This window comes from Bosea sp. BIWAKO-01 (genome assembly GCF_001748145.1).
GTDB lineage: Bacteria > Pseudomonadota > Alphaproteobacteria > Rhizobiales > Beijerinckiaceae > Allobosea.
In genome coordinates this window covers 5,030,790-5,086,961 of the sequence record NZ_BCQA01000001.1, presented here as the reverse complement: position 1 = coordinate 5,086,961, position 56,172 = coordinate 5,030,790, and the positions used below count along the sequence as shown (strand labels likewise).

The window sequence follows — 56,172 nt, the reverse complement described above, 5'->3', positions numbered from 1 at the left end:
TAAGCCGATCTATGGCGACAACGGCTCGGGCATGCACGTCCACCAGTCGATCTGGAAGGCCGGCAAGCCGATCATGGCCGGCAACAAATATGCCGACCTGTCGCAGGAATGCCTCTGGTACATCGGCGGCATCATCAAGCACGCCAAGGCGCTGAACGCCTTCACCAACCCGTCGACGAACTCCTACAAGCGTCTCGTTCCCGGCTATGAGGCTCCGGTGCTGCTGGCCTACTCGGCCCGTAACCGCTCGGCCTCGTGCCGTATTCCGTGGACGACCTCGCCGAAGGCCAAGCGCGTCGAGGTTCGCTTCCCCGATCCGATGGCGAACCCCTATCTCGCCTTTGCCGCGCTGCTCATGGCCGGCCTCGACGGCATCGTGAACAAGATCGATCCGGGCCCGGCGATGGACAAGGATCTCTACGACCTGCCGCCGCGCGAGCTGAAGAAGATCCCGACCGTCTGCGGCTCGCTGCGCGAGGCGCTCGAGGCTCTGAAGAAGGACAACGCCTTCCTCAAGGCCGGCGGCGTCTTCAACGACGATTTCATCGAGAGCTATATCGAGCTCAAGATGCAGGATGTGGCGCGCTTCGAAATGACGCCGCACCCGGTCGAGTTCGCGATGTACTACTCCTACTGAGAGCTCTGCGCCGGGAACCTCCCGGCGCAGCCGCCTTCCTCCCGACCGCGACGGTTCGCGGTCCACCTGAAACGCCGGGGCGGCAACGCCCCGGCTTTTTTCTGTCGAAGCCTTCAGACGTAGCGATTATGCCCGAAGGTGACGCTGCCGACCGCCGTTGCGAGATCATTGCCGTAATCGGCCGTTCCCACGCGATTCATGGTGGTGCCGGTGAAGACGGTCGGCACGATTCCACCGAGGCTGGCACCGTTGACAATGTTCCCGGAGACGACGACCGACCGTCCGCTGTTCGTCAGCACGCCGATACCGATAGGCGCGTTTCGCACCAAATTCCCGGAAACGACGAGCGCGCGCGCAGCCGTGTTGATGCCGGCCTGGATGCCCACCCGCGCAGCTCCGTCGATGAGGTTGCCGGAAACCACGCAGTCCTGCTCGACGACGATGCCGTTTCCGATCGTTGACGGCGGATAGTAGCCGGGATCGGGAATCGGACTGTCGATGACGTTGGAGATGCGATTGCCTTCCACGATAACGCTCCGTGAAACGCCGTCGGAGAACTGGCCGGAGTTGGCGACGAGAATGCCGCCACCGACCGTGTCGAGGCTATTATTGGAAACGATGCAACCCGTGAGATCAATTCCCGCGCCAGGCGCCTCGATGAAGATCGCCGCTTCGCGCGTGTTGTAGATATTGTTGTTGCTAACGTTGTGCAGCCCCCCGCCATTGCAGCGGATGGCGGAGAATTTGACGCTGATGATCTTGTTGTCGGTGATCGAAACGCCGACAGCCCGAAAGACGCTGACGCCATTGCCGTTCTGCCCAGTGCCGCCGGCAATCGTATCGACGCCGTTGATGAAGTTGCCCGTAATCGTGGAGCTGTCACCGGTGATCATGTCACGCCAGACCGCGATGCCATTGTTCAACATGCCGCTGATGGTGTTGTTCAGCGCTTTGATCTGGGCGTTCTCGCTCCAGATCCCGACGGAATGGTTGCCGAAATAGCAGGACCGGAAGACCGCGCCGGACGAACTCGCGGTATAGGCTCCGATGCCGGGCGAGTTCATGATCTGACAATTATCGAACAGGACGTCTTGGGCATTGCCGGCAATTGCGATGAAGGCCGGGCGCTGAGAAACATAGTCTGTCAAAGCCCGGTTCTGACCGTCGAAGAAGATCCCCTCGAAACGAACCTGGCTCTGCCCTTCGATCCGAAGAAACGCATTCGTTCCGGTAAAGCGCAGAACGACCGAGCCGGGCATGGCGCGAACCTGCAGCGGCTTGCCGCCGCCATTCGTCGGCAGGACCGTCACGGTGCCTGAGTCATAGACACCAGGCTGAAAGAAGAGAGGCCTCCCTGATTGCGGGCGTAATCGAATACCGATTGGAGGTCGGTAAATGTAGTCCAGCCGGAACTCGCCGCGGCGGTGCGGGCAACCACAGTGTCGTCGAACAGTGCGTAGGATGGCATTGAATATCTCCATTGAGAACATAACAAGAACGATATGGGCTGATATTCCTATTCACGTCAAGCGCACCCTGGAAAGTTCACCTGTCCGAGCGCTGCTGCGGCCAAGGACAGCGGCGAGCGACCGGCCATTAAGCGTTCGGTAGAGGATTGGGGCTATGCGTCGCGATCCATGCCGTTAGGGGAGATTGCGGCGATGCTGCAGATCAAGGAAGGGCGCCTGACATACGCCGTTCAGCGCGCGCATGACCTTCTGATCAAGAAGATCGTCCCAAGCAGCAGAAAACACCTTCCGCCCCATCCGCGAATTGCGGTGATTCCGACTGACTATCTCGGCATCTCAATCATTGGGAATGGAGTGTATGAACGCCGCGAGATCGCGTTTCTCAAGACCCTCTTCATCGCGAGGAACCTCGGCTCATGCATCTTCTTGGATATTGGCGCGAATATAGGAAATCATTCCATAAACTTCGCGGATTCGTTCGAAGAGGTGATATCGTTCGAACCCAATCCCCCTATCGCCTCGCTGCTAAAGACGAACATCGTGCTTTCGCAAACGGGCAACATTCGTGTTCATGAAGTCGGCCTCGGCCAGGCCGATGCCGAGTTGAGGTTTTCCTTGCTTGAGCAGGGAAACGATGGGAGCGGCAGCTTCGCCTCCGGGCAGGGAGAACTTGTGCTGCCTGTCCGCCACGGCGACGCATTCCTTGCTCAACTGGAGCCGGCAATTGCGTCGGGCGCGAAGCGGGTCGGGTTTGTCAAGTGCGACGTCGAGGGCTTCGAGGCAGATGTGTTCGCGGGCCTGCGGCAAACCTTCTCATCTCATCGCCCGATCGTTGCATTTGAGAGCAACGACAGGGTCGCGGGAGAGAGAGCATGGGCCGAACTGAAGACTGCTGGCTACGATACCCTGTCCTGTCTGCGGGAAACCGGAGATGACCGGGGCAAGCTCGCCCAGGAATTGAGCCGACTGACATTCGGCTATTCCTGCTGGCTCGAGGAAGTCGCCAAGGTTCCGATACGACGCTGCAATCTGGTGGCGAGCTTCGGTTCGCTGATCTGAGGTTCAGCCCGCACACCGGCCGCCCAGGACAAGCCGGCGCCGGTCAAGTGCTCGAATTCAGGACGCGTATGTCTGGCTCCCGTCTGTCTCTCACGCCCTCCGTGATCATCTTCGGCTCGGCGAGCCCCGTCACCTGCGCGGTGATGGACTATGCGCGGCGGCTTGCCGACGCCATCAACGCGCAGCGTCCCGGTTTTGCCGCCCTTCACATGATCGAACCCGACCAGCCCATCGCCTTCGTCCGTGCCATCGTCGGGGCCCTGCGCGAGGGCCGGATTGCGCATTTTCAGCTTCCTGTCGAAGGTTGGGGGAACGCGATCCTGCCAGGTTCAGCGCTGATGTTGGCGCGGCTCTGGACGCGCAAGGGCAATACCGTTGCGACCTTGCACGAGTGGGCCTCGCTCAACCGGCTGCGCTACCTCTCGATGATCCCCGACATCCTTGCAACCGACGGCTTCATCTTCGTTTCGCAACAGCAGCGCGAGAGCTTTCTCAAGACGCCATTGGTGGGACAAGAGAGGAAGCGGGCCGCCCCGGTCATCCCGATCGGCCCGAACATCATGCCGGCCCGGATCGATCCGGAACGGGTCGTCGAGGAGCGGGCGAAAGCACTGGCGAGCGGCACGACGCGGGCCGATATTGTGATCGGCTATTTCGGAGTTCTCTACGCGAGCAAGCGCCCGGACATGCTGCTGCGCGTCGTCAAGACACTGCATGAACGCGGCATCAGGGCGCGGCTCCTGGTCTGCGGTGATTTCCTCTGGGACAAACCCAGGGACCGCGAGGCCTTTCTGGGGCTCGCGCGCGAACTCGGCATCATCGACTGGCTCGACTTTCGCGGCCGCATCGACGACGAGGGCGAACTGATGGCGACGCTTTCAGCGGCCGATGTGTTCCTCCTGCCCTTCACCGACGGGATCAGTACGCGCCGCGGCAGCTTCCAGGCCGTCAGCCAGCTTGCGATCCCACTGGTCTCGACCGAAGCCGAGCGCCGGGACGAGTTTGACCGCTCACCATCTCTGAAGGCCAAGATCGACAGCCCCGCGACCGTCCTCTGCCCAGTCGAAGCTACGCCTGAAGAATTCGCCGACGCCATCGTCACCGCCCATCTTCGCAAGGCGGACGCGATCGGTGTCGATCTATCCGCATCATGGGATGAGGCAGCGCTGGCGCATCTCGCTTTCTACGACCAGATGATCGCCGATAACCGGCGCTCATAGGCGGGACACGACCCGCGTCAACATCCTGCAGGTCGTCCTGCGTCTCAGCGCAGGGCGAGAGCGACGAAGCCGATCACCGCGATGGCAGCGGCAAGCCCCCACAATTTGCGGGAGTAACCGACATCGATCGAACGGGAGCCGGTCAGCAGCGCCATGTCCTCGTAACCAAAGGATTCACCGGCAAGGCGCGCAGTGCGCTCCAGCCCGGCCATCTTCATCCCTGGAACCGACGAACGCGCGACCACGACAGCCTCCCACTTTCCCAAAGTTGCGCCAGCTGTAGCGCCATTCGCAAGCTGGCGAATCTCGACCCGACCACTCTCGTTCGCGCCCGGTTAATGCGACATGAACCATGCGCCGCGACAGCGTATGGCATGCTCGCGTGACGCCGCTGCGACGCCCGCCCGGCTGAGGGTTCGGTGCACAGCAAGGGGTGGAGCGACGATTCTCCTGCTTGTTCGGAGCGATGTTCGTTATATGTCTGGGGAACAATCGTTGCGGCTGGCTGGAGTGCCGGCCCTGGCAATGTCCCGGATGCGCTATTCTATGAGCGCTGCGAATCAGGTGATCGGCGAACGAAATGACGGAGAATGGCGATCTTTTCGGTGAGGGCAGCGGCGAGCAGCCGCAGCGGGCGCCCGAGCCATCGCCGGTCAAGCGTGATGCGGCGGCCCCGAGCAAGCCTGCGCAGCAATCGGCCCCACCTTCCGTCCCGCGCAACGGCACCTTGTCCGAGGCTGGCTATACCGCGTCCGCCATCGAGGTCCTCGAGGGGCTCGAGCCGGTGCGGCGGCGGCCAGGCATGTATATCGGCGGCACCGACGAACGCGCGCTGCACCATCTCTTCGCCGAGGTGATCGACAACGCGATGGACGAGGCCGTCGCCGGCCACGCAACCTTCATCGACGTCGAATTCTTCGAGGACGGCTCGCTCGCCGTGACCGATAACGGGCGCGGTATCCCGGTCGATCCGCATCCGAAATTCCCGGACAAGTCCGCACTCGAAGTCATCATGACCACGCTGCATGCCGGCGGAAAATTCGACTCCAAGGCCTATGAGACCTCGGGCGGCCTGCACGGTGTCGGCGTCTCCGTCGTCAATGCCTTGTCGGACCGGCTCGAGGTCGAAGTCGCGCGCGGCCAGGTGCTCTACCGACAGGTCTTTTCGCGCGGAGCCCCGCAGGGGCCGCTGGAGACTGTCGGGCGCGTCGCCAATCGGCGCGGCACGAAGGTGCGCTTCCATCCCGATGCGCAGATTTTCGGCGAGGGAGCCCATTTCTCCCCTGCCCGTCTGTTCCGGATGGCTCGCTCGAAGGCCTATCTCTTCGGTGGCGTGGAGATCCGCTGGCGTTGCGCGCCCGCGCTCCTGAAGCCAGAGGGCGATGTCGCCGCGGAGGCCGTCTTCCGCTTCCCCGGGGGCTTGCGCGACTATCTCGGGCGCGAGATCGAGGGCAAGGATCTGGTCGCCGAGCCGATCTTCTCCGGCAAGATCACGAGGGATGGCGGCCACGGCTCGCTGGAATGGGCTGTGGCTTGGCTGGCGACCGGAGAGGACGGTTTCAGCTCCTCCTACTGCAACACAATTCCAACGCCCGAGGGCGGCACGCATGAGCAGGGCTTGCGCGTCGCGCTGCTGCGCGGCCTGCGCGACCATGCCGAGCGTATTGGACAATCGAAGCGCATGGCGCAGGTGACCTCGGACGACGTGATGGCGACCTGCGCCGCGATGCTGTCGGTTTTCATTCGCGAGCCCGAATTCCAGGGTCAGACCAAGGATAAGCTGGCGACGCTGGAGGCCGCGCGCATCGTCGAGAACGCGGTACGCGATGCCTTCGACCATTGGCTCGCCGCCGCGCCTCAGCAGGCACTGAAGCTGCTCGACTGGTCGGTGGACCGGGCCGAGGAGCGCCAACGCCGCCGGCTCGAGAAGGAGGTTTCGCGCAAGACCGCGACGCGCAAGCTCCGGCTGCCCGGAAAGCTCGCCGATTGTAGCAGCGCCGGCGCTGCTGGTTCCGAACTTTTCATCGTCGAGGGCGATTCCGCCGGCGGCTCAGCCAAGCAGGCGCGCAACCGCGCGACGCAGGCGATCCTGCCGCTGCGCGGCAAGATCCTCAACGTTGCCAATGCGACGCGCGAGAAGCTGAACCAGAACCAGCAGCTCGCCGACCTGATCCTGGCTCTTGGCTGCGGCATCGGCAGCCAGTTCCGGGAGGATGACCTGCGCTACGAGAAGGTCATCGTGATGACGGACGCCGATGTCGACGGCGCCCATATCGCTTCGCTGCTCGTCACCTTCTTCTGGCGTCAGACGCCGCGCCTGATCGAGAAGGGCCATCTCTACCTTGCCGTGCCGCCGCTCTATCGGCTCCAGCACGGCGGCAAGAGCGTCTATGCCCGCAACGACGCCCATAAGGACGAGCTGATCGCGACCGTGTTCAAGGGCAAGAAGCCGGAGATCAGCCGATTCAAAGGTCTGGGCGAGATGATGCCGGCGCAGCTCAAGGAAACCACGATGGACCCGGCCAAGCGCATCCTGCTCAAGGTCATGGTCGAGCATGAGGCGCGGGACGAGACCTCCGATACCGTCGAGCGGCTGATGGGCAACAAGCCCGAAGCCCGCTTCATCTTCATCCAGGAACGGGCGGCCTTTGCGGGTGAGCTGATCGACCTGTGAGGACAGGCGCGCGGTCGGAACAGTCGGGCGTGCGCTACCCTCGCATTTTTGTCGGTGAGACCGCCAAGGCTGGCGGGCTGTCAGCAGGGCGCCACATCGGCATCGTGCCGGCATGTCGAAGCGCAACCTCCCTCATTCAGACACGCCGCACGATGATCCTGATGCCAGGACAGACTTCCATGCTCAGCCATGGGCGATGATCGCATGGGGGAGCCTGCTGCCCCTCCACCTCGACGCAACGCACTGGTTTCTCCCAACTGGGACGACATCGCGATCTTCCACGCAGTCGCCGTTGGTGGGACGCTGGCCGTGGCGGCGAGCGCGCTCGGGCTGAGCGAGGCAACCGTGGCCCGTCGCCTCAAGAGTCTCGAGGCGCAACTTGGCCTGCCGCTGTTCAGGCGCATGGCAAACCGGCTGGTTCTCACCGAGATCGGCGTAACGCTCGCCGGCGATGCCGGCGAGGTTGCCAATGCGGTCGAGCGCTTCGCCAACCGGACACGTGCGGCGCGCTCCGCCGATGACGCGCCTGTCCGGGTAACGGCCACGACCTCGATCAGCCTGTTCCTGACCATGCATGCAACGACGATCTCGGCCCAGGCCGGCGGCGTCGAGATCGGCATTATCAGCACACGAGATCGACTCGATCTGGCGCGCGGGGATGCCGATATCGCGATCCGGATGCGCCGCCCTCCGCAGGAAAACGGCTATTTCAGCCAGAAGATCGGGCGGCTGGTCCAGGCTCTCTATGTCCGCCGCGATGTCGATCCTCGGACGGCCCCCATCATCTCGGTCAGCCGCGATGTCTCCTCCCGCATCGAGGGGCACATCCTGAACTGGGCCAATGGGCGCCCGATCGCGGCGCGGGTCGGCGATTCAGCCGCGCGCTACGAGAGCATCCGCTCCGCAGGCGCCGTTTCGATGGCGCCCTGCTTCATGGGCGATTTCGACGAGGCATTGATCCGCCTCGCTCCTCCGCCGGAGGAGACTTCCGATGAGATCTACCTTGTTTCGCACGAAGTCTCGCGGCAGCGGCCGGCGGTTATGGCCGTTCTGCGGGCGCTGCAGACGCTCTTTCGAGCAAACCGGACACGCTTGAATGGCATTCTGACGACCCCCGCAAGCATTCGCTAACCAAGCTTTTACTGGCGCGTGCGCAAGATACGCATCAAGGGGCGGCATTGCGCCCCAACGATGCGGAGCGCCCCATGCGGGTCATCAAACTCTTCTTGAAGAACGAACGCGGCAGCATGGTCGCGGATGTTGCGAAGGCCGGCGCGGCGATTGCCTTCCTTTCGGTCATTGCCGTCAATTTCGTTTCGACGCAGACGGCACAGCATCTCGACACGGAGCGCATGAGCCAGATCGCCTCCGCGGCCTCCAAGGGCCAGATGATCGACCCGCTCGTCACCGGGTCGATCCGCAAGAGTGCAAACGAAACCAGGCTTGATCCCTGCACTGCGCCGCGCTGATCGTCAGCTGAGCCAGCTCATCAGCGCCTTAGTGACCGCTTCCGGTGCCTCCAAAGTCGAGAGGTGGCCGCAATCGGGAATCGTGAGCAATTGCGCATGGCTGCCGATGCCATCGGCAATCTCTCTGCCTTCCCCAACTGGCGTGATCTGATCCTCTTCGCCCACCAGAACCAGTGTCGGCACTGAGATGGCGGCAAGGCCCGGCCGGGAGTCGGGCCTTCCCATGATCGCTCGTTGCTGGCGAATAAATCCTTCTGCGCCAACATCTTCTGCCATTCTCCGGACATCGAGGCGCAATGTCTCGTCGGTCAAGCGATCGGGAGCCACGAGCTTCTGCCAGAGCAATGTCGTGACATTGTCGAAGGCTCCCTTTTCTGCAAGGGCTATCATCTGCTCACGCGGCGCGTTTGTTTCCGGGGTCGCCGGCTTCGCGCTGGTGTCGAGCAGCGCCAGCCGCGTCACACGCTCCGGCGCCCGACGCATGATGTCCAAGGCGACATAGCCCCCCATCGACAGACCGCAGAGCGCAAACCGCTCCGGGGCCGCCCCCAACAGCCGCGCCGTAATGGCGGCCAGGTTATCGTCGCGGGCATGATCGGCGACCAGGACCGGCCGCCCTGGAGCGAGTGCCGGCCATTGCGGTCCGTAGAGCGCCGCAGTGCAGCTCAACCCGGGAATCAGCACAAGCGGCTCGTTCATGGCGATCACACCTTCCGTTCTTGCCTAGTTTGTTGACTTTCCCGCGTTATTTCTGCATTGGACAGGGGTCCGAAGGCGCGCAGGAAAGAGAAGTCGCGCCACCGTCGCGGTTGATAGGTCGTCCCGCCACGTGTCACCGACCCTGAAGAAGCGCAACTCTCGATGTCTTTTGCCGAACTCGGCCTCAGCGATAAAGTTCTGACGGCGGTCACATCCGCGGGCTATTCCACGCCTACCCCCATCCAGGCTCAGGCCATTCCCCATGTGCTCGCGCGCCGCGATGTCCTCGGCATTGCGCAGACGGGCACGGGCAAGACCGCCGCCTTCACCCTGCCGATGCTCACGATTCTGGAGAATGGCCGGGCCAGGGCGCGGATGCCGCGCACTCTGATCCTTGAGCCGACCCGCGAGCTCGCCGCGCAGGTCGAGGAGAACTTCTCGCGCTATGGCGTCAACCAGAAGCTCTCGGTCGCGCTGCTGATCGGCGGCGTCTCCTTCGGCGATCAGGACGCCAAGATAACCCGCGGCGTTGACGTACTGATCGCGACGCCCGGGCGCCTGCTCGATCACGTGGAGCGCGGCAAGCTGCTGCTGACCGGCGTCGAATTGCTTGTCATCGACGAAGCGGATCGCATGCTGGACATGGGCTTCATTCCCGACATCGAGCGGGTCTGCAAGCTGGTGCCTTTCACGAGGCAAACCCTGTTCTTCACGGCAACGATGCCGCCGGAGATCACACGGATCAGCGAGCAGTTCCTGCATAACCCGGTGCGCATCGAGGCTTCGCGTCCCGCGACGGCGGCCACGACCATCACCCAGCGTCTGATCGCCTCGAATTCGCAGGACTACGAGAAGCGCGACACGCTGCGAAAGCTGATCCGCGACGCCAAGGATCTGCAGAACGCGATTGTCTTCTGCAACCGCAAGCGCGATGTAGCAACGCTCCATAAGTCACTGCTGAAGCATGGCTTTCCCGCCGTCGCGCTACATGGCGACATGGACCAGTATGCGCGCATGGCGGCACTGGAATCCTTCCGCACCGGCGAGAATCCGATCCTGGTGGCGAGCGATGTCGCCGCGCGCGGGCTTGATATCCCGGCTGTCAGCCATGTCTTCAATTTCGACGTTCCGACCCATGCCGAGGACTATGTCCACCGCATCGGCCGCACCGGCCGGGCTGGCCGGCTCGGCGCAGCCTTCACGATCGTGACACGTCACGACGACAAGCTTGTCGCCGCCGTCGAGAAGCTCACTGGCCAGGCGATTGCCTGGGAAGGCCCCGGCCTCAATGACCTGCCTCCCGGCGAACCGCGCGACGAGCGTCGCAGCCGCCGCGACGACAAGCGTTCGCCGCGTGGCGGTCGCGGGCGCCCCCTGCGCACCCCACGCGAGGACGCCGCACCGTCGGAAGAGGCAGCGGTCGTGGAAGTCGCCGATCGTGCCCCTCAGGACACCCGCCGCCGTGGCGAGGACCGGCCAACCAAGACCCGCATTCGCCATGCCAGCGAGCAACCTGCGCCGGCGCATCCGCGCCCGCTTGACCGGCGTCGGGACGAGGATGATCGCGAGCCCAAGGTCAAGGGCCTGGGCGATCACGTTCCGGCCTTCCTGCTGCGGCCCGTCAAGGTCGGCTGACACCGCAGCATCAACGGTATCTTAACACCGTTCCTCCAATCTGAGTGAGTGGCTAGGGCTTCCCGCAGCCACCCTGCGGGGCGCGATTGCCGCCGTCATGACGGACAGAATGTCCCGCTTCGATTCACAATCGAGCCCGAGATGGCCGGTGTGGCCAGCGGGATCGGCTCCGGTCGGGCGATGACGATGAGCGAACAGACGCAGTCCTCCCAGTACACGTCCGACCTGCCCGACCGTGTCGTTGCGGCCATGCGCCAACATGGCTCTCCCGGCTATCCCCGCGCCTTCGAGGTCTGGTACGCACATCTGAGCGGCGAGATGCCGGCACTCAGCATGGCGATGAACGCGATCATCACCGGTAGTGAGGGGCAGGTCGGCGCTGCCGATATCGACAGCCTTTATGACCGCTTCATCAGCACCGAACGGCTCGTGCGCCAGGCCGAACGCACCAGCCTGCAGGTTCTCGGGGAGATCGACAGCCTGATGTCGCTGGTCGATCGCGCGCTGGACTCGAGCGAGCGCTATCACGGACGCCTCAGCGCAATGTCGGACGAAGTCCCGCCCACGACCGACCGGCAGCGCTTGCGCGAATGGGTCGAGGCGCTGGTCATGTCGACCCGCGAAGAGGTGGTGCGCAAGACCCAGCTCGAGTCGCAATTGAAGGACAGCTCCAACGAGATCCGCCATCTTCGCGAGGCGCTGGAAACGACGCGGGCCGAGGCGCTGACCGATCCTCTGACCGGCCTCGCCAATCGCAGGCACTTCGAGGAGATGCTGCAGAAATCGATCGACCAGGCGACCCTGCAGCGCGAGCCCTTTGCGCTGGTCATGGCCGATATCGACTTCTTCAAGACCTTCAACGACGCACATGGCCATCTGACCGGCGATCAGGTGCTGCGCCTTGTCGCCCGCACCATGAAGGACAAATTCAAGGAGAAGGCGGTGATCTCGCGCTTCGGCGGCGAGGAGTTTGCAATCATCCTGCCCGAAGCCGATATCGTCGCGGGCAAGTTCGGTGCCGAGACTGTGCGTCAGGCGCTTCTCACGCGCGAGTTGATCAAGCGCTCGACCAACGAAAACCTCGGTCGGATCACCATCTCGCTGGGGGTCTCGGTCTATCGTCGGGGCGATACCGCCGGATCACTGGTCGATCGCGCCGATCAGGCCTTGATGCAAGCCAAGCGTGACGGCCGCAACCGCACCATCACGGAAGAGGCGCTGGACACGACAAGCCGCGTGGCCTGACTCGCGCAATATCCGGGGATCAGGAGCCGGTGAGCACCGTTTCGGCGCGCGGCTTGATCTCGACCGATTCGCCGCAGCCGCAGGCCGAAACCTGGTTCGGGTTGTTGAAGACGAAGGTCGAGGAGAAGCGGTCGCTCCTGAAATCCAGCTCGGTGCCGAGCAGGAAGAGCACAGCTTTGGCATCGACGATCACGGTCGCATCCTTCTCGGTGACGATCTCGTCGCCCTTATGCGCCTCACGGGCGACCTCGAAGGTGTACTCCATCCCCGCGCAGCCGCCCTTCTTGACGCCGACACGAAGGCCGAGCGCCGGCGCGTCCGGATTGTCGAGCGCCGATTGCGCCATGATCTCGCGGATACGCGTCGCAGCAGCGTCGGTCAGCGACACCACCTTCAGGCCCGGAATTGAAAACATCCTCTTCCCTCCTCGATCGGGTTCAAGGCCCGATGAAACAGGATTGCATTTCCTACATAAGGATCGGTAAGCGCGACGTCGAGGTGTTGCGGCGCAACGGCGCCATTTCACCGCGCGCATTGCATGACGGACGGGGGCATGCACTGTGACACTCTCACCAGAAGCGGCTCGAACACACATGACCTATCGCCTGCACCGCCCGGAATCGCTCCATGCCCTCGTCCGCGAGATGGTCATAAAGGCCGGCTGGACGGAGGCGCAGGCGCAGGAGACGGCGCACCATCTCGTGCTCGCCAATCTGAGCGGCCATGACAGCCATGGTGTCGGCATGATCCCGCTCTATTTCACCTCGCTGGCGGACGGGAACCTGAAACCCGACGCCGCGCCCGTTACGAAACTCGACAGTGCTCCCTTCCTGATCATCGATGGCCAGGTCGCGCTCGGGCAGCCCACCGCGCGCGGGGCGGTCGAACGCGCAGCCACGATGGCGCAGGTCGGTGGCGTCGCCATCGTCAATCTGCTGGACGCGCACCATATCGGCCGCATCGGCCACTATGCCGAGATCGCTGCGGAAGCCGGTCTGATCTCGTTCTTCTGGGTGAATGTCGCGGGCCGTCCGCCGATCGTCGCGCCCTATGCCGCCAAGGAAGCCCGTTTCGGCACCAATCCGCACGCCATCGGCATTCCCGTGCCTGACGGTGAGCCGATCATCCTGGATTTCGCCACCAGCCGCATGGCGCATGGCAAGGCTCGCGTCGCGCTGAACAAGGGCGTTGAGGTGCCTCCGGGCTACATCATCGATGGCGAGGGCAGGCCAACGACCGATCCCGCCCATGTCTTCCCGCATGCCATTCCGGACCTGCCGCTCGGCGCGTTGCTGCCCTTCGGCGATCACAAGGGCGCCGGCCTCTCGCTGATTGCCGAACTGCTCTCTGCCGGGCTGATGGGCGCTGCCCGTATCGACGAAAAGCCGCAGAGGAGCTGGATCATCAATTCGCTGTTCGGCGTGCTGATCGACCCGTCGCGGCTGGAACCGGACGCCGCGCTCCGCAAGAGCCGGACCGAGAGCTATCTCGCGTTTGTTCGCGCCGCGAAGCCACAGGACCCGGCTAACCCCGTGCTGGCGCCCGGCGACAAGGAGCGCGCGATCCGCGCCGAGCGCGGCCGCTCGGGGATTCCCCTTGACGATGAGACCTGGTCGCAGATCAAGGGCGCAGCAGCGCGCTACGGCATCGACGCTGAGCAGTTCTGAGCACTCACGCTCGCAATGGGAGCGCGGGTGCGCCAATGACGCTGGATGATTACAACGCGTTCTGCGCCTCCCTTGCAGCGACGAGCCACGTCGTCCAATGGGGCGGCGCCCATGTCTGGAAGGTCGGCGGCAAGGTTTTTGCCATTGCCGGCTGGAGCGGCGGCAAGCCGCTGGCCGTCACCTTCAAATGCTCGGATATGGCCTATGCCATCCTCCAGGAGCAGCCCGGCCTGCGGCCTGCCCCCTATCTCGCCTCACGGGGAATGACCTGGATCCAGCGTCAATCGGATGAGAGCATGGCCGACGATGCGCTTCGGGATTATCTCCGCGAAAGCCATCGCCTGATTGCGCTCAAGCTGACAAAGACGCTGCGCCAGCAATTGGGGTTGAACGGCTAAGGCATCGGCCGGAAACGTGGAGCGCGGTTTTCAGGAAGGCCGATGCGACCACAGAGGATGAGGTCACCGGATCCGAGATCCGGTCCCGTGACCTAAAGCTGCGCCTCGCCGCGCAGCACTGGTACGCATCCGCCGCCGACGGTCGCGCGGATGCCGTCCTCGGCGCGCCGCGCCGTCAATTGCAGCAGACTCGGGCGCCCCATCTCGACGCCCTGGGTGAGTTCGAAGCGCGCACTCTCCCCACCACCGAGCGATAGCAGCAACGCTGCCAGCGTGGCACTCGCCGAACCCGTTGCCGGGTCCTCCCATGTACCGGCCAATGGCGCAAACATGCGGGCGCGGATGCTCTCCCCATCGCGCGCATAGAGGAAGAGCGATAGCCGCTTCTCCAGCTCCGGGTGCGCCGCTTCAAGCGACCGGAACGCTGCGAGGTCGGGAACGGCCCGTGACAGAGCCTCCGCCTTCACTTCAGTCAGCACGAAGCGCACTCCGACCGAGGCCTGGAGCGGCTGGTGCGACGCGACCACCACATCCGATGGGTTCAGGCCGGCACAGGCGGCAATGCCGGCGACCGGGAGCGTGATGCCTGTCGAGAGCGGTTGCGGCGCTGCGATCGTGGCCCCCGTCACCCTGCCCTTGGAATCTCGCTCAACCTTCACCTCGACGAGGCCTGCGATTTCCTCGAAGAGCAGCACGCCATCGCGGTCGCGGCCATGCCGCGCCAGCACGCAGGCCGCGCCGACGTTGGGATGGCCCGCAAACGGCATCTCGCCGGTGCGATGAAAGATGCGGACACGTGCCGTGTGGGCCGGATCGTCGGGCGGCAGCACGAAGGTCGTCTCGCTGAGATTCATCTCCGCCGCCAAGGACTGCATCTGCGCGTCCGACATGCCCCGCGCATCGGTGAAGACGGCCAGTGGATTTCCGCCAAAGCGACGGTCCGTGAAGACATCGACGGTTTCAAAGGGGTAGGACGGCATGGCGGCTCCGATCGACGCTGGAATCCGGTGGCTCAGAGGGATTCCTCTTGCCATGAATTAGGGATTTGGCAAAGTGCCAGAATGAACCCGGCAGACATGTTCCGCGCGCTCGCCAATGAGCGCCGTCTCCAGATCCTGGATTGGTTGAAGGATCCGCGCGCGCATTTTCCACCACAGGTCGACGGAGATCTGGTCGAGGATGGGGTTTGCGGAGTCTTCATCGCCGAGAAGCTCGGTATCAGCCAGCCGACGCTGAGCGAACACATGAAGGTTCTCGTGCGGGCCGGGCTGGTGACGCCGAAGCGGATCAGGCAATGGACCTTTTACACGCGCAATGAGGGGCGCATCTGCGCTGCCAAGGCAGCGATGCTGGCAGAGCTATAACTCGGCAGAAATCATCGATCCTTCGTGGCTGCGTCGTAACTCAGGCTCCAGCCATTGCCCTGGAGCCAGAGCCGCGCAGAGGATTTTTCGTCGCCGCGCCTCAGGCTGCGCACGAATTCCGCATCTCCGCCGCCGAACGCCGTCCACAGGGCCGCCTGCTCGGCCGGCGTCCCGGCAAGGGCCCCTTCAGCGCAGACAAAGGATGCCATTCCGAGCCAGGAGACGCTGAAGCTCTCGCCGTGCGATTCAACCAGGTAGCCCGCACCGCGAAAGGAATGTCGCCCTCTCCTGCCCCTTTCATCGACCGGCCCGGGTACGCCAAGCGGGAAGATCAGCCGGCCGCCGGGCGCGAGGCGGTCGAGCCATGCTTCGGCCGGGCGCGCGGCGGCGAAATTGACGTAGATGCAATCGACCGGCTCGCGCGGCCATTCGGCGCCGTCGCCGTTGACGACCGTGACCGAGGGCTGATCCGCCAGATTGGCGGCGGCACGCTCGGCCAGGGCCGGATCGTACTCGACCGCCAGCACCTGTCCCGCAGGGCCGACAAGCTGCGCCAGGATTGCCGTATAATATCCGGTGCCAGCGCCGATATGGACAACGCGTTCGCCCGGGCACGGCTTCAGCGCGTTCAGCCAATGGGCATGCAGGCTTGGGCTGCCATTATTGACGCCGCGCTCCGGCGCCAAGGCGATCAGGACGTCCTGATAGACGACGGTCGGATCGCTCGATGTCAGGATCGCATAGCTGCCGCCGCGCGACATATGCCATGGCGGCGGCCCGATGAAGCGCTCGCGCGCAACTGCCGCAAAAGCGCTCTCGAGCGCAGGATTGTCGGCGACACCGACGCTGGCGAGCATCTGCCGGGCATATGCGCGCCGCACGATTGCGAGCTCCCGCTCGTTCGTCCTGCGCTGTCCCGGCACGGAAGCCCGCCTGCCCTTGTCACCACATGTCGAGCGCTACTCTGGCCTCGTCCGACATCCGGGACTGGTCCCAGGGCGGATCGAAGGTCATGTTCACCGTCACCGCGGCGACGCCGGGCACGGCGCTCACCGCATTCTCGACCCAGCCCGGCATCTCGCCGGCAACGGGGCATCCTGGCGCAGTCAGCGTCATGTCGATCGCGACCTGGCGGTCATCGGCGATATCGACCCTGTAGATCAGGCCGAGCTCATAGATGTCAGCCGGAATTTCCGGGTCGTAGACCGTCTTCAGCGCCGCAACGATATCATCGGTGAGACGATCGATCTCCTCCGGCGGCAGGCCCGAGCTCGCGCCCATGCTGGGGGCGTTCGGCTTCAGCTCTTCGGTGGCGCTCTCACTCATCACAACAATCCCGTTCAGGCGAAAAGGTTCTCGGCCTTCCGCAACGCCTCGACCAGATGGTCGACCTCTTCCAGCGTATTGTAGAGGCCGAAAGAAGCCCTGCAGGTCGACGTCACTCCATATCGGGCCAGAAGGGGCATCGCGCAATGGGTACCGGCCCTGACTGCGACACCTGCGCGGTCGATCACGGTCGCAACGTCATGCGCATGCGCGCCCTTCAACTCGAAGGAGACGATCGCCCCCTTGTTCGCAGCCCTGCCGAATATCCGGATTGAGTTCATCTCGCCGAGCCGCTGCATCGCGTAGCTGGTGAGCTTGGCCTCGTGGGCGGCGATATTCTCGCGCCCCAGCGCCATCATGTAGTCGAGCGCGGCACCGAGCCCCACGGCCTCGACGATCGCCGGCGTACCCGCCTCGAAGCGATGCGGAGGGTCGTTATAGGTGACCGTGTCCTCGCTGACGGTGACGATCATCTCGCCTCCGCCCTCATAGGGGGGCAGCTTTTCCAGCCATTCGCGCTTGCCCCAGAGGACACCGGAGCCAGTCGGTCCATAGGTCTTGTGGCCGGTGAAGCAGTAGAAATCGCAGCCGAGGGTCTGCACGTCGACCGGCAGATGCACTGCGCTCTGGCTGCCGTCCACGACCAGCGGAATCCGATAGGCCTGACAGATGGCAGCAACCTCGGCGATCGGAACGATCGTGCCGATCGCATTCGACATGTGGGTCAGTGCCACGACCTTGGTGCGCGGCGAGATCAGCTTCTCGAATTCCTCGATGAGGAAATTGCCGTCCTCGTCGATCGGCGCCCATTTGATCACCGCGCCATGCCGCTCGCGCCAATAGTGCCAGGGCACGATGTTGGAATGGTGCTCGAGGAGCGAGAGAATGATCTCGTCGCCCTCCTGGATACCGAGATGGCGACCGAGAGACGAGGCAACGAGATTCAGCGCGCCGGTCGAGGACCGGGTGAAGATAATCTCTTCGAGATGGGCGGCATTCAGGAAGCGGCGCGCGCTTTCGCGCGCCGCCTCATAGGCCTCAGTCGAAGCGTTGGCGAGGTAGTGCAGGCCGCGATGGACATTGGCATAGTCCTCGCGCATCAGCCGGCTCATCGCATCGATGACGACATTCGGCTTTTGCGCCGAAGCCGCATTGTCGAGATAGACCAGCGGCTTTCCGTAGACCTCCCGGCTCAGGATCGGGAAATCCCGGCGGATCGCCGCAACGTCATAGGGCTTCACTGGCGCATTCATCGTCAGGCCTTTCCGGGATTGCTTGGCCTGTCGGCGACGAGCACGCCGGCATGGCCCCAGTCCTCGCGCTCGATCTCCTGGATCACGATATGGGTGTTGTCCGGGTTCTTGCCGAGCACGCGGACAAGGGTCTGCGTGAACTCCTTGACGATCTCGGCCTTCTGTTCCCGGGTCGCACCCTTGGTGATCTGGAGATTGACATATGGCATCAGGCTGCCTTCCCGGCTGCGTGCTCGCGGTTCGCGAGCCAACCTTCGACTTCGCCCATGATCAGCTCGCGCAACGCCTCGTCGGCAACGAACTCGACCGCTTCGCCCGCAAAGGCCTGCAGAACCAGCGCCTCGGCCTGAGGCCGCGGCAGGCCGCGCGCCATCAGATAGAAGAGCTGTTCGCCATCGATCTGCGCCACGGTGGCGCCATGACCGCAGACCACATCGTCGGCGAAGATCTCGAGCTCGGGCTTGTTGAACATGGTCGCACCGTCGTTCAGGAGCAGTGCGTTGCTCTTCATGCTGCCATCCGTCTTCTGCGCATGCTGGCGCACGATGACCTTGCCCTGGAAGACGCCGGTGCCTTCGCCGCCGATGATCGACTTGAACAACTCGCGGCTGGTGCCGTTAGGGACTTCATGGTCAACCACGAGCGTAACGTCGGAATGCTCCTGGCCGCCGAGCAGGTTGACGCCGCGTAGTCCGACTTCGGTGTGCTCTCCCGCATAACGCACGAAATGCTGCTGGCGGACCGTTCCCGCGTTGCAGATCAGCGCGAAGGAGTCGAACTTGGCATGGGCGCCAACAGTCGCAAGCAGGCTCAGTACCTGCACCGTCTCGGCCGGCTGGCGCGTGACGAGCCGGATGTGCTGAATCTCGCTCTCGTCTCCGGCCTCGAAGACGATCGCCGTGTTGATCTGCGCAGCTTTCGACCCGGCGTTCTCGCTGATCTCGACGATCGAGCCCTTGACGCCCTTGCCGGCAAGCACGACCGAACGGCTGAAGATCGCCTGTTCCTCATCGCCGGAGGCGAGCGAGATGATCGCGATCGGGGCAGCGAGTTCGGTGCCTTCCGCGATCTCGACCAGGACACCGTCACGCATCAACGCCGTATTGAGCATCAGGCCGGTATCGCCTTCGGCAACACCGGGCCCAGACAGGATCCGTGTCAGATCCTCGCGTGGCGAAACCAGCGCGTCGGCCAGGGCATGAACCGTGACACCGTCGGGCAACGCATCGAGGCCCGAAAGCTCGGCATTGAAGGCGCCGTCGATCAGGACGAGCCTGAGACCGTCCAGCTTCAGCGTGGAAAGACGGTCGCGCACGGCCTGGGTTGCAGCATTGCCGCCGGCGAGAGGCTTCGCCTCGCGCAGCATCATGCGCAGATCCGTATAGCGCCAGGCTTCGAGGCGGCGATGCGGCAGGCCCTTGGCCTCGAAGCCGGCGAAGGCATCTTCGCGCAGCTTGCGAACCGGCCCGGCTCCCGGCAGCTCAGCCTTCACATTGGCGAACTGCTGGGCGAGAACCTGCTCGGCCGCGGTCTTCAGCGGGGTGACGATGGCCATCAGGCGGCCTCCCCATAGGACGCGTAACCGCTCTTCTCGAGCTCCAGGGCCAGTTCCTTGCCCCCGGTGCGGACGATGCGACCCTTGGCCATGACATGCACGGTGTCGGGCACGATGTGCTCGAGCAGGCGTTGGTAGTGGGTGATCACCAGGAAGCCGCGGCTCTTGTCGCGCAAGGCATTGACGCCTTCGGCAACGATGCGCAGCGCGTCGATGTCGAGGCCGGAATCGGTCTCGTCAAGGATGCACATCGAGGGCGCGAGCAGCGCCATCTGCAGGATCTCCATGCGCTTCTTCTCACCGCCGGAGAAGCCGACATTGAGCGGGCGGCGGAGCATTTCACGATTGATGCCAAGGCCATCAGCAGCCGTATTGACACGCTTGATGAAGTCCGGCGTCAGCAGTTCGTCCTCGCCGCGAGCCCTGCGCTGCGCGTTCATCGCCGCCTTCAGGAAGGTCATGGTGGCGACGCCTGGGATCTCCAGCGGATATTGGAAGGCCAGGAAGATGCCGGCGGCGGCGCGGGCATCGGCCTCCATCTCCAGCACGTTCTCGCCATTCAGCAGAATCTCGCCGTCGAGGACCTCATAGTCCTCCTTGCCGGCGATGACATAAGACAGGGTCGACTTGCCGGAGCCGTTCGGCCCCATGATGGCAGCGACTTCGCCATCATTCACGGTGAGGTTCAGGCCGTTCAGGATCTGGGTGTCCTCGTCGGCGATCTTGACGGTCAGGTTGCGAATTTCGAGCATTGGTCAGAGTTCCGGTTTCTGCCGCGTCGCGCTCGGTCTTGTGCCAAGCATCCGCGGCTGGTGTCTGTTCAAGAAGGGCGTGGCCGGTCTGGACATGCCAGACGGTGATGTCGCGCTAGCCGACGGAGCCTTCGAGCGAGATGGTGATGAGCTTCTGCGCCTCGACGGCGAACTCCATCGGGAGCTGCTGCAGCACCTCCTTGACGAAGCCGTTGACGATCAGCGCCACGGCCTCCTCCTCGGAGAGGCCGCGCTGCTGGCAGTAGAAGAGCTGGTCCTCACCGATCTTCGACGTCGTTGCCTCGTGCTCGAAGATCGCGGTGGCGGTCTTCGCCTCGATATAGGGGATCGTGTGCGCGCCGCACTGGTCGCCGATCAGCAGCGAATCGCAGTTGGTGAAGTTGCGCGCGCCCGTCGCCTTGCGATGCGCCGAGACCATGCCGCGATAGGTCGAGTCGGATTTTCCGGCCGCGATGCCCTTGGCGATGATCTTCGAGGTGGTGTTGCGGCCGAGATGGATCATCTTGGTGCCGCTATCGACCTGCTGCATGCCGTTCGACACGGCGATCGAGTAGAACTCGCCGCGCGAGCCGTCGCCGCGCAGGATGCAGGACGGATATTTCCAGGTGATGGCGGAGCCGGTCTCGACCTGTGTCCACGAGATCTTCGAGTTCTTGCCACGGCAATCGCCGCGCTTGGTGACGAAGTTGTAGATGCCGCCCTTGCCCTCGGCATCGCCGGGGAACCAGTTCTGCACGGTCGAGTACTTGATCTCGGCATCATCGAGCGCGATCAGCTCGACCACCGCTGCGTGGAGCTGGTTCTCGTCGCGCTTCGGCGCCGTGCAGCCTTCGAGATAGCTCACATAGGAGCCCTCTTCGGCGATGATCAGCGTGCGCTCGAACTGGCCTGTGTTCTGCTCGTTGATGCGGAAATAGGTCGACAGCTCCATCGGGCAGCGCACGCCCTTGGGGATGTAGACGAAGGAGCCGTCGGTGAAGACCGCGCTGTTCAGCGTGGCGAAGTAGTTGTCGGTCACCGGAACGACGGTGGCGAGGTACTTCTTTACGAGCTCGGGATGCTCCTTGATCGCCTCGGAGATCGAGCAGAAGATCACGCCGGCCTCGGCCAACTCCTTCTTGAAGGTGGTGACAACCGAAACGGAGTCGAAGACGGCATCGACCGCAACGCGGTTCTCCGGCGCGACGCCGGCAAGAATTTCCTGCTCGCGGAGCGGAATGCCGAGCTTCTTGTAGGTCTCCAGGATCGCCGGATCGACCTCGTCGAGCGACTTCGGCTGCGCGCCCATCTTCGGCGCGGCGTAGTAGTAGATGTTCTGATAATCGATCGGCGGGTAGTTGACGCGCGACCAGGTCGGCTCCGTCATCGTCTTCCAGCGCCGGAAGGCATCCAGACGCCATTCCAGCATCCATGCCGGCTCGCTCTTGCGCGCCGAGATGTAGCGGACCGTATCTTCGGTCAGCCCCTTGGCGGGCTTCTCGACCTCGAGCTCAGTGACGAAGCCGTATTTGTACTCGGTCACGTCAATCGACTTGACCTGATCAATGGTCTCCTGGACCGCTGCCATATTCAGTCTCCAGTCGCGGGTTCAAGGCCCGCCGGTTCGTTCAAGATAGTCGCCGGAACAGTCAGGCCGCCGCCTGCCTCTCCCGACCGGTTTTGGCGGCAAGCGCCTTCGCGTATGCCGCAAGGAAATGAGCGATGTCGGCCTCGGAAGTGGTCCATCCCAGGCTCGCCCGCAAGGCCCCTGCGCTCATGACAGGGTCGACGCCCATGGCATCCAGGACATGCGAGCGCTTGACCTTACCCGAGGAGCAGGCCGAGCCGGACGAGAGCGCTATGCCAGCGAGATCCAGCATGATCAACGCCGTTTCCGCCTTGATCCCCGGCGTCGCGAAGGCGCTGGTATTCGGCAGACGCGGAGCAGAGCCACCGAATAGGACCGTCTCCGGCGCAAGGGCGAGGATACCGGCTTCCAGCATGTTGCGGAGCTTCGAAAGCCTGGCCGCCTCGGTCGCGATGGCCTCGCCGGCGATCGCGGCAGCGACGCCGAAGCCGACAATGCCGGGAACGTTTTCTGTGCCGGCACGCCAGCCGCGTTCCTGCCCACCACCGCGAACCGGCTTGTCGCCGAGTTCGTAGGCACCACCGCGGAGGACGATGGCGCCAACTCCCTTCGGACCACCGATCTTGTGCGCAGACAGCGCCAGAACATCTGCACCCAATGTGTTGATATCGATAGAAATCTTGCCGGCAGCCTGAACCGCGTCGCAGTGCAGCAGCGCGCCGTAACGCCTGGCAATGGCCGCCGCTTCGGCAATCGGCTGAATGACACCGGTTTCGTTATTCGCAAGATGCAGCGAAACGAGCGCCCGCGCGCCGGGTTGCTCGCTGGCCAATCTCTGCAGCCGCGCCTCGAGCCAGACCAGATCGGCAAGCCCCGTGGCATCAACCGGGATGGCTTCTGCGGCACCACCCGCGAAGCGATGACCGTCGCGGACGCAGGCATGCTCGGTCGCGCCAAAAAGCAGAAGCGAGCCCGGCACGCGGACGCAATCGCGTCCGCCACTGCATTCCATCAGCCCCGGCGAAAGCACCGTGGCATTGGCCTCGGTGCCGCCGCTGGTGAAAACGACGTTGGCCGGACTGGCAGCGCAAAGGCGCGCGACCTGTTCCCGTGCCTTCTCGACAGCAGCCCGCGCCAGCCTGCCTTCAGCGTGGACGGAGGATGGATTACCGGGCATGCGCAACGCGGCCAGCATCGCCTCCGCCACGTCCGGGCGAACCGGCGTGGTGGCGTTGTGGTCGAGATAGCTGCGGGCTGACCCGGTCACGTTTGCGAAGCTCCGATCCAGCGTCGGCCTGGCCGGCACGAAATGCTTGAAATTGCACCCCTGCGCCGTGCTATAGCCGCCCATCCAACCGGCCGTGTTCCGGGACCGCAGGTTCGCCAAAACGGCAAACCGCTCGTTTGTTCCGGTCTTGTTCACGGCTGTTAGAACTATTCTAAGCGCTTGATGTAGGGCGCGAGCGGCAGGTCCGTCAAGGGCAGCGGGACATTTTGGACGGCAGTATGCCGCCGATTTGCCGGTTGCGCGCGGCTCTGCCCCAACAAAAGGCGAGTGTGATATGCCCGAGGTGATTTTCAACGGACCGGCCGGACGGATCGAAGGTCGCTACCAGCCCGCAAAGAAGAAGGGCGCCCCGCTCGCCATCATCCTGCACCCGCACCCTCAGTTCGGCGGCACGATGAACAACCAAATCGTCTACAACCTATTCTACACCTTCGTGAACCGGGGCTTTTCGGCGCTGCGCTTCAACTTCCGCGGCGTCGGCCGCAGCCAGGGCCATTTCGACCATGGCGCCGGTGAATTGTCGGACGCCGCCGCTGCGCTGGACTGGATGCAGGCTCTGAACCCCGAGGCCAAGAGCTGCTGGATCACCGGCGTCTCCTTCGGCGCCTGGATCGGCATGCAGCTTCTGATGCGCCGCCCGGAGATCGAGGGCTTCATGTCGATCGCCGCGATGGCGAACCGCTATGATTTCTCCTTCCTGGCCCCCTGCCCTTCATCCGGACTGTTCGTGCACGGTTCCGAAGATCGCGTGGCACCCGTCAAGGAAGTCATGGCCGTGATCGAGAAGGTGAAGACCCAGAAGGGTATCCAGATCGAACACGCCGTCGTCGAGGGCGCCAACCACTTCTTCGATGGCCGCGTCGACCAGCTGATGGAGGCGGTCAGCGCCTATCTCGACCGCAAGGTCGGACCCGAGATCAGCAAGGCCGAACAGGAACAGGTCTGAATTCAGCCCTCATCCCGGGGAGCCGCGAAGCGGCATCCCGGAGGGCGCTCCAGCGCATGCTGGAGACATCCTTCGGGACGCAATCCGCGGTTGCTCCTCGGAGATGAGGTCGCATTATGCAAACGAGCTTTCGCCATGACGACTTTCAAATCCGATCTTCTGCGCGTTCTCTCCGAGCGCGGCTATGTTCATCAGATCTCCGATCCGGAAGGGCTTGATGCGGCTGCGTTGAAGGGGCCGATCAGCGCCTATATCGGCTTCGACGCAACCGCGACGTCGCTTCATGCGGGCTCGCTCATCCAGATCATGATGCTGCACTGGATGCAGGAGACCGGTCACAAGCCAATCGCGCTGATGGGCGGCGGCACCACGATGGTGGGTGACCCGTCCTTCAAGGACGAGGCGCGCAAGCTGCTGACGGTCGAAGACATCGAGCGCAACCTGGCGGGTATCCGCAAGGTTTTTGCCCGTTATCTCGACTTCGATGGTGCGGCGAGCATGATGAACAATGCCGACTGGCTGCTCGGGCTCAACTATCTCGAGTTCCTGCGCGATGTCGGCCGTCACTTCTCGGTCAACCGCATGCTGTCCTTCGACAGCGTGAAGACGCGGCTCGACCGCGAGCAGTCGCTTTCCTTCCTCGAATTCAACTACATGATCCTGCAGGCCTACGACTTCGTGGAGCTGAACAAGCGCACGGGCTGCGTGCTGCAGATGGGCGGCTCCGACCAGTGGGGCAATATCATCAATGGCATCGACCTCGGCCACCGCATGGCGAATGTGCAGCTCTATGCGCTGACGTCGCCGCTGCTGACGACGGCCTCGGGCGGCAAGATGGGCAAGACCGCCAATGGCGCCGTCTGGCTCAATGCCGATCTGATGAGCCCCTATGAGTTCTGGCAGTTCTGGCGCAACACCGAGGACGCCGATGTCGAGCGCTTCCTGAAGCTCTACACCAAGCTCCCGATGGACGAGATCGCCCGTCTGGCGGCCCTCGGCGGCTCCGAGATCAACGACGCCAAGAAGGTACTCGCGACGGAGGCCACCGCATTGCTGCATGGCCGCGAGGCTGCAGAAGCGGCCTTCGAGACGGCGCGCCGGACCTTTGAGGAGGGTACGCTCGCAGAGGACCTGCCGAGTGTCGGAGTCTCGCAGACCGCTCTCGACGCAGGTCTCGGCGTCCTGACCGCCTTCGTCACCGCCGGCCTGGTGCCCTCGACCGGCGAAGCCCGCCGGCAGGTCAAGTCCGGAGGTCTTCGCGTCAATGACGAGGTCGTCACCGATGAGCGCGCAGCGCTCGGTGCAGGCCACCTCTCGCCGGAGGGCGTGATCAAGCTCTCCTTCGGCCGCAAGAAGCACGTCCTGCTGCGGCCGGAATAGGCGGCCTCAGGTCGCGACACCAAGTCGCGACACTGAGCCAGGCTCAGCGCTGGGCCTGGCTCGGCGCCGGGACCGGTGGCCTGGCGGGGCGCTCCAGAGGGGCCCCCCCGAGCGGGTCGACGAAACGGCGCAGGATGCCCGGCGCAATCGCGGAGAGCGGATTGATCGACATGGTCGGCGCGCTGGCAGGTCCCGATATCCGGAAATTCAGGGCGAACAAGCCGCCATACTGACCTCCGCCGAGGATCATCCCGACGACCGGCACCTGCGCGAAGGCATTGTTGAAGGCATAGCTCGGCACGAAGGTGCCCCCGATATCGACCTTGTCGCGGCCGTAATCGACATTCCCCTGAAGTGTGAACCCGATCTGCTGCCCCCAGATCACCATATCCGAGACATCCAGGCGGCTGGCAGAACGGGTGAATTCTGCCCTCAGCTTGGTGAAGGCGACCTCGCTCGCGTCGATGCGGCCTGCCGCTCCGCCTACGCGATCGCCGGACAGGGCCGTAACCGCCTGCTCGCCGAGGACCCGCCGCAACGCCGGCTCGTCGCGCACGACGAAGTTGCGGAAGAGCAGCTCTCCGTTTTGGCGCGTGTCGCCCGGGCCCAGCGTCAGCACCAGATCTCCGCCGTGAGCCCGGCGGTAGAAGTCAAAGAAGCGCAGCACCGAGCCGCCATTCTCCGACTGCAGGACGAGTGTGCCGGCGCCTTCGCCTTGACGTGCCTGCCTTGCCGAAACGCTTGCCCGGCCGATGCGGCCCTCGAAACTCAGGGAGCGCAGGTCACCATTTCGCTTCGAGAACTTCAGCACGCCGTTGCCGATCGCTTCGTTGTTGAATCCGGTCAGGATCGGCACGTCGAGATCGACATCGACATCGTTGCCGCGCGCGGCGCTCTTGTCGCCTCGCGTCGTCGGGGCCGCGCCGACCTGAAGGTCACGAATGAAGGGCCGGACATCGGCAACCTGCCCGCGGATCACCATCTTCGTTACCGTGCCGTCACGCTTGGCCTCGACCTTGAGATTGTCGCCGGGTGATATCCGAAACTGCGAGAGGCTGGCCCCCTCGAACCCGCTCTGCTTGTTGAGCTCGATCTTGCCACGGATCAGGACCGGCGACGCATCGAGCGTGAAATCATCGAGATCGGGACCATCGGCATCGACCAAGTAATTGAAGGTCGCCCGCCCCGCCCGCCCGGCGGGCTTGGCAAAACCCGGGATCACTCCGTCGATCGCCGCCTTGGTCAGATCAAGTTCGACACGCGGCGCGATTTCCGCACCCTTGCCGAGCTGTTTCGATACCTTGACCTGCACGGGACCATTGACGCCGAGTTCCGGCCCGAAGCCGCGCTTCTGGCGGGCGGCGTTGTCGAGGGTGAAGGCAAGCGTCGCTTCGCCCTGTCCCTTCGCGTTCTGGCGGATCTCCATCTGCGCGCGCTCGCCGCCGACGCGGCCTTCGCCCCGGATCGAAAGGCCAGCTCGATCGAATCCGACCGTGAAATTGGCTCCTTCGAGTTTCTCGGTACCGAGCAATGTATCGGAGGCAATGTTGGAGAGCGTGCCGGAGCTCTGGACCACGACATCGGAGGGCTGGACTTCTGCGACCATCGGCAAGGCGATGACGGTCTTCAGGTCACTGCTGCCCCGGATCGATGCCGGATCGCCTGCTCCGGGATTGAATTCCTTGAGCGCGGGAAAGGAGAAGAGTGCAGCGACCGCATCAACCGGCCCGACGGAGCGGAAGCCGATCTTGGCCTGGGGACGCGGCGCCCAGGTATCGAGCATGCCAAAGCTGCCTTCGCTCAACGCAAGCTTGCGGCCATCCCCCAGATCGGCTGTCGCCTTCGGGATAGTGAGCTGGACCGTCCGGCCCGTCGCGGTACCGTTGACTGCGCCGTCGATCAGCGGCGGCAATCCGGGTCCCGGCAGATAGCGCACATTCGTCGCGTCCACCGTCACGCGCAGCGCCTTGTCGGGCATGGCTGCGCCTTGCAGCATCCGGGCGTGATCTTCTGCCGGCAGGTCGACCTTCACATCCACCGCAGCGAGGCGGCCCCCGGCCATCTCACGGCTCAGCGAAGCGTGCAGATGGGGCACCGTCCACTCTGGCCAGATTGCAAGGGCGGCCCGCGCGTCCGAATCCGTCGCCCGGACCCAGAACTGCTGATAAGGCGATTCGCCCCGCTTCTGCACCAGCCCGGTCATGTCGACCGCAATCAGAGGGCCGCGCAGCGAAAAACTCTCGATACGGACTTCCCCGGCCGAGCTGTCGAGGACGATGCCGCTCTGGATGCTGTCGATCGCGACCGCCGGATCCGAGCCGATTCCAGCGATCTGCCCCTTTGCATCCAGCCCGATGCGCCAGACGCCATTCTCTCCACGCAAGCTGCCGGATCCGCGCAGCACCGTCGGACCAGCCTTGAACTCCGCCGAGGTCACACGGAAATCAGCCAGCCCCGTTCCGCTCTCCAACTCGACATGCGCTGTATCGACCGAAATCGGTGCGACCGGGCTGTCGCGAAACGTGATCGTGCCGGGAAGGATGTCGAAGCGCGCCGACATCTTGCTTTCGCCGCCCGGGCGCTGAGCCAGGGAGATCTTGCCCTTCATCGGCAGCCCATTGATCACGATGCTGGACGTGCCCACGGCGAGAGCAACAGCTTCGGCGGGCTCGAAGCGAACGACATCGATCTCCGCCCGCCGCGTTCCATCCGGATCCGCCGACAGGTCGATGGCGAGTTCCTTCCAGCGCGAGCCGGTCCGGCCCTTCATCGTGAGGCGGCTGACTCCGTTGCCGACACGCGACAATCTGATGTCGACATCCTCAAGACTGGTCCTCTGTCGGCCATCGGGGTCGACCAGCGCCAGCCTCGCTCCGCGCATGCCTGCCGTTTCGAGCGCGCCGAGAAGACCGTCTCCGGCCGCAACCGTCGCGACGGCTTCCATGATGTTGGTAAAGACGTTCCAATGGCTGGCATCTGGAATGGCGGGCGGCTGCACCACCGGCTCCGGGGGGGCCGCATCCGCATTCACGATCAATGCGCCGTCATGATTGACGCCGAGGCGCATGTTGACGCCACGCAGGTCGACCGACACGAGCCGGATTTCGCCGCGCAGTAGCGCCAGCGGCACATAGCCGAGCACGGCCTCCGGCGCACGGAAGGCTGCACCGCTACGGTGGCGGAACGAAACCTGCCTGACCCGGAGCTGGGCATGCCCGTCGATCCGGCCGAGCTCTGCGCTGCCAGCCTCGACCTGCCAGTCAGGACCAAGCCGCTCTGCAATCGCAGCCGAGATGCGGCCCTCGAGGCCCGAGAGCGGAATCATCCCGGTAACCAGCAGAGCGCCAGCCGCGCCCGCCAGCGTCACCACAGCGACAGCCACCGCCACCACGATCGTGACAAGCCCAGCCTTCGCGCGCCGCGCGACCGCAGCAACCTCGTCGCAGGTCGTGTTTTCGGGTGCCGCAACCCGCGGCAGCTCCTGACCGACCTTGTCGTTACCTTCGTTCACCAAGGACTTTCGCGTTCTGAAAGGGGCCGAAATGCGACTTCGGTCCGGCTTCACCAGATTCTATGAGTCTTCGCCGGCCCTGAATGACCGTAGGCGGGTTACACGGATGTTGCGGCCAGACTAACCGATTCGGCTTCTGCTCCATCTAGGCTGGCTGGCGCATGAACGGGCGGCACACCCTGCCCATCGATTCCGTGCGCTCCTTGCAGCGCGATCGCGACGAAAGGAAGGCAATTCATGGGCTTGCAAGTGGGCGATCTCGCGCCCGAATTCACATTGCCGAGGGATGGCGCCGGTACGATCTCGCTCGCGGACCTCAAGGGGCGCAAGGTCGTACTCTACGCCTATCCAAAGGACGATACCGAGAGCTGCACAAAGGAAGCCATTGCCTTCAATGGCTTGCGTGCGGAGTTTGCCGCTGCTGGGGCCGATATCGTCGGGATCTCTCCCGATCCGATCAAGCGTCACGATCGCTTCAAGCAGAAATATGCCCTCACCTTCCCGCTTGTCGCAGATGAAGCCCGCGCGGTGCTCGAGAACTACGGCATCTGGGTCGAGAAGAGCATGTATGGCCGCAAGTATATGGGGGTGGAGCGAACGACCTTTCTGATCGATCAGCACGGTCGCATCGTGCGGATCTGGCCCAAGGTGAAAGTTGCCGGCCATGCCGAGGAGGTGCTGGCGGCCGTCCGGGCGATGTGACGCTCGCCGCAGAATGCTGAGCCGGCGCCGGCGATTTGCAAAGGATTAACCCTAACAAGGTCTACTCGCATCATCGGCAGCGTTACATCCGGTTTTGCGTATGACTCATCCCGCCTCGCCCGGCCCGGCCCTTCCCGTCACGGGACTGGCCTCACACAAAAGCTACACGATCCGCCGTTCGACGGCCTTCGCGGGCCTCTCGCTTCTGGCCCTTACGACCGCCTGGGGTGGTGTGACCGGCTGGTACATCCTCAGCAAGGACGACATCGCGGCGCGGCTGATCGCCCGCGAGACCTCCCGGCAATATGCCTATGAAGACAGGATCACGGCGTTGCGCGCCGATATCGACCGTCTCGCCAGCCGCGCCCTGCTCGATCAGGATGGCGTCGAGGCTCGTGTCGACGAACTGGCCACGCGTCAGGCCGAGCTGGAGAGCAAGCAGGCCCTGGTCGCTGCCGTCACCGAAACGCTGCAGGCCGGCGGCATAGCATCGCCTGCAAAGGTTCCGTTGCGTTCACGTCTGATCAAGGCGGAGGAGCCGATCCGTGCCTCCAGCGTCTCAAGCTTCGCGCCGATCACCTCAAGCAAGCCGATGCCCGCTCCCGACGTTCCCGGGCTCCGCAGCTCGGAAGAGCACAAGAGCGCTCCCTGGCAATCGGGCGAGGCGGAGGAAGCTCCGCAAGCACCCGCGCAACGCGTCGCGGAATCGCTGACCAGGCTTGACCAGTCGCTGTCGGAGACAGCCACGGCGCAACTCGCCGCGCTGCGCCATATGGAACAGTCGCTCGCCGAATCTCAGAAAACACTGCGTGGGGCGCTGGCGGAGACCGGGCTCGACACCGACAAGCTTGCCGCCACGACGACGATCGCCAAGGGTGTCGGCGGCCCCTTCGTCCCCTTCAAGGTCGACGCGTCCGCCGGTCCGTTTGAGGCCACATTGAGCGCCCTGCAACCGCGCATATCGGCGGTGTACCGGCTGCGCGGCCTTGTCGAGCAATTGCCCCTTCGCAAGCCGATGCAGGGCGAAGTCGACATGACCTCGAACTATGGCTATCGCGTCGACCCCTTCACCCGCAGCCCGGCGATGCATACCGGCATCGACTTCCGCGCCGAAACCGGCACACCGATCCGCGCCACCGCGCCTGGCAAGGTTGTCTCAGCTGAATATACTGGCGGCTACGGAAACATGGTCGAGATCGAGCATGCGGGCGGCATCACCACGCGCTATGCTCACATGTCTGCCATCAGCGTTTCGGCCGGACAAATGGTGACGAGCGGGACCGTGGTCGGCAAGGTCGGCACGACCGGGCGCTCGACCGGGCCGCATCTGCATTACGAAACCCGGATCGAGGGTGAGCCAATCGACCCGACGCGCTTTGTTCGCGCTGGGAGCAAGCTTGCCAACCAGCTTTAGCGGATCGGCCCGAAGAGTTGATTGCATCGGCTTTCGGGAAAGCCGATGCAATCAAGAAAGGCTGGCCCATCGGACTGGATATGAAATCCGGTCCGATCGGCTAGAAGGTCATCGTCGCCGCGTTGATGACCCCGGCCGCAAGCGAGGCGGCTCCCAGGAACAGCGCGGCCGCCAACTCACCAGCAGCAATCCGCGCTGACAGGTTGGGCAGCACGAGCCTGACCAGGAAATAGACCAGCAATTGCACGACGAGGGCGACGATGCCCCAGACCACGAGGTCGATGATCGTCGTTGCATGGACCACGGCGCTCGACAGCGGCAGAGCAAAACCCGTGAGGCTCAGCCCCAGCGAGAGTGCAGCAGCGACGTTGTTGCGGCGGATCAGGCCGAATTCGTTATGCGAGGTCGCGAGCGTATAGATCAGCAGATAGATGGCGACGAGCCCAAGCGATGCTGAAAAGAAAAGTGCAAAATCCGGCAGTCGCGCCAAAGCTTGGCCGAGCATCGTCATCCCCTAAGTGATTCTGTGGGCGATCCTGCGCTTCAGTTCGCCTCGAACGCAACCATGCAACCCATGGCGGTGCTGGCCGGCACGACGATGCGATCACCGATCTGTCGCCACTCGACCTCAGCTGCGTCCAGAACCCCACGCACCCCATCGAGATCCTTCACCGCGACCACGAATCCGGCGAAATGCGGATCCTTTCTCCCCTCCTCGACGCCAAAGAGCTGGTAGGCGGCATGCGGCGTCAGAATATCGACGCGACCGCGCGGAAGGGCAGCGCTGATGCCGAGCGAATTGGATTTCAGACTGCGCTCGCCGGTGAAGGCCGAAAGGAAAACGTGGTGGTCGGTCGGATTTTCCGCGACCATGACGGCAGAAGCCAATGCCTGTACGCCGTTCTGATGCTGCTGGAAGGCCGGATTCCAGAAATTCTGCGGCTCGTGCTGCTGGCAGACGAAGAAACCGCAAGCGGGCGCCAACGCGTTGCGGGCAAAGGCCAGCGAGAAGGCGACACGGACTTCGTTGCCATCAGGACTGCGCGCCTGCCGCTCAAAGAAAAACGGCTCGTAGTCGCCGATGCCGCCTGCTTCGAAAATCTGCGCATCCGCCTTCGCATCGCGACTTTCAAGAACCAGCATCGACAGGCCTTCTGCCCGGGCGAGCTGATCGCGGACGAAGGCTCCGAAGGAGAAGCGTCGATGGCCATGAGGTGGAATTGCCCCGGTTTCACCGATCGTGATCAGTTCCAGGAAGGCCCCGGGAAACTGTACGATTCGGTTCTCGGTGCCCCAGGGATGTCGATTGCGGGCGCCAACCCTGAAGCCCATCTTCGCATAGAGCTCGCCGGCAGCATCGAGGTCACGCACGCCGATGACGAGATGGTCGAGGCCACGTGGCCGATTGGGCTGGGACATGTCGCGAATCGCCGTTGCTCAGGCCGCGCGTTGCGGTTTCAGGCGCCGGCTGTAGCAAGCTTTGCCGAAGCGGTCACGGCTCGATGTAATGCGGCACGAAGCGCGACGTATTCTTGGTGATCGGCGTCACATCCTCGCGGATGCATAGCCCGCAGGGTTGCGAGGCGACGAGCCATGAACCCAGCACGGCATGATACCCCGCGAAAGAGGCAAGCGGTGCAGCATCCTGAAGGATGAAGCCCTCCGCCCCATAGGGGCCGTCATCGCTGTCCAGCACCGTTCCGCGTTCGACCAGCGTGATGTTGGCGCCCTCGCGCGAGTAGAGAGGCTTGCGGACATAGCGGGGCTTGAGTTCCGCGCAACGCGGGTCGCCCTCGAAGAAGGCGGGCAGCAGGTTCGGATGGCCGGGCTCCATCTGCCAGAGGCAGGCAAGCAGGCCCTTGTTGGAGAGAAGGGCCTTCCATGGAGGCTCGATGAACTGGCAGCGCGCGTCGGCCAGAGCATCCGCGTAGCTCTCTTGGAAGAGCCATTCCCAGGGATAGAGCTTGAACAGCGTCTCGATGGGCAGGTTGGCACCGTCGCAGAACCGTCCGTCGGCGAGCAGTCCGATCTCCTCGATGAAGGTGAAACGCGCGTCGAGGCCGGCCTGCACGGCACAATCCTTGAGATAGTCGACTGTGCCCTTGTCCTCGTTGCTGTTCTGGACGCAGGTCAGATGGAGCCGATAGGGTGATGGCTCGCGCAGGGCAGCAAAGGCTGCGATCAGTCGTTCATGCAGCGAGTTGAACTGATCGCTATCGGGCGGGAGGGCATCACGGGCCATGGCCTGCTCAAGCCAGTCCCATTGCACGACGCTCGATTCGAACAGTGCGGTCGGCGTATCCGCGTTATATTCCAGCAGCTTGGCCGGCCCGCTGCCGTCATAGGCCAGATCGAGCCGACCATAGAGGTTGCGGTCGCCGCGCTGCCAGCTGTCGCGGATCAGCGGCCAGTGCAGCGGAGGGATTGCGAGCCGGGTCAGGATCTCTTCGTCGGCAATCGCGCGTTCGACGAACGCGAAACAAAGCTGCTCGATCTCACCTGTCGGCGCTTCGATATCGCGCTCGATCTCCTCCAGCGTGAAGGCGTAGGCAACGCTTTCGTCCCAATAGATTTTGCCGTCGAGCGTATGGAAGGCGAAGCCGAGGCGCTCGACCTGCGTTTGCCAATCCCGACGCGGTGCCAGTGCAACGCGCCGCATCTCAGGACGACGCGGAGGAACTGTAGGAGCGGGAGGTCGAGCCAAAACCGCCGCGAGAGGCCGCGCTCGGCATGCTGGCAACGCCAGTCGACGACACATTGCGCGCGACCAGCGCCTGCCCCGACGTTGTCGAATAGGCACGGGAGCGTCCGCCGCCGCCACCTCCAGAGGACGAAGGCGATGAGGCCCCGGGCTGTCGGCATTCCTCAGCCAGACTGCCGGGCGGGCAGACCTGGCGCGTCGGCGGCAGGAGCGGCTGGGCTGCACCGCCCCCTTGCGCGAAGCTGCGCGCGAGCATGATTCCGGCGAGCGCCGGAACAACGACCTGCGCGCCGTTCCAGACCGCGTTCTGGCAGGAGCCGGAGCCGTACTCGGCTTCGCATGCGCCGGTGCTCGTGAATTTCTTTGCGTCGCGGAGCTGATTTGCGGAGGCTTCGTTGAAACGCTGCTCACATTGGCTGCCGGACATCTGCCCGGCTGCACGACAATCGGCGAGCGAGTTGTAGACGAGGGTATCCTCCACATCGTCCTCCGAGCGCGGCCACGCTATCGCGACCAGCACCACCCCCACTGCCGCCAATCCGATCTGCGAGGAGCGTTTCACGACCGCCTCCCCTCAAACCGTCATGCTGGCGGCCGCCAGCGTGCCACTGATCACCGCGATCACCGCCAGCATTGCGGCAGACGGGAGGCGATCCTCCTGGATCTTCTTCGAAAGGTCAGGGATCAGGACGCGGGCAAGCCCATAGGCCGCGAATTGGATCAGCATCGCGGCAAGCGCCCAGAGCACGCAGTCCGGAATGCTGCTCGCCTGAGCGATCGCCTTTTCGAGCGGGATCGAGAAGCCGGCGAGATTGCCGCCTAGCGCTATCGCAGCGGAGAGATTGCCTGCCCGGATCAGTGCGATTTCGTCATGCGCGGTCAAGCGCATATAGATGAGAGCGAAACCCGTGATCAGCGCCGATCCGACCACGAAATACAGCAAAAAAGCCGGCAAACCGGCCATCGAGACCGCCATATCGCTCCCCCCGAGTCGCAACGCGACTATAAGCCGCCAGCGCGGCTGCACCAGCGGCTTGTCGGAGATATCGAGGCTCGTGAAATCAGGCGGGCAGCTCGCGCCGCCCGGTTCGGATCAGACCAGGCGGCTTTGCACCACCGCGGCCTCGACGAAGCTGGCGAAAAGCGGGTGGGGCTCAAATGGCCGCGACTTCAGTTCGGGATGGTACTGCACGCCAATGAACCAGGGATGGTCGGGATATTCGACCGTCTCGGGCAGAAGCCCGTCTGGTGAAACACCGCAGAACTTCAGGCCATTTGCCTCAAGCCGCTCGCGATAGCCCATGTTGACCTCGTAGCGGTGGCGATGGCGCTCGGAAATCTCGGTCGAACCGTAAATCTCGGCGATCTTCGAGCCGGGAGCCAGCTTGGAGGCGTAGGCGCCGAGCCGCATCGTGCCACCCAGATCGCCACCGGCCGCACGCATCTCGAGATCGTTGCCGCGCATCCATTCGGTCATCAGGCCGACGACAGGCTCGTCTGTGGGGCCGAACTCCGTCGAATTGGCCTTCTCGATCTGAGCGAGCGAACGGGCTGCCTCGATCACCGCCATCTGCATGCCGAAGCAGATGCCGAAATAGGGAACCTTGCGCTGCCTGGCGAAGGTCGCCGCCTTGATCTTGCCCTCAGCGCCGCGATGTCCGAAGCCGCCGGGAACGAGGATGCCGTGGACATGCTCCAAGAAGGGAGCCGGGTCTTCCTTCTCGAAGACCTCCGATTCGATCCAGTCGAGATTGACCTTGACCCGGTTGGCGATGCCGCCATGCATCAGGGCCTCGATGAGGGACTTATAGGCGTCCTTCATGCCGGTGTACTTGCCGACGATGGCGATCGTGACTTCGCCCTCGGGATTCTTCACGCGCTCGGAAATGCGCCGCCAGTTGCTCAGATCGGGCGCTTCGCTGGCGTCAAGGCCGAATGCCGCGAGAACCTCGGTGTCGAGCCCTTCGGCGTGATAGGACAGCGGCACGTCATAGATCGAAGCGACGTCCCGCGCCTCGATCACCGCGGTTTCGCGGACATTGCAGAACAGAGCGAGCTTGCGGCGTTCCTCGCGCGGGATCTCGCGGTCGGTGCGGCAGAGCAGGATGTCAGGCTGGATGCCGATCGAACGCAGCTCGGCAACCGAATGCTGGGTCGGCTTCGTCTTCAGCTCCCCGGCCGTCGGGATATAGGGCAGCAGCGTCAGGTGCGTGAAGATGCACTGGCCGCGCGGCAACTGCTGGCTGATCTGGCGAATGGATTCGAGGAAGGGCAGGCTCTCGATGTCGCCGACCGTGCCGCCGATCTCGACCAGCGTGAAGTCATAGTCTTCATTGCCGGTGAGGACGAATTCTTTGATGGCATTGGTGACGTGCGGAACGACCTGGATCGTCGCACCGAGATAGTCGCCACGGCGCTCCTTGGTCAGGATGTCCATATAGATGCGGCCGGTGGTGATGTTGTCGCCCTTGTTGCAGGGCCGGCCGGTGAAGCGCTCGTAATGCCCGAGATCGAGATCGGTCTCGGCCCCGTCATCCGTGACGAAGACCTCGCCATGCTGATACGGGCTCATCGTGCCCGGATCGACATTGAGATAGGGATCTAGCTTGCGCAGACGGACCGTATAGCCACGTGCCTGCAGGAGAGCTGCGAGAGCTGCCGCCGCGAGGCCCTTGCCAAGCGAGGATACCACGCCGCCGGTGATGAAAACGTACCGCGTCATGGGAGATCACCTTTAACGCCAGGGTTTCGATTCGCTAAGCGCGCCGTTGCAGACCCGCCCTGCTGTTTATGCTTGTCCACAACGGAGAAGGGCCGGACTTCCGCCAGCTCTTCCCCAAAAGGGATGTGAGTTACTAAATATTTCAACGGCTTAGTGCGATTTTAGTGCTGCGGCGCTGCACTAAAACCGCACTGGCCCTCCAGGTTCGAGTGCAGCACAAATCGCAGCACTACCCCCCAAAAGTGCCGCGTCGCGGCACCAGTTTTGTCGGCCTACACACACTCTATGTCGCTGTGACACCCCGAAAACACGGCGTCTTGCGTCGGAATGTGTCGGCAAACACTCGCGTTTCGCCTCTCCAAAAGAGAAGGGCCGGTTTCCCGGCCCCTGCCCTGTCCTCGTCACTGCTGCGGCGCTGCCGGCGGTGTCGGCGGTTGTGAGCCGCCCTGATTCTGCATCTGGCGCAACTGGTCGAGAACGCCGCCGCCGGCGTTGGGAGCGCTCGGACCGGTCGGTGCCGCGGGAGCAGCCGTTCCCGGCGCGCCGTCGATGATCGAGCGCTGCGTCCGCCCATGGGTCGCCATGATCGCCAGAGCGATCGAGGTCAGGAAGAAGAGCCCGGCAAGGATAGCCGTCGCGCGGGTCAGGGCATTGGCCTGGCCGCGGCCGGTCATGAAGCCGCCGACACCGCCGCCACCGCCCGAACCCATGCCCAGGCCGCCGCCCTCGGAACGCTGCAGCAGGACCACGCCGACGAGCGCGATCACGATGATCAGATGGATGACGATGAGAACGTTCTGCATGATCCCACGAAATAGGTATGACGCGGGCCGCCACAAGGGTGCCCCGCGCCGCATGTCCGCCAATTGCGGGCTCGGCGGCGCACATAGCATGCAGTTGCCGGGCGCACCACCCGGCAATTGCGTCATTCGTGCAATGCCGCCGTCAACGCGACGGCATGGATCAGCGGCAGGCGCGTGCGATAGCGAGGAAGTCCTCGGCCTTGAGACTGGCGCCGCCGACGAGCGCACCGTCGACATGGGGGACATTCATCAGCTCGGCCGCGTTGGACGGTTTGACCGATCCGCCATAGAGCAAGCGCACGCCAGCGGCCGCCGCCTTGCCCAGGAGCTTGCCGAGTTCGCTCCGGATCGCCTCGTGCATCTCGGCGACGTCGGCGGCGGTCGGGGTCAGCCCGGTGCCGATAGCCCAGACCGGTTCGTAGGCGATGACGAGGCTCGAGGGCGTGGACGCATCGGGGACCGAGCCGCGAAGCTGTTTCCTGACCACGGCAAGCGCCTTGCCGGCTGCGCGCTCGGCCTGCGTCTCGCCGACGCAGACGATCGGGACGAGCAGGGCGCGCTGCGCCGCTTCGGCCTTGGCCTTGACGGCCGGATTGGTCTCGCCGTGGAGGGTGCGGCGCTCGGAATGACCGACGATGGCATAGCCGGCTCCGGCATCGGCGAGCATGCCGGCGGAGACCTCCCCGGTGAACGCGCCGCTTTCCTGCTCACTGCAATCCTGTCCGCCCGTGGCAATCCGCGAGCCGGTCAGTGCTGCCGTCATCGCAAAGAGCAGCGTCGCCGGGGGGCAGATGGCGAGCTCGACAGCGTGTTTCAGCTCCCGGTCATAGCCCCTGGCTACTTCGGCCGCGATGGCAAGCTCGGCCTTGAGCCCGTTCATCTTCCAATTGCCTGCCACCAACGGCTTTATGCTGCGCGTCACCATTCTTCTCCTTTTCTCTCGCTCTGGGCTCTACCAACGCCGGCAACGCGCCGCAATCAGCCGGCAAGACCACGGTGAAGATTGCGGGCAGCGTGATCGGTTCCTATAAGCAGCGCCACAAAACGCGAAGGCTCGCGTCGCAGCGATGCGGCCGGAGAGGGAAAGAACGACCCCATGATGATGAATCGCATCCGCAAGGCGGGTCAGGGCCTCATTGGCAAACTCATCATCACAGTGATGTTCGGATTTCTGATCCTGTCCTTCGCGATCTGGGGCATCGGCGACATCTTCCGGGGGTATGGACGCAACTCTGTCGCTCAGGTCGGGAAGACTGAGATCGGCCTCGAGCAGATGCGCGTGGCCTATCAGAACGAAGTCCAGAACCTGACGCGCCAGCAGCGCCGCTCGATCACTCCGGAAATGGCGCGCGCGCTGGGGCTCGACCGCCAGGTGCTCTCGCGCCTCGTTACCGAGGCCGTGCTCGATCAGACCGCGAGCCGGATGCGGCTTGCCGTCTCCGACGACACCATCCGCAACCTGATTTTCCAGGACCCGGTCTTCCGGGATGCCTCCGGCAACTTCTCGCCGGCCCGCTTCAACGAATTGCTGCGCTCGAACGGGCTCAACGAACAGAATTATGTGCGCGAGCAGCGCGCCACGATCCTGCGCCAGCAGATCGCCGAGATGGTGGTCGGCGGCGTGACCGCTCCGGTCGCGCTGCAGGAACTGGGACATCGCCTGCGCAACGAGCGCCGCGCAGTCACATTCGCCAAGCTGCCGCCGGCCGCCGCCGGTGAGATCGCGGCACCGACCGAAGCTCAGCTCAAGGGCTATTTCGACGAACGCAAGGCGAGCTTCCGGGCTCCCGAGTTCCGTAGCGCCAACGTGCTCACGATCTCGACCGAAGCTTTGGCCGACCCGAGCAAGGTCACCGACGAAGAAGCCAAGGCCCGCTATGAGCAGGTCAAGGCGCAGCGCTTTGGTTCCCCCGAGAAGCGCACGATCCAGCAGATCACCTTCCCGAATGCCGAGGAGGCGCAGGCCGCCAAGGCGAAGATCGATGCCGGCGAAGCGTTCGAGGCGATCGCCGCCGCGCGCAATGTTGCCGAAAAGGACCTGACGCTCGGCACCTTCACGCGCAATCAGGTCTTCGATCCGGCCGTGCGCGAGGCCGCGTTCGCGCTTGCCCAGGGAGCCGTCAGCGCTCCGGTCGCCAGCGCCTTCGGCTCAGTGCTCCTCCGCGTCCCGACGATCGAACTCGAGCATGTCCGGCCCTTCGAGGAGGTTGCTGCCGAGGTGCGCAAGGACGTCGCGACCAGCAAGGCCGCCAGCCAGCTCACGGACCTGCATGACCGGATCGAGGACCAGCGGGCCGCAGCCAAGCCGCTTGCCGAGATCGCACGCGAGTTCAATCTGCCCCTGCTGACGGTCGGCCCGGTCGATGCCAGCCTAGGCAAGCCGGACGGCACGCAGGAGCAGCCCCTGCCCGGCGGCGACGCCACGCTTCCCGCCATCTTCCGTTCCGATATCGGCGTCGACAACGAGGCCATTCGCCTGCCGCGCGACACGGGCTATGTCTGGTTCGATGTGACCAAGATCGAACCCTCGCGCGAGCGGACCTTTGACGAGGTCAAGGGCGAGGTCGAGCGTCAATGGCGGGCAGACGAGGTGGCGAGCAAGCTCTCGGCCAAGGCCCGCGAACTGGTGCAGCGTCTCGATTCAGGCGAGGCCTTCGATGCCGTGGCCGCCTCGGCCGGCCTGGTTGTCGAACAGGCGGCGGAGTTGGGGCGGCAGGACCAGAAGCCGGAATTGCCCGCCAATGTCGTCAGCCTGATCTTCGGAACGCCTGTCGGCAAGAGCAACTCGGCGCTGGGCGCAGGCGACAGCGGGCGCATACTCTTCAAGGTCGTTTCTGCGACGGTACCGCCCTATGCCCGCACGACACAGGAAGCGGAGAACTTCGCCCGCCTGCTCGGCTCCAGCGTCAGCGAGGATATCCTCGCGCAGTATGTCGCGAAACTGCAGAGCAATCTCGGCGTCACGGTCAACGAGACGGCCTTCCGGAACGCCACCGGCGGCGCGCAGAACTGATGTCTGCGCCCTCCGATCTGTCCTCCTTTGCGGAGGCGTATGACGCAGGAGTGCCGCAGCTTCTGCGGCGCGTTCTGGTCGGTGATTGCGAGACGCCCGTCGCCGCCTTCATGAAGCTGAGGCACGCCACGTCCGGCCCGAGTTTCCTGCTCGAATCAGTCGAGGGGGGCGCCGTACGCGGACGCTATTCGATGATCGGCATCGAGCCGGACGTGATCTGGCGCTGCCATCGTGGCGAGGCTTCGCTTTGCCGGCCGGCTTTGGGCGAGACCTTTGTCGCCGATCCGCGCCCCGCCTTCGAGAGCCTGCGGGCTCTGCTCGGCGAGAGCGCTATCCCCGACGAGGATGGCCTGCCCCCGATGGCGGCCGGCGTCTTCGGCTATCTCGGCTACGACATGGTGCGGCTGATGGAGCGGCTGCCGCAGCCAAAGGACACCGGAACCGGCGTCCCCGACGCGATCCTGACCCGCCCCACCCTGATGGTGGTGTTTGATTCCGTGCGCGACGAGATCCATCTCGTGACGCCCATCCGCCAGCAACCGGGCGTTGCCGCGCGCGTCGCCCATGAGAGGGCGCAGGAGCGGCTCGACCGGGTCACGGATATCCTCGAGGGTCCTCTCCCCCCGGAAGCCGACATCGATATCGCCGCGCTGCCGCAGCCCGACATCGTTTCCAACACGACCGAGGCCGAGTTTCACGCCATGGTGGCGCGGGCGCAGGACTATATCCGCGCCGGCGACATCTTCCAGGTCGTGCTGTCGCAGCGTTTCGAGGCGCCCTTCGCCCTGCCCTCCTTTGCGCTTTACCGGGCGCTGCGGCGCGTCAACCCGGCGCCGTTTCTGTGCTATCTCGACTTCGCTGATTTCCAGATCGTCTGTTCGAGCCCCGAGATCCTGGTCCGGCTGCGCGACGATACGGTCACCATCCGGCCGATCGCCGGCACGCGACGGCGCGGCGCGACGGCCGAAGAGGATACGGCGCTCGCCGAGGAACTGCTGGCCGACCCCAAGGAACGGGCCGAGCATCTGATGCTGCTCGATCTTGGCCGCAACGACGTCGGCCGCGTTGCGCAGATCGGCTCGGTCAAGGTCACGGATTCCTTCTTCATCGAACGTTACAGCCAGGTCATGCACATCGTTTCCAATGTCGAGGGAACGATTGACCCGCAGCATGATGCGCTGGCCGCACTCGCCGCGGGCTTCCCGGCCGGCACCGTCTCCGGGGCACCGAAGGTACGTGCCATGGAGATCATCGATGAGATGGAACATGACGCACGCGGCGCCTATGGCGGCTGCATCGGCTATTTCGGTGCTAATGGCGAAATGGACACCTGCATCGTGCTGCGCACCGCCGTGGTGAAGGACGGCCGCATGCATGTCCAGGCCGGCGCCGGCATTGTCTATGATTCGAACCCGGCCTCCGAACAGCTCGAGTGCATCAACAAGGCCAAGGCCCTGTTCAAGGCAGCAGAGGAAGCAATCCGTTTCGCGGCACGCGCTGGCCGGGGACAATAGTGCCCCTGCCGGAGTCCGGGGGCGACGCAGCCGTTACGGTCGTCGAAATCCTGCGGGTCTTCAGTGATGCGAGCACACGCCCCTGCCTGGTTCGGACGACCGACGGCAGGCTGCATGTCCTGAAGCTCGCTGGCGCCGGGCCAGGGCCTCGTGGCCTGCTGATAGAGTTCCTTGCCCTGCGCTTCGCGAATCTGCTCGGCGCACCGGTCCCGAATGCCAGGCCACTGCTGCTGCCGCACGGCTTTCCATGGATGGTCGGCACCGACGAATTCGACGAGATGATCCAGCGCAGCTTTGGCTGGAATCTCGGCGTCGCTTTCATCCCGAATACGGCGCCGGTCGCAGCCGCGGACCTTGGCCCCGACGATACGGCGAAACTCCTGGCGATCGCGGAGGCGGACTGCTTCCTGCACAATGTCGACCGGCCGCGCTCGAATCCGAATCTCCTGCGCGGGGCGGGCGGTACGCTGCACGCGATCGATTTTGACGCCTGTCTCTATTTCGACAGGGCACTGGCTGGCCGCCTGCCCGCCAGCTTGGCACTTCCACACACACATCTCCTGGCAGGCATGATGACGGTGAGCGAGGGCAAGGCACTCGATCCCGACCTGCCGGTTTCCTGGCTGGCAGAAGAACCGTCGACCTGGATCGCCGCCGCGGGGCGCGCGGTCCCCGTCATCGCCAACGCGCTTGCGACCTATATCCGGCACTGGAACGCCCTATGCGCCGGCCGGGCGCAAGTGGCTGGCGATCAGCGCGAGGCCAGCGTCGGCGAGAGCGGCGGCTGAGTCTCCCAGGCCTTGCCGCTGCGACCCTGCTCATAGCCAAGCCGGAACAGGGCCTTCATATACTCCGTGTCGAATTCGGAGCGCTGATTGCCTTGAAAGGCGTCGGGTATGGCGGTGAAGGCGAAGCGCGCATGCATTCGCTTCGCCATCGCCGAGATCGCTGCGATATTGGCGAGCGCCTGGTATTTCACCAGCGTCGAGATCGAGCGTGTGGCCAGCCCCGCCACGGTCTGGGTGCTGGCCTTGTATTCGGGCTTCAGCTTGCCGTTGCGAATGACGTAGAGCGCGAGACTGCGTTCCTGACCGAGATTGCGCCGGGCAGCACCGTTGAGATCGAGCCCCGGTGGGGCAAAGAAGATCTGCGAGGTGACGCCGCCATCGACATGAAGCTCGTCGAAGACCTTGCCGTTGCTCTCGACATTGAGGCGCACGGCCGGAAAGACCGCCGGTATGGCTGCCGAAGCGAGCAGAATGTCGACAAAGAGCTTCTGGCGGCCGGACTGCTGACTCGCGGCAATGCTGCCCACGTCCCAGATCACTGGCCGCTGAGCATCGAGATTGGTGGTCTGGACCAATAAACGGCGGCCCTTGCGGTGCTCGGCGGCTATTTCATCGAGCAACTGCTCGGTCGCATAGCGTTCGACCAGGTGGCGCAGCGGCGTCGTGTCGTAGAGGGACTCGCCAAACAGTCCGAGAACCCCCTTGCTGCGAAAGAGCTCGTTGTCGCCGTAGCGCGTATAGATCTCTTCCAGGGCGCCGTCATAATGCGAGCCGAGGAAGGCAAAGGGCGCTGCGAGCGAGCCGGTGCTGACCCCGGTGACGACCTCGAATTGAGGCCTGTCGCCGCGTGCGCTCCAGCCCTTCAGGAAACCCGCGCCATAGGCTCCCTCTCCGCTCCCGCCCGAAATCGCGAGGAATGTTGCGGCCGCCTGGCATTTGCCACAGCCCGAAGCAGCGATCTGCCGGTATTGGATATCGAGATATTTGCTTGTGGTGGGGACGACAGCATCCCCCCAGAAGCGGATCGAGCCGAATCCGACGACCTCGGCCGCCGACAGGCCTTCCGCGGGCAGAGCTTGCGGTCGTTCCCCGGAATTGCATGCAGCCAGGCCGAGCAGCGCGGAGGCCAGCAGCACGTGCCTGATCGCCTTGGCCCGACGCAACATCGCCCTGCCCCACACACCGGACGCCCCCGCAGGATTGCGCAGTCTCTTCACCGCCATCTTGTCGCCAGCACACCCGCGTGCGCAATCGCGATGGAGCCACGCTCCGACAATAACTTGACCACTTGCCCCCCGAACGGGCATGACCACCTTGCCATCATCGCGACCGGAGATCTCGTTAGCGGCAATGCGTATCCTGCTGATCGACAATTACGACAGCTTCACCTGGAACCTCGTCCACCTGATCGGCGGGCTTGGGGCGGAGGTCGAGGTTCGCCGCAACGATGCCCTTACCGTAGAAGAGGCGCTGGGCGGCGGGCATGACGCGATCGTATTGTCGCCAGGTCCCTGCACCCCCAATGAGGCCGGCATCTGCCTTGACCTCGTCCGCCAGGGTGCCGAGAGGAAGCCGATCTTTGGCGTTTGCCTCGGCCTGCAGACCATCGGTCAGGCCTTCGGTGGCGAGATCGTGCGCGCGCCGCTGCCGATGCACGGCAAGATCTCGACCATCAGCCATCACGCCCGCGGCCTCTTTCACGGCATCAACGGGCCGATCCAGGCGACGCGCTATCACTCGCTCATCGTGGCACGAGAAAGCTGCCCGACCGAGCTGGAGATCGAAGCCGCGACGGAAGACGGGCAAATCATGGCGCTCTCGCACCGCTCCCTGCCGGTGCATGGCGTGCAGTTCCACCCCGAGAGCATCGCCTCCGAACAGGGTGCGACGATCCTGCGCAATTTCCTCGGCCTGGCGGAACGATGGTCGCAGACACAGGACCGTGCCGCCCTTTCCGAAACAGCCTGACGTCGAAGAACCCATGGACGATTTCAAACCCTTCATCGCCAAGGTGGCGACCGGCGCCTCACTCTCCCGCGAGGAGGCGCGCGATGCCTTTGACACCATTCTGTCCGGCGAGGTCACCAATGCGCAGGCCGCCGCCTTCTTGATGGCGCTGCGCGTCCGTGGCGAAACCGTCGAGGAGATCGCCGGCGCGGTCAGCGCCATGCGCGGCAAGATGCTGCCGGTGAAAGCGCCGGCCGGCGCGATCGACATCGTCGGAACCGGCGGCGACGCTTCGGGCTCCTATAACGTCTCGACGCTGGCCGCGATCATCACCGCGTCCTGCGGCGTGCCGGTCGCCAAGCATGGCAATCGCGCTGCCTCTTCGCGTTCCGGAGCGGCCGACGTGCTCACCGCGCTCGGCGTCAAGGTCGGGCTCGAGCCCGCGGGCACGGAGCGCTGCATCGCTGAGGCCGGCGTCGGCTTCATGTTCGCACCGACCCATCATGCCTCGATGCGGCATGTGGCGCCGGTGCGCACAGAACTCGGCACCCGCACCATCTTCAACCTGCTCGGGCCGCTCTCCAACCCGGCCGGCGTCAAGAGGCAGCTCGTCGGCGCCTTCTCAGAGACCTGGCTCGAGCCGATGGTGCGCGTGCTATCTGCGCTGGGCTCCGACCGCATCTGGGCCGTGAACGGCTCCGACGGCCTTGACGAGATCACCACCACCGGGCCGACCCGCGTCGTCGCGCTCGACAAGGGCAAGATCGAGAGCTTCTCGATCAGCCCGGACGATGTCGGCCTGGCCCGTGCAAAGCCCGAGGATCTGCGCGGTGGTGAACCGGCGCAGAATGCCGAGGCGCTCCGCGCGGTTCTCGACGGCAAGATGACGCCCTTCCGCGATATCGCCGCCTTCAATGCCGCCGCCGCGCTCGTCGTGGCGGGTCAGGCCGGTGATCTGCGCGATGGCCTCGCCCGCGCGACCTCGGCGATTGACAGCGGCAAGGCCAAGGCGACGCTGACCGCACTCATCGCCAGCTCGAACGCGTGAGCACGTCATGAGCGACATCCTCGCCCGCATCGAGACCTATAAGCGCCAGGAGATCGCCGCTGCCAAGGCCGCGGTTTCCCAGGCGGAGATCGAGCAGCGCGCCCTGGCTGCCGACCCCGTGCGTGGCTTCACGGCCGCGCTTGCCGCGAAACACGCGGCCGGCAAGCCTGCATTGATCGCCGAGATCAAGAAGGCCAGCCCATCCAAGGGGCTGATCCGCGCCGATTTCGACCCGCCATCGCTGGCACGCGCCTATGCCGATGGCGGCGCGGCCTGCCTGTCCGTGCTGACCGATGCCCCCTCTTTCCAGGGACAGCCGGAATTCCTGCAGCAGGCGCGTGCGGCGAGCGGCCTGCCCGCCCTGCGCAAGGATTTCCTGTATGACCCCTATCAGGTCTTCGAGGCTCGCGCCTGGGGCGCCGACTGTATCCTGATCATCATGGCTGGCGTCGATGACGGGACAGCCCGCGCGCTGAACGAGACGGCAAAGTCACTCGGCATCGACGTGCTGGTCGAGGTTCACAACGAAGCCGAGCTCGATCGCGCCCTCGAGCTCGACAGCCGCTTGCTCGGCATCAACAATCGCGACCTGCGCAGCTTTGCCGTCGACCTCGCCGTCACCGAGAGACTCGCACCGCGCGTCCCCGCGGACCGCATCATCGTTGGCGAGAGCGGCATCTTCAGCCATGCCGACGTCGCTCGGTTGCAACGCGTCGGCGTCGACACCTTCCTCGTCGGCGAGAGCCTGATGCGGCAGGACGATGTCGCCGCTGCGACCCGTGATCTCCTGACCGGTTCTGCGCGCAGCGCAGCATGAGCAAGCTCAGCCATCTCGACGCCAGCGGCCAGGCCCATATGGTCGATGTCGGCGACAAGGAGGAGACCTCGCGCATCGCTGTCGCCGAGGGCTACGTCGTCATGCAGCCAGCAACCCTGGCGATCGTGCGCGATGGCGATGCCAAGAAGGGCGACGTGCTTGGCACAGCGCGCCTGGCTGGAATCATGGCTGCCAAGCGCACGCATGAACTGATCCCGCTCTGCCACCCGCTGCTGATCAGCAAGATCAGCGTCAACCTCACCTTGGACGAGGCATTGCCGGGGGTGCGCGTGAGCGCCGAGGTCAAGATGAAGGGACAGACCGGCGTCGAGATGGAGGCGTTGACCGCTGTTGGCGTCGCTTGCCTCACAGTCTACGACATGGTCAAGGCAGTCGACCGGGCGATGCGGATCGAGGGCATCAGGCTCGTCCACAAGTCAGGTGGCAAATCCGGCACCTTCGATCTCCCGGAAACTGCGCGATGAGCCTCACGCCCGTCCCCGTCGCCCTGAAAGCGCTTATCGACAGCGTTCCGGCACCGACACCAGCAGAAACTCTGCCACTCGCACATTGCGTAGGGCGCGTGCTCGCCGCCGACCTGCAGGCGCTTCGGACCCACCCCCCCTTTGCCAACTCAGCAATGGATGGATACGCCGTTCGCGCCGAAGATACTGCGCCGGCAAATGAATTGCGTGTCATCGGCGAATCGGCTGCCGGTCGCTCCTTCTCAGGGATGGTCCGCTCCAATGAGGCTGTTCGCATCTTCACCGGTGCTCCAATTCCGGAGGGCGCCGATACGATCCTGATTCAGGAGAACGCGGACGGCGTCGGCGGCACGACGATCCGCGTGCGCGAGGGCGCCGAGCGCGGCAAGTTCGTTCGTCAGGCAGGATTGGACTTCTCCGAGGGCGAGGTGTTGCTTCTCGCCGGCAGCCGACTCGAAAGTGCGAGCCTCGGCCTCGCTGCAGCCATGGGCCACCCCACGCTCACTGTGCGTCGCAGGCCACTGGTCGCAATCCTCGCGACCGGCGACGAGCTGGTCCAGCCGGGCGAGCCGGTTGGCCCCGACCAGATCGTCGCGTCCAACAGTTTTGCGCTCGCCGCGCTGGTCGAGCAGGCCGGGGGCACAGCGCTCGATCTCGGGATCGCCCGCGATGATCATGCCGACCTCGCCGACAAGATCGGCCAGGCACGGAAGGCCGATGCCGATGTGCTGATCACCCTGGGAGGGGCCTCGGTAGGTGAGCACGATCTCGTCCAGGCAGCGTTGATTGGGCAAGGCATGGCGCTCGGCTTCTGGAAAATCGCCATGCGGCCGGGCAAGCCGATGATGATGGGCCGCCTCGGCCGTATGGTCGCGCTCGGCCTGCCCGGAAACCCCGTCTCGTCCATCGTCTGCGGGCATCTCTTCGTCGTTCCGCTGCTCAGGGCCCTCCTCGGCGTGCCGGAACCTGAGCGCGATCTGAGTGAGCCCGCAATCGTCGGCAGAGATTTGCCGGCAAATGATGAACGGCAGGACTATATGAGGTCGGAACTGATCCTCACCCCGGAGGGATGGCTGGCAACGCCCTTCGCCAAGCAGGATTCATCCATGCTGGCCACTCTCGCCCGCGCCGATGCGCTGCTCATTCGCGAATCATTTGCTGCGCCGGCAAACAAAGGCGACGGCTGCCGGATCATCCGCCTGCGCTGAGGGCGCTTGCGGAACACAACGCGAACCTGTATGGTGTTCGTGCTTTGTTTCGATTCCGTGCAAAGAGCGCCGGCGGGGACCATGCTGACACGCAAACAGTTCGAACTGCTTCGTTTCATCCAGGAACGCCTGCGCGAGACAGGGGTCCCCCCCTCCTTCGACGAGATGAAGGACGCGCTCGATCTGCGCTCCAAGTCCGGTATTCATCGCCTGATCATGGCGCTGGAGGAGCGCGGTTTCATTCGCCGCCTGCCTAATCGGGCCCGGGCGCTCGAGATCATCAAGCTGCCCGAGGGGGCTGGCGGCCCTCAGGCGACGCGCGGGCGGTTCAACCCCTCCGTCGTCCAGGGTGGCCTTGGCAAGGTCCGGCCGATCGCACCGCCCCCGGACGAGGATGTGCGCTCCACAGTCGCGATTCCGGTCATGGGGCGGATTGCCGCCGGTACGCCGATTTCCGCCATCCAGAGCCGCAGCCATAGCGTGGCCCTGCCTGCTGACATGCTTGGCCCCGGCGAACATTTTGCTCTCGAGGTGCGCGGCGACTCGATGGTGGAAGCCGGCATTCTCGACGGCGATACCGTGGTGATCAAACGTCAGGACACGGCCAATACCGGCGATATCGTAGTGGCCCTGATCGATGACGAGGAAGCGACGCTGAAGCGGCTGCGCAAGCGCGGCTCCTCGATCGCTCTCGAAGCTGCCAATCCTGCCTATGAGACAAGGGTGCTGGGACCGGACCGCGTCAAGATTCAAGGCCGCCTGGTCAACCTGATGCGGCGCTACTGAAGCGGCTCGTGCTCTTCGACAGCCACCAGCGGCAAAGCCGGCGAAGGCCCTGGCGGGGTGCTTGCAGGCCGCTCCCGCTTGCGGCTCCAGGGACGATCGACACCATCCTGCTCTGATAGATGTGCGCGCCAGCCGCCCTTGTGGCCGACAAGTGCGGTCGCGCCATCGCGCGACAATGCCCTGCGGTCGATCAGTCGTGCAGCGCACGGAGCGTTCCACGGAATCGGCGTAATGACGAGATCGGCGCGCCGGCAGTCCTCGACGATGGCCAGGCGATCACGTGCAAAGGCAACGCTTCGTCCTTCCTTGCTGCGGACGACACAACCCAACGTGTCGCAGGCCGCGCCGTCCCGCAGGCTGTTGTCGTCAGGCCGGCGATTATCGCCATCTGCGTTCAGCCATTGTTGCAGCACGAAGCGGCTCGGTTGCCCCGCCAGGTCATGCGACCATCGCCCCCGCGGACCAGGATCCCGGAACCATCGCGTTCGATCAGGATGTCGGGCCTGTCGGGCTTCGCCGCCACGACCAGTCCCGCGATCAGGGGGCGACGGCCAGGAAGCGTAGCGGTGTCGTCCAGAGCGTGATCCAGAGAAGCGCGGCGGCAAAGCATGCGAGCGCCGCCGTCCCGAACGCAGGAATGATCACTGCGGAGTGGTCGAATCCCGCAACCCAGCGCGCGGATTGCAGCACATAGTCCGAAGCGACTCCCATAAGCGCCCAAGCCGGCCAATCCAGGCCGAAGGGATAGGCGAGTACGCCGAAGACCGCCGCAGGCATGACGATCAGGGAAACGAAGGGCAAGGCGAGCGCATTGCCGAGCAGGCCGAAGGGGTTGAAGGTCTGGAAGTGATAGGCACCAAAAGGTGCGGTTGCGACCGTCGCCAACACGGTCGTGACCGTGAGGCCGACCACCGCGACCCAGATTGGCCGTAGCGGCCAAGGCAGGTTCGCCGGCGCCTCGGAGTGGCCGCGATCCTCCCAGCGCTCGGCAAAGGCGATCAGCGCCGCGACAGCACCAAAGGACATCTGGAAACTCGGGCCAAGCAGCGCGTCAGGCTCGCGCAGCAGGACGATCATCGCAGCGAGCTCCAGATTGCGCATGCTGAGCGCCGGGCGATCGACGAGGATCGCACCGAGCATGACCAAGGTCATGATCAGAGAGCGCACCGTCGCGACTTCGGCTCCAGAGAAAATGCAATAGGCCGTGGCGCCGAGCATCGCGGCCAGGGCAGCGAGCTTCTTTACGGGCCAGCGCAATGCCAGCGTTTGCGATAGCGCCAGCAGGCCACGGACCAGGCCGAAGATCGTGGCGGAGGCCAGCACCATGTGAAGGCCCGAAATCGAGATGATGTGATAGATGCCGGCTGCACGCAGGTCGATATTGGTCGCCTCAGTGATGAGGCCGCGCTTGCCGGTAACCAGCGACGCCGCCATCGCGCCTGCCTGCCCTCCCCCGATCCCGGCGATACGCTCCGTCAGGGCATTGCGCGCCCGGTCGACCATCGCGCGAATCTGAAGCTCGAGCGGTGGCTGCGAGGGTGGTGGGGCGAGCGTGATCTTTCCGGGAATGGTCCCGACCGCCCCAAGCCCTCGGAAGAAGGCGTCGCGCCCGAAATCGTAGCCGCCTGGCCGCACCGGACCGGGCGGCGGCAGGAGGCGCGCGAGGGCGACGATGTGATCGCCCGGCGAAACCGATCCGCCCTTGACGTTGACCCGAACCCGCCGTGGCAGGCGTTCAGGCTCCACCCCGGCAATGCTGGTCACCAGGATCACGAGGCGCGCGCCAGCGTCACGCGCCTCGACCGATTCGACAAAGCCGGTGAGTTGTCCCACGCGCGTTCGATCGAGCATCGGTCCTGCGATTGTCGCCGTGCGCCAGGCCGCGGCACCAAAGCCGGCGAAGATGGCAGCAAGGCAGACGCAAGCGAGCATGACCGGGCGTCGGGCGCGCGACAGCGCTGCCATCGCAGCGGAGATGCCAAAGCCGGAGAGTGGGACCCAGAGGGATGGCTCGCGGTCGGCCGCGAAATAAAGCAGGATGCCGGCTCCCATCAGCACCGGCAGCCAGAGAAAGGGCCTTCTGCGCCCGGCCTCGATCGCGATGGCGCCCAGGAAACGCGCGCGCCATTCGGCGAGAAACAACCGAATTGCAGCGTCCTGAAACCACATCTCGGGAATGCGGAACGGTACGGCGCGAACACGCGCGCCGCGCAGCCGGCTCGGGTCTGGCGGCGACTCGCGCATAGGCCGTCCCTCGGGCGGCCAACCGGATGCGATCTTGCGCTTAACGTCGGCCCCATCAGCATGTTACAGGGGCGGCGTCGGTTGTCATGTCCCATCGACGTCTTGTTCCTCTGCCGCTCTGTCGGCCTCATTTCCCGTCCTGCCGGAGCCTGCCTTTCATGAGTGATGCGGTCGTTACGCGCTTCGCGCCGTCTCCAACCGGATTCCTGCATATCGGCGGCGCGCGTACCGCGCTGTTCAACTGGCTCTATGCCCGTCGCCATGGCGGCAAGATGCTGCTGCGCATCGAGGACACCGACCGTGAACGCTCGACAGAGCCGGCCATCGCGGCGATTCTCGACGGCCTGTCCTGGCTTGGCCTCGATTGGGACGGCGAGACCGTCTACCAGTTCGCCCGTGCGGCCCGGCATCGCGAGGTCGCCGAGCAGATGCTCGCCGCCGGCAAGGCCTATTATTGCTATGCGACGCCGCAGGAACTCGAGGAGATGCGCGAGAAGGCGCGCGCTGAGGGCCGTCCCATGCGCTATGACGGACGCTGGCGCGATCGCGATCCAGCGACCGCTCCGGCCGGCGTGAAGCCGGTCATCCGCCTGCGCGCGCCGCAGACCGGCGAGACAGTGGTCGAGGACGAAGTGCAGGGCCGCGTCGTCTGGCAGAACGAGAATCTAGACGACCTCGTGCTGCTGCGTTCCGACGGCAACCCGACCTATATGCTCGCTGTCGTCGTGGACGACCATGACATGGCCGTGACTCATGTCATCCGTGGCGACGACCATCTCACCAACGCCGCCCGCCAGACCCAGATCTACCAGGCTATGGGCTGGCGCGTGCCGAGCATGTCGCATATCCCGCTGATCCATGGGGCGGACGGCGCGAAGCTCTCCAAGCGCCATGGCGCGCTCGGCGTCGATGCCTATCGCTCCATGGGCTATCTGCCGGTGGCCCTGCGCAACTACCTCCTCCGGCTCGGCTGGAGCCATGGCGACCAGGAGATCTTCTCGACCGAAGAGATGGTCTCGCTGTTCAATCTTTCCTCCATCGGCCGTTCCCCTGCACGCTTCGACTACGCCAAGCTGGAGAGCCTGAACGGACTCTATATGCGCCAGTCCGATGATCGTGACCTGCTTGATGCACTGAAGAGCATCCTGCCGGAAATCGGCCCTGCGCATGGCCTTGGCCCCGAACTCGATCCGGTTCTCGAAGCCAAGCTTCTTGCTGCGATGCCGGGACTGAAGGAGCGTGCCAAGACGCTGATCGAGCTGCTCGACAGCGCGTCCTATCTTTTTGCCAAGCGTCCGCTCGCACTCGACCAGAAGGCGGCGACACTGCTGGACGAGGGCGCGCGCCAGCGCATGCCTAGCCTGGCAGAGAAGCTTGCCGCGGTGAATGACTGGACACCAGCTCCACTCGAGGCCGCGGTCCGGGCCTTCGCCGAAGAGCAGGCCCTCAAGCTCGGACAGGTAGCGCAGCCGCTGCGGGCCGCACTCACCGGACGGAGCCAGTCGCCCGGCCTGTTCGATGTGATGGCGGTGCTCGGCCGTGAGGAAACGCTGGCTCGCCTCAGCGATCAAACGTGATCAAAGGCGGGGCAGCCCCGCCTTTGTGATTGGTTGAACCCCAGGGGCAAATGGGCTAGTGACGCCGCATATACCGGGGGTGTCCGAAGCGGCGCCCCGGTATGAATATTGCTTTAATATCAGTCGGATGTACCTTCCTTTGCCTGCAATCCCGTCACATGGCCGTTACGCAGAGCCACTCGGATGATGATTGCCGTTCCGGCACCCATTCGTGCCGGCTCGGATGGAACGAAGATTGATCAGCAGCGAGCCTGAAAGGATCGGTATCGATGAGCGGAACCAACAGCCAGCTGAGTGTGGACGGCAAGACCGTCGACCTGACGGTCAAGACCGGATCGATCGGCCCATCCGTCATCGACATCAGCAAGCTCTACGCGCAAACCGGGATGTTCACCTATGACCCCGGCTTCACCTCGACCGCGAGCTGCGAGTCGGAGATCACCTATATCGATGGCGACGAGGGCGTTCTGCTCCACCGTGGCTATCCGATCGAGCAGCTTGCCGAGCATGGCGACTTTCTCGAGACCTGTTATCTCCTGCTTTACGGCGACCTGCCCACCGCGGCGCAGAAGGCGGATTTCGACTATCGCGTGACGCGCCACACCATGGTGCACGAGCAGATGGCCCGCTTCTTCCAGGGCTTCCGCCGCGACGCGCATCCGATGGCGGTGCTGGTCGCATCGGTCGGCGCCATGTCGGCCTTCTATCACGACTCGACCGACATCTCGGACCCGCAGCAGCGCATGATCGCGTCGATGCGGATGATCGCCAAGCTGCCGACGCTGGCCGCGATGGCCTTCAAGTACACGATTGGCCAACCCTTCGTGTACCCGTTGAACTCGCTCGACTACACCTCGAATTTCCTGCGCATGTGCTTCGCGGTGCCGGCGGAGGAGTACAAGGTCAATCCGGTGCTGTCGCGCGCGCTTGACCGCATCTTCATCCTGCATGCCGACCACGAGCAGAACGCCTCGACCTCGACCGTGCGTCTCGCCGGTTCCTCGGGCGCCAATCCCTTCGCCTGCATCGCAGCCGGCATCGCCTGCCTCTGGGGCCCTGCGCATGGCGGCGCCAACGAGGCGGCCCTCAAGATGCTCGAGGAGATCGGCTCGGTCGACAACATCCCGAAATACATCGCCAAGGCGAAGGACAAGAACGATCCGTTCCGCCTGATGGGCTTCGGGCACCGCGTCTACAAGAACTACGATCCGCGCGCCAAGATCATGCAGAAGACGACGCATGAGGTACTGAACGAACTCGGCTTCAAGGATGATCCGCTGCTCGATGTCGCGATGGAGCTCGAGCGCATCGCGCTCAGCGACAGCTACTTCATCGAGAAGAAGCTCTATCCGAATATCGATTTCTATTCGGGCATCACCTTGAAGGCGATGGGATTCCCGACATCGATGTTCACCGCGCTCTTCGCACTCGCCCGCACCGTCGGCTGGATCGCGCAGTGGAAGGAAATGATCGAGGATCCGTCCCAGCGGATCGGCCGCCCGCGCCAGCTCTATACCGGCTCGCCGAAGCGCGATTACACACCGATCGGCCGTCGCTGAGAACAATTTGACACGATCTTTATGACGAAGGTCGAACCCCATCGGATTTAACAATCCGGTGGGGTTTATCATATGGTGCGCCGCCATAACCTGCGCTCCGCAGAGCAATGACGGGAAACGCCTGATGGACCGCTTCACAACACCGAACCGCCGCGCTTTCATGGCTGGGGCCGGGGCATCCGCCCTCGTGGCCAGCAGCCTGCCCGCGCGGGCCCAGAACTTCCCGACACGGCCGATCATGCTGGTCGTGCCCTTCGCCGCTGGCGGATCGACCGATATCGTCGCCCGACTCGTCGGTGCGAAAATGGCCGAGTCGCTTGGCCAGCAAGTGGTGATCGAGAACCGCGCCGGCGCAGGCGGCAATGTCGGCTCGACCGCGGTCGCTCGCGCCGCACCCGACGGTTACACGATCCTGATGGGCACGATCTCGACCCATGCCCTCAATCCCGCGATCCTCAAGGTGGTGACGTTCGATCCGATCAAGGATTTCACGCCGATCTCCCTGCTGGCCGTGGTGCCCAACGTCATGGTCGTGCACCCGAGCTTTCCGGCCAAGACGGTCCAGGAGGTCATCAAGGTCCTGAAGGACAATCCCGGCAAATACTCCTACGCCTCATCGGGCGTGGGTACGCCGCTGCATCTTTCGGGTGAGCTGTTCAAGTCGCTCGGCGGCGTGAGCATGAACCATGTGCCCTATCGCGGCGCCGGCCCGGCTCTCAACGATGTCGTCGCTGGCGCCGTGCCGATCATGTTCGACAACCTGCCCTCCTCCGCGCAGTTCATTCGCAGCGGCCAGCTCCGCGCGATCGGCGTTACCACGAAGGAGCGCGTGCCATCTTTCCCCGAGATACCGACCATCGCCGAAGGCGGTCTTGCCGGCTATGAAACCTATACGTGGAACGCGCTGTTTGGCCCGGCGAATATGCCAAGGGCAGTCGTTGAGCGCCTGAACGCCGAAGCCAACAAGGCCCTGACGGACCCCAATGTGAAGCAGCGCCTGAACGATGTCAGTGCTGTCATCGTTGGCTCGACCCCCGAGGCGCTGGGTGAACACGTCAAGGTCGAATTCGCGAAATGGGGGCCCATCGCCAAGGCATCCGGTGCGGCGCTTGAATGAGCGCTGCACCGCGCTGATCAGGCTGCCAGCAGTCCCAAGGCGGCATCGACCGCGTTCTCGGCCGGGCTCGCCCCGGCCGATTTCATGATGCGCTCGACATCTGCGAAGCCCGCAAGCTGGGCCTCGCGCACAGGACCTTCGCTGAGGACCGCCAGCACAGCTGCGCTGAGCGCTTCGGGCGAGGCTTCGTCCTGGATGAACTCGGGAACGATGCGCGTGCCGGCAACGAGATTGGGCAGGATCACCGTCGGCAGCTTGATCAGCCTGCGCGCCAGCATCGCCTCCCAGGCCGCGCCACGATAAGCTGCGACCAGCGGCACCTGTGCCAGAGCGAGCTCGAGCGTCACAGTCCCGGAGGCCGCGAGCGCAGCGCGCGCCGTGCGAAAAGCGGCAAGCTTGGCGTCTTCGCCATCGACGAGACGGGGCTTCACAGACCAGGTCGAGACAGCCTCCTCGATCATGCCGCGCAGATGCGGAACCGCCGGCAGCACGAAGCGCGCGCCGGGCACCTCGTTCGCGATGAGCGAGACCGTCTCGCCGAAGGCCGGCATGAGGTGGCTGATCTCCGAACGACGGCTGCCGGGAAGGATCA

53 protein-coding genes (2 of these 53 running past the window's edge) are annotated in these 56,172 nt (G+C 64.3%); 27 read left to right on the top strand and 26 right to left on the bottom strand.

The window, feature by feature from the left end; genetic code table 11:
- A protein-coding gene (gene glnA, locus BIWAKO_RS23850; RefSeq protein WP_069880770.1) for a type I glutamate--ammonia ligase crosses the window boundary here: on the top strand, positions 1-637 show its 3' portion. Its footprint begins 773 nt before the window's first position; only the last 637 of its 1,410 coding nucleotides appear in the window; its start codon lies off the left edge, out of view; it ends in the stop codon at positions 635-637.
- A gap of 113 nt (positions 638-750) precedes the next feature.
- Here glnA and BIWAKO_RS23845 read toward each other — a convergent pair whose 3' ends face one another.
- A complete protein-coding gene (locus BIWAKO_RS23845; RefSeq protein ID WP_074471608.1) occupies positions 751-2,118 on the bottom strand; it encodes a TIGR03808 family TAT-translocated repetitive protein in 1,368 nt (455 codons plus the stop codon).
- 180 nt (positions 2,119-2,298) lie between these two features.
- On the opposite strand from BIWAKO_RS23845, the gene BIWAKO_RS23840 reads away from it, so the two are divergent.
- Positions 2,299-3,165, top strand: coding sequence for an FkbM family methyltransferase (locus BIWAKO_RS23840; RefSeq protein ID WP_069880768.1), 867 nt, complete (start codon positions 2,299-2,301; stop codon positions 3,163-3,165).
- Positions 3,166-3,233: 68 nt separating this feature from the next.
- A complete protein-coding gene (locus BIWAKO_RS23835; protein ID WP_141740208.1) occupies positions 3,234-4,385 on the top strand; it encodes a glycosyltransferase in 1,152 nt (383 codons plus the stop codon).
- A gap of 44 nt (positions 4,386-4,429) precedes the next feature.
- Here the strand turns inward: BIWAKO_RS23835 and BIWAKO_RS35520 are convergent, their stop codons facing one another.
- Entirely contained in the window at positions 4,430-4,630 is a 201-nt protein-coding gene (locus BIWAKO_RS35520; protein ID WP_141740207.1) for a hypothetical protein, read from the bottom strand.
- A 335-nt stretch (positions 4,631-4,965) separates the two neighbouring features.
- On the opposite strand from BIWAKO_RS35520, the gene parE reads away from it, so the two are divergent.
- The 3 genes from parE (at position 4,966) to BIWAKO_RS23820 (ending at position 8,528) form a co-directional block, all read left to right on the top strand.
- The gene (gene parE / locus BIWAKO_RS23830; RefSeq protein WP_069880766.1) at positions 4,966-7,059 is read left to right on the top strand and encodes a DNA topoisomerase IV subunit B; all 2,094 of its coding nucleotides are present in this window, start codon (positions 4,966-4,968) and stop codon (positions 7,057-7,059) included.
- A 204-nt stretch (positions 7,060-7,263) separates the two neighbouring features.
- Positions 7,264-8,190 carry a LysR family transcriptional regulator gene (locus BIWAKO_RS23825; RefSeq protein ID WP_176733394.1) on the top strand — a complete coding sequence of 309 codons (927 nt, stop codon included), beginning with the start codon at positions 7,264-7,266 and terminating at the stop codon, positions 8,188-8,190.
- A gap of 74 nt (positions 8,191-8,264) precedes the next feature.
- On the top strand, positions 8,265-8,528 hold the full coding sequence (locus BIWAKO_RS23820) for a hypothetical protein (protein WP_069880764.1): 264 nt from the start codon (positions 8,265-8,267) through the stop codon (positions 8,526-8,528).
- Positions 8,529-8,531: 3 nt separating this feature from the next.
- Here the strand turns inward: BIWAKO_RS23820 and BIWAKO_RS23815 are convergent, their stop codons facing one another.
- Positions 8,532-9,227, bottom strand: a complete 696-nt coding sequence (locus BIWAKO_RS23815; RefSeq protein WP_069880763.1) for an alpha/beta fold hydrolase — start codon at positions 9,225-9,227, stop codon at positions 8,532-8,534.
- A gap of 162 nt (positions 9,228-9,389) precedes the next feature.
- Here BIWAKO_RS23815 and BIWAKO_RS23810 point away from each other — a divergent pair, with 162 nt between their 5' ends.
- Positions 9,390-10,862, top strand: coding sequence for a DEAD/DEAH box helicase (locus BIWAKO_RS23810; RefSeq protein ID WP_069880762.1), 1,473 nt, complete (start codon positions 9,390-9,392; stop codon positions 10,860-10,862).
- A 186-nt stretch (positions 10,863-11,048) separates the two neighbouring features.
- Complete coding sequence (locus BIWAKO_RS23805; RefSeq protein ID WP_069882731.1) at positions 11,049-12,107, top strand: GGDEF domain-containing protein; 1,059 nt, start codon at positions 11,049-11,051, stop codon at positions 12,105-12,107.
- Between the two features lie 19 nt (positions 12,108-12,126).
- On the opposite strand, the gene BIWAKO_RS23800 is transcribed toward BIWAKO_RS23805, so the two are convergent.
- Complete coding sequence (locus BIWAKO_RS23800) at positions 12,127-12,522, bottom strand: HesB/IscA family protein (protein ID WP_069880761.1); 396 nt, start codon at positions 12,520-12,522, stop codon at positions 12,127-12,129.
- A 178-nt stretch (positions 12,523-12,700) separates the two neighbouring features.
- On the opposite strand from BIWAKO_RS23800, the gene BIWAKO_RS23795 reads away from it, so the two are divergent.
- Together BIWAKO_RS23795 and BIWAKO_RS23790 are read left to right on the top strand one after the other, a co-directional pair.
- Positions 12,701-13,774, top strand: coding sequence for a malate/lactate/ureidoglycolate dehydrogenase (locus BIWAKO_RS23795; RefSeq protein ID WP_069880760.1), 1,074 nt, complete (start codon positions 12,701-12,703; stop codon positions 13,772-13,774).
- 35 nt (positions 13,775-13,809) lie between these two features.
- On the top strand, positions 13,810-14,172 hold the full coding sequence (locus tag BIWAKO_RS23790) for an MmcQ/YjbR family DNA-binding protein (RefSeq protein WP_069880759.1): 363 nt from the start codon (positions 13,810-13,812) through the stop codon (positions 14,170-14,172).
- A 92-nt stretch (positions 14,173-14,264) separates the two neighbouring features.
- Here BIWAKO_RS23790 and BIWAKO_RS23785 read toward each other — a convergent pair whose 3' ends face one another.
- A complete protein-coding gene (locus BIWAKO_RS23785; RefSeq protein ID WP_069880758.1) occupies positions 14,265-15,152 on the bottom strand; it encodes a PhzF family phenazine biosynthesis protein in 888 nt (295 codons plus the stop codon).
- A gap of 81 nt (positions 15,153-15,233) precedes the next feature.
- Between BIWAKO_RS23785 and BIWAKO_RS23780 the strand changes: the two genes are divergently transcribed.
- Positions 15,234-15,536, top strand: coding sequence for an ArsR/SmtB family transcription factor (locus tag BIWAKO_RS23780; protein ID WP_069880757.1), 303 nt, complete (start codon positions 15,234-15,236; stop codon positions 15,534-15,536).
- Positions 15,537-15,547: 11 nt separating this feature from the next.
- Here BIWAKO_RS23780 and BIWAKO_RS23775 read toward each other — a convergent pair whose 3' ends face one another.
- The 8 genes from BIWAKO_RS23775 to BIWAKO_RS23740 form a co-directional block, all read right to left on the bottom strand.
- Positions 15,548-16,417: a protein-L-isoaspartate O-methyltransferase family protein gene (locus BIWAKO_RS23775; protein ID WP_244523530.1), complete on the bottom strand. Its 870-nt coding sequence runs from the start codon at positions 16,415-16,417 to the stop codon at positions 15,548-15,550.
- Between the two features lie 61 nt (positions 16,418-16,478).
- The gene (locus BIWAKO_RS23770; protein WP_069880755.1) at positions 16,479-16,862 is read right to left on the bottom strand and encodes an SUF system Fe-S cluster assembly protein; all 384 of its coding nucleotides are present in this window, start codon (positions 16,860-16,862) and stop codon (positions 16,479-16,481) included.
- 14 nt (positions 16,863-16,876) lie between these two features.
- Positions 16,877-18,115: a cysteine desulfurase gene (locus BIWAKO_RS23765; RefSeq protein ID WP_069880754.1), complete on the bottom strand. Its 1,239-nt coding sequence runs from the start codon at positions 18,113-18,115 to the stop codon at positions 16,877-16,879.
- Between the two features lie 2 nt (positions 18,116-18,117).
- A complete protein-coding gene (locus BIWAKO_RS23760) occupies positions 18,118-18,324 on the bottom strand; it encodes a tautomerase family protein (RefSeq protein WP_069880753.1) in 207 nt (68 codons plus the stop codon).
- Positions 18,324-19,670: a Fe-S cluster assembly protein SufD gene (gene sufD, locus BIWAKO_RS23755; RefSeq protein ID WP_069880752.1), complete on the bottom strand. Its 1,347-nt coding sequence runs from the start codon at positions 19,668-19,670 to the stop codon at positions 18,324-18,326. The genes BIWAKO_RS23760 and sufD overlap by 1 nt, the downstream gene beginning before the upstream one ends.
- Positions 19,670-20,422 carry a Fe-S cluster assembly ATPase SufC gene (sufC, locus tag BIWAKO_RS23750; protein ID WP_069880751.1) on the bottom strand — a complete coding sequence of 251 codons (753 nt, stop codon included), beginning with the start codon at positions 20,420-20,422 and terminating at the stop codon, positions 19,670-19,672. The genes sufD and sufC overlap by 1 nt, the downstream gene beginning before the upstream one ends.
- 115 nt (positions 20,423-20,537) lie before the next feature.
- Complete coding sequence (gene sufB, locus BIWAKO_RS23745) at positions 20,538-22,010, bottom strand: Fe-S cluster assembly protein SufB (RefSeq protein WP_069880750.1); 1,473 nt, start codon at positions 22,008-22,010, stop codon at positions 20,538-20,540.
- A gap of 61 nt (positions 22,011-22,071) precedes the next feature.
- Complete coding sequence (locus BIWAKO_RS23740) at positions 22,072-23,277, bottom strand: cysteine desulfurase family protein (RefSeq protein ID WP_069882730.1); 1,206 nt, start codon at positions 23,275-23,277, stop codon at positions 22,072-22,074.
- Positions 23,278-23,572: 295 nt separating this feature from the next.
- On the opposite strand from BIWAKO_RS23740, the gene BIWAKO_RS23735 reads away from it, so the two are divergent.
- Together BIWAKO_RS23735 and tyrS are read left to right on the top strand one after the other, a co-directional pair.
- Entirely contained in the window at positions 23,573-24,244 is a 672-nt protein-coding gene (locus BIWAKO_RS23735; RefSeq protein WP_043236668.1) for an alpha/beta hydrolase, read from the top strand.
- Positions 24,245-24,379: 135 nt separating this feature from the next.
- The gene (gene tyrS, locus BIWAKO_RS23730) at positions 24,380-25,624 is read left to right on the top strand and encodes a tyrosine--tRNA ligase (protein WP_069880749.1); all 1,245 of its coding nucleotides are present in this window, start codon (positions 24,380-24,382) and stop codon (positions 25,622-25,624) included.
- A 43-nt stretch (positions 25,625-25,667) separates the two neighbouring features.
- On the opposite strand, the gene BIWAKO_RS23725 is transcribed toward tyrS, so the two are convergent.
- Positions 25,668-29,135, bottom strand: a complete 3,468-nt coding sequence (locus BIWAKO_RS23725) for a hypothetical protein (protein WP_069880748.1) — start codon at positions 29,133-29,135, stop codon at positions 25,668-25,670.
- Between the two features lie 237 nt (positions 29,136-29,372).
- Between BIWAKO_RS23725 and BIWAKO_RS23720 the strand changes: the two genes are divergently transcribed.
- Positions 29,373-29,837, top strand: coding sequence for a peroxiredoxin (locus BIWAKO_RS23720; RefSeq protein WP_069880747.1), 465 nt, complete (start codon positions 29,373-29,375; stop codon positions 29,835-29,837).
- Positions 29,838-29,937: 100 nt separating this feature from the next.
- A complete protein-coding gene (locus BIWAKO_RS23715; RefSeq protein ID WP_074471607.1) occupies positions 29,938-31,251 on the top strand; it encodes a M23 family metallopeptidase in 1,314 nt (437 codons plus the stop codon).
- Between the two features lie 100 nt (positions 31,252-31,351).
- Here BIWAKO_RS23715 and BIWAKO_RS23710 read toward each other — a convergent pair whose 3' ends face one another.
- The 8 genes from BIWAKO_RS23710 to tpiA form a co-directional block, all read right to left on the bottom strand.
- Positions 31,352-31,756: a DUF350 domain-containing protein gene (locus BIWAKO_RS23710; RefSeq protein ID WP_043236886.1), complete on the bottom strand. Its 405-nt coding sequence runs from the start codon at positions 31,754-31,756 to the stop codon at positions 31,352-31,354.
- A gap of 38 nt (positions 31,757-31,794) precedes the next feature.
- A complete protein-coding gene (locus BIWAKO_RS23705; protein WP_069880746.1) occupies positions 31,795-32,670 on the bottom strand; it encodes a VOC family protein in 876 nt (291 codons plus the stop codon).
- A 73-nt stretch (positions 32,671-32,743) separates the two neighbouring features.
- The gene (locus tag BIWAKO_RS23700) at positions 32,744-33,910 is read right to left on the bottom strand and encodes a glutathionylspermidine synthase family protein (protein ID WP_069880745.1); all 1,167 of its coding nucleotides are present in this window, start codon (positions 33,908-33,910) and stop codon (positions 32,744-32,746) included.
- Between the two features lies 1 nt (position 33,911).
- Positions 33,912-34,514, bottom strand: a complete 603-nt coding sequence (locus BIWAKO_RS23695) for a DUF1190 domain-containing protein (protein WP_084651739.1) — start codon at positions 34,512-34,514, stop codon at positions 33,912-33,914.
- A 12-nt stretch (positions 34,515-34,526) separates the two neighbouring features.
- The gene (locus BIWAKO_RS23690) at positions 34,527-34,916 is read right to left on the bottom strand and encodes a DUF350 domain-containing protein (protein WP_176733393.1); all 390 of its coding nucleotides are present in this window, start codon (positions 34,914-34,916) and stop codon (positions 34,527-34,529) included.
- A 129-nt stretch (positions 34,917-35,045) separates the two neighbouring features.
- The gene (locus tag BIWAKO_RS23685; protein WP_069880742.1) at positions 35,046-36,674 is read right to left on the bottom strand and encodes a CTP synthase; all 1,629 of its coding nucleotides are present in this window, start codon (positions 36,672-36,674) and stop codon (positions 35,046-35,048) included.
- A 401-nt stretch (positions 36,675-37,075) separates the two neighbouring features.
- Positions 37,076-37,477 (bottom strand): preprotein translocase subunit SecG, encoded by a 402-nt coding sequence (secG, locus tag BIWAKO_RS23680; RefSeq protein WP_069880741.1) that lies wholly within the window; start codon positions 37,475-37,477, stop codon positions 37,076-37,078.
- 160 nt (positions 37,478-37,637) lie between these two features.
- Complete coding sequence (tpiA, locus tag BIWAKO_RS23675) at positions 37,638-38,402, bottom strand: triose-phosphate isomerase (protein ID WP_371332046.1); 765 nt, start codon at positions 38,400-38,402, stop codon at positions 37,638-37,640.
- A gap of 171 nt (positions 38,403-38,573) precedes the next feature.
- On the opposite strand from tpiA, the gene BIWAKO_RS23670 reads away from it, so the two are divergent.
- From BIWAKO_RS23670 to BIWAKO_RS23660, 3 genes are read left to right on the top strand one after another with little or no spacing between them, the layout of a single operon-like run.
- The gene (locus BIWAKO_RS23670; protein WP_244523529.1) at positions 38,574-40,490 is read left to right on the top strand and encodes a peptidylprolyl isomerase; all 1,917 of its coding nucleotides are present in this window, start codon (positions 38,574-38,576) and stop codon (positions 40,488-40,490) included.
- A complete protein-coding gene (gene trpE / locus BIWAKO_RS23665; protein WP_069880740.1) occupies positions 40,490-42,004 on the top strand; it encodes an anthranilate synthase component I in 1,515 nt (504 codons plus the stop codon). Before BIWAKO_RS23670 ends, trpE begins: the two co-directional genes overlap by 1 nt.
- Positions 42,004-42,792, top strand: coding sequence for a HipA family kinase (locus tag BIWAKO_RS23660; protein WP_069880739.1), 789 nt, complete (start codon positions 42,004-42,006; stop codon positions 42,790-42,792). The genes trpE and BIWAKO_RS23660 overlap by 1 nt, the downstream gene beginning before the upstream one ends.
- Here BIWAKO_RS23660 and BIWAKO_RS23655 read toward each other — a convergent pair.
- Positions 42,756-44,015: a patatin-like phospholipase family protein gene (locus BIWAKO_RS23655; RefSeq protein WP_176733392.1), complete on the bottom strand. Its 1,260-nt coding sequence runs from the start codon at positions 44,013-44,015 to the stop codon at positions 42,756-42,758. The two genes, BIWAKO_RS23660 and BIWAKO_RS23655, sit on opposite strands and share 37 nt — an antisense overlap.
- A 127-nt stretch (positions 44,016-44,142) precedes the next feature.
- Here BIWAKO_RS23655 and BIWAKO_RS23650 point away from each other — a divergent pair, with 127 nt between their 5' ends.
- The 6 genes from BIWAKO_RS23650 to lexA all read left to right on the top strand — a co-directional run bounded on the left by BIWAKO_RS23650 (position 44,143) and on the right by lexA (position 49,083).
- Positions 44,143-44,760 (top strand): anthranilate synthase component II, encoded by a 618-nt coding sequence (locus BIWAKO_RS23650; RefSeq protein ID WP_069880737.1) that lies wholly within the window; start codon positions 44,143-44,145, stop codon positions 44,758-44,760.
- A 13-nt stretch (positions 44,761-44,773) separates the two neighbouring features.
- On the top strand, positions 44,774-45,787 hold the full coding sequence (trpD, locus tag BIWAKO_RS23645) for an anthranilate phosphoribosyltransferase (protein ID WP_069880736.1): 1,014 nt from the start codon (positions 44,774-44,776) through the stop codon (positions 45,785-45,787).
- A 7-nt stretch (positions 45,788-45,794) separates the two neighbouring features.
- On the top strand, positions 45,795-46,604 hold the full coding sequence (trpC, locus tag BIWAKO_RS23640; RefSeq protein ID WP_069880735.1) for an indole-3-glycerol phosphate synthase TrpC: 810 nt from the start codon (positions 45,795-45,797) through the stop codon (positions 46,602-46,604).
- On the top strand, positions 46,601-47,089 hold the full coding sequence (gene moaC / locus BIWAKO_RS23635) for a cyclic pyranopterin monophosphate synthase MoaC (protein WP_069880734.1): 489 nt from the start codon (positions 46,601-46,603) through the stop codon (positions 47,087-47,089). The genes trpC and moaC overlap by 4 nt, the downstream gene beginning before the upstream one ends.
- Entirely contained in the window at positions 47,086-48,297 is a 1,212-nt protein-coding gene (locus BIWAKO_RS23630) for a molybdopterin molybdotransferase MoeA (protein WP_069880733.1), read from the top strand. The genes moaC and BIWAKO_RS23630 overlap by 4 nt, the downstream gene beginning before the upstream one ends.
- Before the next feature lie 81 nt (positions 48,298-48,378).
- The gene (gene lexA / locus BIWAKO_RS23625; protein ID WP_069880732.1) at positions 48,379-49,083 is read left to right on the top strand and encodes a transcriptional repressor LexA; all 705 of its coding nucleotides are present in this window, start codon (positions 48,379-48,381) and stop codon (positions 49,081-49,083) included.
- Here lexA and BIWAKO_RS23620 read toward each other — a convergent pair.
- Positions 49,077-49,496 carry a hypothetical protein gene (locus BIWAKO_RS23620; protein WP_069880731.1) on the bottom strand — a complete coding sequence of 140 codons (420 nt, stop codon included), beginning with the start codon at positions 49,494-49,496 and terminating at the stop codon, positions 49,077-49,079. The genes lexA and BIWAKO_RS23620 overlap by 7 nt on opposite strands.
- A gap of 124 nt (positions 49,497-49,620) precedes the next feature.
- The gene (locus tag BIWAKO_RS23615; RefSeq protein WP_069880730.1) at positions 49,621-51,327 is read right to left on the bottom strand and encodes a ComEC/Rec2 family competence protein; all 1,707 of its coding nucleotides are present in this window, start codon (positions 51,325-51,327) and stop codon (positions 49,621-49,623) included.
- Positions 51,328-51,485: 158 nt separating this feature from the next.
- Here BIWAKO_RS23615 and gltX point away from each other — a divergent pair, with 158 nt between their 5' ends.
- The 3 genes from gltX to BIWAKO_RS23600 all read left to right on the top strand — a co-directional run bounded on the left by gltX (position 51,486) and on the right by BIWAKO_RS23600 (position 55,580).
- Entirely contained in the window at positions 51,486-52,904 is a 1,419-nt protein-coding gene (gene gltX, locus BIWAKO_RS23610; protein WP_069880729.1) for a glutamate--tRNA ligase, read from the top strand.
- 269 nt (positions 52,905-53,173) lie between these two features.
- Complete coding sequence (gene gltA, locus BIWAKO_RS23605) at positions 53,174-54,463, top strand: citrate synthase (RefSeq protein WP_069880728.1); 1,290 nt, start codon at positions 53,174-53,176, stop codon at positions 54,461-54,463.
- A 124-nt stretch (positions 54,464-54,587) separates the two neighbouring features.
- Positions 54,588-55,580 carry a Bug family tripartite tricarboxylate transporter substrate binding protein gene (locus BIWAKO_RS23600; protein ID WP_069880727.1) on the top strand — a complete coding sequence of 331 codons (993 nt, stop codon included), beginning with the start codon at positions 54,588-54,590 and terminating at the stop codon, positions 55,578-55,580.
- A 17-nt stretch (positions 55,581-55,597) separates the two neighbouring features.
- On the opposite strand, the gene lpxB is transcribed toward BIWAKO_RS23600, so the two are convergent.
- A protein-coding gene (gene lpxB / locus BIWAKO_RS23595) for a lipid-A-disaccharide synthase (protein ID WP_069880726.1) crosses the window boundary here: on the bottom strand, positions 55,598-56,172 show its final stretch. It continues 589 nt past the right edge of the window; only the last 575 of its 1,164 coding nucleotides appear in the window; its start codon lies beyond the right edge, outside the window — the gene reads right to left on this strand; its stop codon occupies positions 55,598-55,600.

Coding starts and splice junctions, on each gene's coding strand:
- BIWAKO_RS23845 (WP_074471608.1), bottom strand. CDS start 2,118: ATGGAGATATTCAATGCCATCCTACGCACTGTTCGACGACACTGTGGT.
- BIWAKO_RS23840 (WP_069880768.1), top strand. CDS start 2,299: ATGCTGCAGATCAAGGAAGGGCGCCTGACATACGCCGTTCAGCGCGCG.
- BIWAKO_RS23835 (WP_141740208.1), top strand. CDS start 3,234: ATGTCTGGCTCCCGTCTGTCTCTCACGCCCTCCGTGATCATCTTCGGC.
- parE (WP_069880766.1), top strand. CDS start 4,966: ATGACGGAGAATGGCGATCTTTTCGGTGAGGGCAGCGGCGAGCAGCCG.
- BIWAKO_RS23825 (WP_176733394.1), top strand. CDS start 7,264: ATGGGGGAGCCTGCTGCCCCTCCACCTCGACGCAACGCACTGGTTTCT.
- BIWAKO_RS23820 (WP_069880764.1), top strand. CDS start 8,265: ATGCGGGTCATCAAACTCTTCTTGAAGAACGAACGCGGCAGCATGGTC.
- BIWAKO_RS23815 (WP_069880763.1), bottom strand. CDS start 9,227: ATGAACGAGCCGCTTGTGCTGATTCCCGGGTTGAGCTGCACTGCGGCG.
- BIWAKO_RS23810 (WP_069880762.1), top strand. CDS start 9,390: ATGTCTTTTGCCGAACTCGGCCTCAGCGATAAAGTTCTGACGGCGGTC.
- BIWAKO_RS23805 (WP_069882731.1), top strand. CDS start 11,049: ATGAGCGAACAGACGCAGTCCTCCCAGTACACGTCCGACCTGCCCGAC.
- BIWAKO_RS23800 (WP_069880761.1), bottom strand. CDS start 12,522: ATGTTTTCAATTCCGGGCCTGAAGGTGGTGTCGCTGACCGACGCTGCT.
- BIWAKO_RS23795 (WP_069880760.1), top strand. CDS start 12,701: ATGACCTATCGCCTGCACCGCCCGGAATCGCTCCATGCCCTCGTCCGC.
- BIWAKO_RS23790 (WP_069880759.1), top strand. CDS start 13,810: ATGACGCTGGATGATTACAACGCGTTCTGCGCCTCCCTTGCAGCGACG.
- BIWAKO_RS23785 (WP_069880758.1), bottom strand. CDS start 15,152: ATGCCGTCCTACCCCTTTGAAACCGTCGATGTCTTCACGGACCGTCGC.
- BIWAKO_RS23780 (WP_069880757.1), top strand. CDS start 15,234: ATGAACCCGGCAGACATGTTCCGCGCGCTCGCCAATGAGCGCCGTCTC.
- BIWAKO_RS23770 (WP_069880755.1), bottom strand. CDS start 16,862: ATGAGTGAGAGCGCCACCGAAGAGCTGAAGCCGAACGCCCCCAGCATG.
- BIWAKO_RS23765 (WP_069880754.1), bottom strand. CDS start 18,115: ATGAATGCGCCAGTGAAGCCCTATGACGTTGCGGCGATCCGCCGGGAT.
- BIWAKO_RS23760 (WP_069880753.1), bottom strand. CDS start 18,324: ATGCCATATGTCAATCTCCAGATCACCAAGGGTGCGACCCGGGAACAG.
- sufD (WP_069880752.1), bottom strand. CDS start 19,670: ATGGCCATCGTCACCCCGCTGAAGACCGCGGCCGAGCAGGTTCTCGCC.
- sufC (WP_069880751.1), bottom strand. CDS start 20,422: ATGCTCGAAATTCGCAACCTGACCGTCAAGATCGCCGACGAGGACACC.
- sufB (WP_069880750.1), bottom strand. CDS start 22,010: ATGGCAGCGGTCCAGGAGACCATTGATCAGGTCAAGTCGATTGACGTG.
- BIWAKO_RS23735 (WP_043236668.1), top strand. CDS start 23,573: ATGCCCGAGGTGATTTTCAACGGACCGGCCGGACGGATCGAAGGTCGC.
- tyrS (WP_069880749.1), top strand. CDS start 24,380: ATGACGACTTTCAAATCCGATCTTCTGCGCGTTCTCTCCGAGCGCGGC.
- BIWAKO_RS23720 (WP_069880747.1), top strand. CDS start 29,373: ATGGGCTTGCAAGTGGGCGATCTCGCGCCCGAATTCACATTGCCGAGG.
- BIWAKO_RS23715 (WP_074471607.1), top strand. CDS start 29,938: ATGACTCATCCCGCCTCGCCCGGCCCGGCCCTTCCCGTCACGGGACTG.
- BIWAKO_RS23710 (WP_043236886.1), bottom strand. CDS start 31,756: ATGCTCGGCCAAGCTTTGGCGCGACTGCCGGATTTTGCACTTTTCTTT.
- BIWAKO_RS23705 (WP_069880746.1), bottom strand. CDS start 32,670: ATGTCCCAGCCCAATCGGCCACGTGGCCTCGACCATCTCGTCATCGGC.
- BIWAKO_RS23700 (WP_069880745.1), bottom strand. CDS start 33,910: ATGCGGCGCGTTGCACTGGCACCGCGTCGGGATTGGCAAACGCAGGTC.
- BIWAKO_RS23690 (WP_176733393.1), bottom strand. CDS start 34,916: ATGGCCGGTTTGCCGGCTTTTTTGCTGTATTTCGTGGTCGGATCGGCG.
- BIWAKO_RS23685 (WP_069880742.1), bottom strand. CDS start 36,674: ATGACGCGGTACGTTTTCATCACCGGCGGCGTGGTATCCTCGCTTGGC.
- secG (WP_069880741.1), bottom strand. CDS start 37,477: ATGCAGAACGTTCTCATCGTCATCCATCTGATCATCGTGATCGCGCTC.
- tpiA (WP_371332046.1), bottom strand. CDS start 38,402: ATGGTGACGCGCAGCATAAAGCCGTTGGTGGCAGGCAATTGGAAGATG.
- BIWAKO_RS23670 (WP_244523529.1), top strand. CDS start 38,574: ATGATGATGAATCGCATCCGCAAGGCGGGTCAGGGCCTCATTGGCAAA.
- trpE (WP_069880740.1), top strand. CDS start 40,490: ATGTCTGCGCCCTCCGATCTGTCCTCCTTTGCGGAGGCGTATGACGCA.
- BIWAKO_RS23655 (WP_176733392.1), bottom strand. CDS start 44,015: ATGGCGGTGAAGAGACTGCGCAATCCTGCGGGGGCGTCCGGTGTGTGG.
- BIWAKO_RS23650 (WP_069880737.1), top strand. CDS start 44,143: ATGCGTATCCTGCTGATCGACAATTACGACAGCTTCACCTGGAACCTC.
- trpD (WP_069880736.1), top strand. CDS start 44,774: ATGGACGATTTCAAACCCTTCATCGCCAAGGTGGCGACCGGCGCCTCA.
- trpC (WP_069880735.1), top strand. CDS start 45,795: ATGAGCGACATCCTCGCCCGCATCGAGACCTATAAGCGCCAGGAGATC.
- moaC (WP_069880734.1), top strand. CDS start 46,601: ATGAGCAAGCTCAGCCATCTCGACGCCAGCGGCCAGGCCCATATGGTC.
- BIWAKO_RS23630 (WP_069880733.1), top strand. CDS start 47,086: ATGAGCCTCACGCCCGTCCCCGTCGCCCTGAAAGCGCTTATCGACAGC.
- lexA (WP_069880732.1), top strand. CDS start 48,379: ATGCTGACACGCAAACAGTTCGAACTGCTTCGTTTCATCCAGGAACGC.
- BIWAKO_RS23615 (WP_069880730.1), bottom strand. CDS start 51,327: ATGCGCGAGTCGCCGCCAGACCCGAGCCGGCTGCGCGGCGCGCGTGTT.
- gltX (WP_069880729.1), top strand. CDS start 51,486: ATGAGTGATGCGGTCGTTACGCGCTTCGCGCCGTCTCCAACCGGATTC.
- gltA (WP_069880728.1), top strand. CDS start 53,174: ATGAGCGGAACCAACAGCCAGCTGAGTGTGGACGGCAAGACCGTCGAC.
- BIWAKO_RS23600 (WP_069880727.1), top strand. CDS start 54,588: ATGGACCGCTTCACAACACCGAACCGCCGCGCTTTCATGGCTGGGGCC.